General features: G+C 72.9%; 57 protein-coding genes (2 of these 57 running past the window's edge). 34 read left to right on the top strand and 23 right to left on the bottom strand.

The features are described from left to right. Window positions 1-3,017 carry the 5' portion of an AAA family ATPase gene (locus JJI54_RS32795; protein ID WP_203074700.1) on the bottom strand. It extends 496 nt beyond the left edge of the window, so the window shows 3,017 of its 3,513 coding nt (coding positions 1-3,017); the start codon lies at window positions 3,015-3,017; the stop codon falls past the left edge of the window. Then, window positions 3,017-4,240: a metallophosphoesterase family protein gene (locus JJI54_RS19400; protein ID WP_203074699.1), complete on the bottom strand. Its 1,224-nt coding sequence runs from the start codon at window positions 4,238-4,240 to the stop codon at window positions 3,017-3,019. Before JJI54_RS19400 ends, JJI54_RS32795 begins: the two co-directional genes overlap by 1 nt. A gap of 108 nt (window positions 4,241-4,348) precedes the next feature. Here JJI54_RS19400 and JJI54_RS19395 point away from each other — a divergent pair, with 108 nt between their 5' ends. Then, a complete protein-coding gene (locus JJI54_RS19395) occupies window positions 4,349-4,960 on the top strand; it encodes an HD family hydrolase (protein WP_203074698.1) in 612 nt (203 codons plus the stop codon). A gap of 38 nt (window positions 4,961-4,998) precedes the next feature. Continuing rightward, complete coding sequence (locus tag JJI54_RS19390) at window positions 4,999-5,253, top strand: DUF3297 family protein (protein ID WP_203074697.1); 255 nt, start codon at window positions 4,999-5,001, stop codon at window positions 5,251-5,253. Here JJI54_RS19390 and JJI54_RS19385 read toward each other — a convergent pair. After that, window positions 5,237-6,385, bottom strand: coding sequence for a glycoside hydrolase family 71/99 protein (locus JJI54_RS19385; protein WP_203074696.1), 1,149 nt, complete (start codon window positions 6,383-6,385; stop codon window positions 5,237-5,239). The genes JJI54_RS19390 and JJI54_RS19385 overlap by 17 nt on opposite strands. Before the next feature lie 83 nt (window positions 6,386-6,468). On the opposite strand from JJI54_RS19385, the gene JJI54_RS19380 reads away from it, so the two are divergent. The 3 genes from JJI54_RS19380 to JJI54_RS19370 are packed head-to-tail and all read left to right on the top strand — an operon-like array spanning window position 6,469 to window position 8,238. Further along, window positions 6,469-6,969 (top strand): YcgN family cysteine cluster protein, encoded by a 501-nt coding sequence (locus JJI54_RS19380; RefSeq protein ID WP_203074695.1) that lies wholly within the window; start codon window positions 6,469-6,471, stop codon window positions 6,967-6,969. 19 nt (window positions 6,970-6,988) lie between these two features. Next, complete coding sequence (locus tag JJI54_RS19375) at window positions 6,989-7,927, top strand: dihydrodipicolinate synthase family protein (RefSeq protein ID WP_203074694.1); 939 nt, start codon at window positions 6,989-6,991, stop codon at window positions 7,925-7,927. Further along, a complete protein-coding gene (locus JJI54_RS19370) occupies window positions 7,924-8,238 on the top strand; it encodes a cupin domain-containing protein (RefSeq protein ID WP_203074693.1) in 315 nt (104 codons plus the stop codon). The genes JJI54_RS19375 and JJI54_RS19370 overlap by 4 nt, the downstream gene beginning before the upstream one ends. Here JJI54_RS19370 and JJI54_RS19365 read toward each other — a convergent pair. After that, a complete protein-coding gene (locus JJI54_RS19365) occupies window positions 8,226-9,110 on the bottom strand; it encodes a DMT family transporter (protein ID WP_203074692.1) in 885 nt (294 codons plus the stop codon). The two genes, JJI54_RS19370 and JJI54_RS19365, sit on opposite strands and share 13 nt — an antisense overlap. Window positions 9,111-9,185: 75 nt before the next feature. On the opposite strand from JJI54_RS19365, the gene JJI54_RS19360 reads away from it, so the two are divergent. From JJI54_RS19360 to JJI54_RS19350, 3 genes are read left to right on the top strand one after another with little or no spacing between them, the layout of a single operon-like run. After that, window positions 9,186-9,908: a M48 family metallopeptidase gene (locus JJI54_RS19360; protein WP_203074691.1), complete on the top strand. Its 723-nt coding sequence runs from the start codon at window positions 9,186-9,188 to the stop codon at window positions 9,906-9,908. Between the two features lie 40 nt (window positions 9,909-9,948). Next, on the top strand, window positions 9,949-10,707 hold the full coding sequence (locus tag JJI54_RS19355) for an SDR family NAD(P)-dependent oxidoreductase (protein WP_203074690.1): 759 nt from the start codon (window positions 9,949-9,951) through the stop codon (window positions 10,705-10,707). Between the two features lie 2 nt (window positions 10,708-10,709). Beyond that, entirely contained in the window at window positions 10,710-11,087 is a 378-nt protein-coding gene (locus tag JJI54_RS19350) for a hypothetical protein (RefSeq protein ID WP_203074689.1), read from the top strand. 21 nt (window positions 11,088-11,108) lie between these two features. Here the strand turns inward: JJI54_RS19350 and JJI54_RS19345 are convergent, their stop codons facing one another. The 5 genes from JJI54_RS19345 to JJI54_RS19325 all read right to left on the bottom strand — a co-directional run bounded on the left by JJI54_RS19345 (window position 11,109) and on the right by JJI54_RS19325 (window position 15,253). Then, the gene (locus JJI54_RS19345; RefSeq protein WP_203074688.1) at window positions 11,109-11,471 is read right to left on the bottom strand and encodes a c-type cytochrome; all 363 of its coding nucleotides are present in this window, start codon (window positions 11,469-11,471) and stop codon (window positions 11,109-11,111) included. 8 nt (window positions 11,472-11,479) lie between these two features. Next, window positions 11,480-13,252: a GMC family oxidoreductase gene (locus tag JJI54_RS19340; protein ID WP_203074687.1), complete on the bottom strand. Its 1,773-nt coding sequence runs from the start codon at window positions 13,250-13,252 to the stop codon at window positions 11,480-11,482. A gap of 14 nt (window positions 13,253-13,266) precedes the next feature. Continuing rightward, window positions 13,267-13,998 carry a gluconate 2-dehydrogenase subunit 3 family protein gene (locus tag JJI54_RS19335; RefSeq protein ID WP_203074686.1) on the bottom strand — a complete coding sequence of 244 codons (732 nt, stop codon included), beginning with the start codon at window positions 13,996-13,998 and terminating at the stop codon, window positions 13,267-13,269. 209 nt (window positions 13,999-14,207) lie between these two features. Beyond that, window positions 14,208-15,101: a tyrosine recombinase gene (locus JJI54_RS19330; protein ID WP_203074685.1), complete on the bottom strand. Its 894-nt coding sequence runs from the start codon at window positions 15,099-15,101 to the stop codon at window positions 14,208-14,210. 5 nt (window positions 15,102-15,106) lie between these two features. Next, entirely contained in the window at window positions 15,107-15,253 is a 147-nt protein-coding gene (locus tag JJI54_RS19325; protein ID WP_203074684.1) for a hypothetical protein, read from the bottom strand. Between the two features lie 49 nt (window positions 15,254-15,302). Here JJI54_RS19325 and aroB point away from each other — a divergent pair, with 49 nt between their 5' ends. Both aroB and JJI54_RS19315 read left to right on the top strand, forming a co-directional pair. Further along, window positions 15,303-17,048 (top strand): 3-dehydroquinate synthase, encoded by a 1,746-nt coding sequence (gene aroB / locus JJI54_RS19320; RefSeq protein ID WP_318987536.1) that lies wholly within the window; start codon window positions 15,303-15,305, stop codon window positions 17,046-17,048. A 65-nt stretch (window positions 17,049-17,113) separates the two neighbouring features. After that, the gene (locus tag JJI54_RS19315; RefSeq protein WP_203074682.1) at window positions 17,114-17,692 is read left to right on the top strand and encodes a DUF2889 domain-containing protein; all 579 of its coding nucleotides are present in this window, start codon (window positions 17,114-17,116) and stop codon (window positions 17,690-17,692) included. Between the two features lies 1 nt (window position 17,693). Here the strand turns inward: JJI54_RS19315 and JJI54_RS19310 are convergent, their stop codons facing one another. After that, window positions 17,694-17,990 (bottom strand): BolA family protein, encoded by a 297-nt coding sequence (locus tag JJI54_RS19310; RefSeq protein ID WP_226381900.1) that lies wholly within the window; start codon window positions 17,988-17,990, stop codon window positions 17,694-17,696. 88 nt (window positions 17,991-18,078) lie between these two features. Between JJI54_RS19310 and JJI54_RS19305 the strand changes: the two genes are divergently transcribed. The 4 genes from JJI54_RS19305 to JJI54_RS19290 all read left to right on the top strand — a co-directional run bounded on the left by JJI54_RS19305 (window position 18,079) and on the right by JJI54_RS19290 (window position 22,657). After that, on the top strand, window positions 18,079-18,690 hold the full coding sequence (locus tag JJI54_RS19305) for a J domain-containing protein (protein ID WP_203074681.1): 612 nt from the start codon (window positions 18,079-18,081) through the stop codon (window positions 18,688-18,690). A 61-nt stretch (window positions 18,691-18,751) separates the two neighbouring features. Next, a complete protein-coding gene (gene cobS / locus JJI54_RS19300; protein WP_203074744.1) occupies window positions 18,752-19,762 on the top strand; it encodes a cobaltochelatase subunit CobS in 1,011 nt (336 codons plus the stop codon). Between the two features lie 61 nt (window positions 19,763-19,823). Next, a complete protein-coding gene (cobT, locus tag JJI54_RS19295; RefSeq protein WP_203074680.1) occupies window positions 19,824-21,692 on the top strand; it encodes a cobaltochelatase subunit CobT in 1,869 nt (622 codons plus the stop codon). 8 nt (window positions 21,693-21,700) lie between these two features. Continuing rightward, window positions 21,701-22,657 carry an esterase-like activity of phytase family protein gene (locus tag JJI54_RS19290; RefSeq protein ID WP_203074679.1) on the top strand — a complete coding sequence of 319 codons (957 nt, stop codon included), beginning with the start codon at window positions 21,701-21,703 and terminating at the stop codon, window positions 22,655-22,657. Here the strand turns inward: JJI54_RS19290 and JJI54_RS19285 are convergent, their stop codons facing one another. The 4 genes from JJI54_RS19285 to JJI54_RS19270 all read right to left on the bottom strand — a co-directional run bounded on the left by JJI54_RS19285 (window position 22,658) and on the right by JJI54_RS19270 (window position 26,235). Continuing rightward, a complete protein-coding gene (locus JJI54_RS19285) occupies window positions 22,658-23,443 on the bottom strand; it encodes an ATP-binding protein (protein ID WP_203074678.1) in 786 nt (261 codons plus the stop codon). It lies immediately after the preceding gene. A 204-nt stretch (window positions 23,444-23,647) separates the two neighbouring features. Continuing rightward, a complete protein-coding gene (rpmB, locus tag JJI54_RS19280; protein WP_203074677.1) occupies window positions 23,648-23,947 on the bottom strand; it encodes a 50S ribosomal protein L28 in 300 nt (99 codons plus the stop codon). Between the two features lie 134 nt (window positions 23,948-24,081). Further along, window positions 24,082-24,354: a hypothetical protein gene (locus JJI54_RS19275; protein ID WP_203074676.1), complete on the bottom strand. Its 273-nt coding sequence runs from the start codon at window positions 24,352-24,354 to the stop codon at window positions 24,082-24,084. A 78-nt stretch (window positions 24,355-24,432) separates the two neighbouring features. Beyond that, entirely contained in the window at window positions 24,433-26,235 is a 1,803-nt protein-coding gene (locus JJI54_RS19270) for an ABCB family ABC transporter ATP-binding protein/permease (RefSeq protein ID WP_203074743.1), read from the bottom strand. 174 nt (window positions 26,236-26,409) lie between these two features. Here JJI54_RS19270 and JJI54_RS19265 point away from each other — a divergent pair, with 174 nt between their 5' ends. Next, window positions 26,410-27,273: an NUDIX hydrolase gene (locus tag JJI54_RS19265; protein WP_203074675.1), complete on the top strand. Its 864-nt coding sequence runs from the start codon at window positions 26,410-26,412 to the stop codon at window positions 27,271-27,273. Here JJI54_RS19265 and JJI54_RS19260 read toward each other — a convergent pair. Further along, window positions 27,261-27,680: an Rrf2 family transcriptional regulator gene (locus JJI54_RS19260; protein ID WP_203074674.1), complete on the bottom strand. Its 420-nt coding sequence runs from the start codon at window positions 27,678-27,680 to the stop codon at window positions 27,261-27,263. The genes JJI54_RS19265 and JJI54_RS19260 overlap by 13 nt on opposite strands. An 84-nt stretch (window positions 27,681-27,764) precedes the next feature. Between JJI54_RS19260 and JJI54_RS19255 the strand changes: the two genes are divergently transcribed. Then, on the top strand, window positions 27,765-28,238 hold the full coding sequence (locus JJI54_RS19255; RefSeq protein WP_203074673.1) for an MmcB family DNA repair protein: 474 nt from the start codon (window positions 27,765-27,767) through the stop codon (window positions 28,236-28,238). Window positions 28,239-28,407: 169 nt separating this feature from the next. Here the strand turns inward: JJI54_RS19255 and rfaE1 are convergent, their stop codons facing one another. Both rfaE1 and JJI54_RS19245 read right to left on the bottom strand, forming a co-directional pair. Then, window positions 28,408-29,898 (bottom strand): D-glycero-beta-D-manno-heptose-7-phosphate kinase, encoded by a 1,491-nt coding sequence (gene rfaE1, locus JJI54_RS19250; RefSeq protein ID WP_203074672.1) that lies wholly within the window; start codon window positions 29,896-29,898, stop codon window positions 28,408-28,410. Window positions 29,899-29,978: 80 nt separating this feature from the next. Further along, on the bottom strand, window positions 29,979-30,692 hold the full coding sequence (locus tag JJI54_RS19245) for a metallophosphoesterase family protein (protein WP_203074671.1): 714 nt from the start codon (window positions 30,690-30,692) through the stop codon (window positions 29,979-29,981). Between the two features lie 81 nt (window positions 30,693-30,773). Here JJI54_RS19245 and JJI54_RS19240 point away from each other — a divergent pair, with 81 nt between their 5' ends. From JJI54_RS19240 to JJI54_RS19210, 7 genes are all read left to right on the top strand, one after another. Then, a complete protein-coding gene (locus tag JJI54_RS19240; protein ID WP_203074670.1) occupies window positions 30,774-31,958 on the top strand; it encodes a hypothetical protein in 1,185 nt (394 codons plus the stop codon). Then, a complete protein-coding gene (locus JJI54_RS19235; RefSeq protein ID WP_203074669.1) occupies window positions 31,955-33,115 on the top strand; it encodes an EAL domain-containing protein in 1,161 nt (386 codons plus the stop codon). The genes JJI54_RS19240 and JJI54_RS19235 overlap by 4 nt, the downstream gene beginning before the upstream one ends. 46 nt (window positions 33,116-33,161) lie before the next feature. Further along, entirely contained in the window at window positions 33,162-33,950 is a 789-nt protein-coding gene (locus tag JJI54_RS19230; RefSeq protein ID WP_203074668.1) for an ABC transporter ATP-binding protein, read from the top strand. Beyond that, a complete protein-coding gene (locus tag JJI54_RS19225) occupies window positions 33,947-34,753 on the top strand; it encodes an ABC transporter permease (RefSeq protein ID WP_203074667.1) in 807 nt (268 codons plus the stop codon). The genes JJI54_RS19230 and JJI54_RS19225 overlap by 4 nt, the downstream gene beginning before the upstream one ends. A gap of 34 nt (window positions 34,754-34,787) precedes the next feature. Continuing rightward, a complete protein-coding gene (locus tag JJI54_RS19220; RefSeq protein WP_203074666.1) occupies window positions 34,788-36,074 on the top strand; it encodes a family 1 glycosylhydrolase in 1,287 nt (428 codons plus the stop codon). Between the two features lie 42 nt (window positions 36,075-36,116). Beyond that, window positions 36,117-36,749: a histidine phosphatase family protein gene (locus tag JJI54_RS19215; protein WP_203074665.1), complete on the top strand. Its 633-nt coding sequence runs from the start codon at window positions 36,117-36,119 to the stop codon at window positions 36,747-36,749. Window positions 36,750-36,876: 127 nt separating this feature from the next. Beyond that, window positions 36,877-37,551, top strand: coding sequence for a lipid-binding SYLF domain-containing protein (locus JJI54_RS19210; protein ID WP_203074664.1), 675 nt, complete (start codon window positions 36,877-36,879; stop codon window positions 37,549-37,551). A gap of 2 nt (window positions 37,552-37,553) precedes the next feature. Here JJI54_RS19210 and JJI54_RS19205 read toward each other — a convergent pair whose 3' ends face one another. Next, window positions 37,554-38,669, bottom strand: a complete 1,116-nt coding sequence (locus tag JJI54_RS19205) for a glycosyltransferase (protein ID WP_203074663.1) — start codon at window positions 38,667-38,669, stop codon at window positions 37,554-37,556. A gap of 305 nt (window positions 38,670-38,974) precedes the next feature. On the opposite strand from JJI54_RS19205, the gene JJI54_RS19200 reads away from it, so the two are divergent. From JJI54_RS19200 to JJI54_RS19185, 4 genes are all read left to right on the top strand, one after another. Continuing rightward, entirely contained in the window at window positions 38,975-39,931 is a 957-nt protein-coding gene (locus JJI54_RS19200; protein WP_203074662.1) for a glycosyltransferase family 2 protein, read from the top strand. A 2-nt stretch (window positions 39,932-39,933) separates the two neighbouring features. Further along, a complete protein-coding gene (locus JJI54_RS19195; RefSeq protein WP_226381927.1) occupies window positions 39,934-40,353 on the top strand; it encodes an Hpt domain-containing protein in 420 nt (139 codons plus the stop codon). 6 nt (window positions 40,354-40,359) lie between these two features. After that, window positions 40,360-41,931 (top strand): sigma-54-dependent transcriptional regulator, encoded by a 1,572-nt coding sequence (locus tag JJI54_RS19190; RefSeq protein ID WP_203074660.1) that lies wholly within the window; start codon window positions 40,360-40,362, stop codon window positions 41,929-41,931. A 142-nt stretch (window positions 41,932-42,073) separates the two neighbouring features. Continuing rightward, window positions 42,074-42,457 carry a hypothetical protein gene (locus JJI54_RS19185; protein ID WP_203074659.1) on the top strand — a complete coding sequence of 128 codons (384 nt, stop codon included), beginning with the start codon at window positions 42,074-42,076 and terminating at the stop codon, window positions 42,455-42,457. A gap of 27 nt (window positions 42,458-42,484) precedes the next feature. Here the strand turns inward: JJI54_RS19185 and JJI54_RS19180 are convergent, their stop codons facing one another. The 4 genes from JJI54_RS19180 to JJI54_RS19165 all read right to left on the bottom strand — a co-directional run bounded on the left by JJI54_RS19180 (window position 42,485) and on the right by JJI54_RS19165 (window position 45,298). After that, entirely contained in the window at window positions 42,485-43,003 is a 519-nt protein-coding gene (locus tag JJI54_RS19180) for a GNAT family N-acetyltransferase (RefSeq protein ID WP_203074658.1), read from the bottom strand. A gap of 84 nt (window positions 43,004-43,087) precedes the next feature. Then, window positions 43,088-44,284 (bottom strand): amidase, encoded by a 1,197-nt coding sequence (locus JJI54_RS19175; RefSeq protein ID WP_318987535.1) that lies wholly within the window; start codon window positions 44,282-44,284, stop codon window positions 43,088-43,090. Between the two features lie 77 nt (window positions 44,285-44,361). Then, on the bottom strand, window positions 44,362-44,532 hold the full coding sequence (locus tag JJI54_RS19170; protein ID WP_203074656.1) for a hypothetical protein: 171 nt from the start codon (window positions 44,530-44,532) through the stop codon (window positions 44,362-44,364). Window positions 44,533-44,602: 70 nt separating this feature from the next. Beyond that, the gene (locus JJI54_RS19165) at window positions 44,603-45,298 is read right to left on the bottom strand and encodes a GNAT family N-acetyltransferase (protein WP_203074655.1); all 696 of its coding nucleotides are present in this window, start codon (window positions 45,296-45,298) and stop codon (window positions 44,603-44,605) included. A 275-nt stretch (window positions 45,299-45,573) separates the two neighbouring features. Here JJI54_RS19165 and JJI54_RS32790 point away from each other — a divergent pair, with 275 nt between their 5' ends. From JJI54_RS32790 to JJI54_RS19135, 6 genes are all read left to right on the top strand, one after another. After that, the gene (locus JJI54_RS32790) at window positions 45,574-47,643 is read left to right on the top strand and encodes a methyl-accepting chemotaxis protein (protein WP_203074654.1); all 2,070 of its coding nucleotides are present in this window, start codon (window positions 45,574-45,576) and stop codon (window positions 47,641-47,643) included. 153 nt (window positions 47,644-47,796) lie between these two features. Continuing rightward, window positions 47,797-48,615 (top strand): ferredoxin--NADP reductase, encoded by an 819-nt coding sequence (locus JJI54_RS19155; protein ID WP_203074653.1) that lies wholly within the window; start codon window positions 47,797-47,799, stop codon window positions 48,613-48,615. Window positions 48,616-48,736: 121 nt separating this feature from the next. Further along, a complete protein-coding gene (locus JJI54_RS19150) occupies window positions 48,737-49,858 on the top strand; it encodes a TRAP transporter substrate-binding protein (protein WP_203074652.1) in 1,122 nt (373 codons plus the stop codon). Window positions 49,859-49,915: 57 nt separating this feature from the next. Beyond that, a complete protein-coding gene (locus tag JJI54_RS19145) occupies window positions 49,916-50,599 on the top strand; it encodes a TRAP transporter small permease subunit (RefSeq protein ID WP_203074651.1) in 684 nt (227 codons plus the stop codon). 18 nt (window positions 50,600-50,617) lie between these two features. After that, window positions 50,618-52,033, top strand: a complete 1,416-nt coding sequence (locus JJI54_RS19140) for a TRAP transporter large permease (RefSeq protein ID WP_203074650.1) — start codon at window positions 50,618-50,620, stop codon at window positions 52,031-52,033. 2 nt (window positions 52,034-52,035) lie between these two features. After that, on the top strand, window positions 52,036-52,713 hold the full coding sequence (locus JJI54_RS19135) for a hypothetical protein (RefSeq protein WP_203074649.1): 678 nt from the start codon (window positions 52,036-52,038) through the stop codon (window positions 52,711-52,713). Between the two features lie 98 nt (window positions 52,714-52,811). On the opposite strand, the gene JJI54_RS19130 is transcribed toward JJI54_RS19135, so the two are convergent. Then, entirely contained in the window at window positions 52,812-53,183 is a 372-nt protein-coding gene (locus JJI54_RS19130; protein ID WP_203074648.1) for a hypothetical protein, read from the bottom strand. Window positions 53,184-53,222: 39 nt separating this feature from the next. On the opposite strand from JJI54_RS19130, the gene JJI54_RS19125 reads away from it, so the two are divergent. Then, window positions 53,223-53,300: the beginning of an ArsR/SmtB family transcription factor gene (locus JJI54_RS19125; RefSeq protein ID WP_203074647.1), read on the top strand. Its footprint extends 873 nt past the window's final position; 78 of the gene's 951 nt are visible here — the first part of the coding sequence; the start codon lies at window positions 53,223-53,225; its stop codon lies off the right edge, out of view.

Below are 53,300 nucleotides of genomic sequence, written 5' to 3'. Positions count from 1 at the left end.
TGCAGCCGGGCGTAGCGTTCCGCCGCCTCCTGCGCATCGGCCAGGTGCTGCTGCATGTCCTGCGCATGGGCGGCCGCGTCCCGCCCCGCCTCCAGCGCCGCCAGCCGGGCCCGCGCCGCCTGCTGTTCGGCGCCGAGTTCGGTGCGGCGCCCGCCGAGCGCCGCCTGCCGCGCCTCGATCGCCGCCAGGCGCAGCGCGGCCTGGTCGGGGTCGAAGCCCTCCACCTCCTCCCGCAGCTGGGCCTCGGGCAGGCCCTCGCCCTGGACATGCAGCGCGGCCCGCAGCGCCGCGACGCTGTCCGCCAGCGCGGCGCGCCGTGCCGCCTGGCGCACCGCCTCCTCCAGCCCCGGCAGCTGGTCGGTGCCGGCCAGGGCGTGCAGCCGCGCCAGCCCTTCCTCCGCCCGCCGCGCGGCCTCCCGCGCCGCCTCGGCCGCCGCCTCCCGCTCCCGGATCTGGGCCAGCAGGCCCTCCGCCGCCGTCTCCGCCTGGCGGGCCGCCGCCAGGCGCCGTGCGAGCTGCGCGGAAAGGGCCATCGCCTGGCCCTCGCCCACCGGCTCCCCGAGCGCCGCCGCCAGGGCCAGCGTCTCCCGCCCGAAGCCGGCGAGGGATTGTTCCATGGCCTCGATCCGCGCGGCGTTGGACTGCCAGGCGGTCGCGGCCTCCGCCACCGCGCCCCAGGCGGCCAGCGCCGCCTCCACCGCCTCCACCCCCGCCGTCGCGGCCAGGCCGAGCGCCTGCAGCGCGGGCTGCCAGCCGGCATCGGAATCGGCCAGCGCCGCCGCGGCATGGTCACGCGCCGCGCGGGCTTCCTCCAGCCGCTCGCCGGCCAGGCGCAGCGCCTCCGCCCGGTCCCGATGCGCGGCCTCCGCCGCCTCCGCCGCCGCGCAGGCCTCGGTGGCCTGTGCCAGCAGCGGCGCCAGCTCCGGCGCGGCGGGCGGGGTGGGCAGCAGGGGCAGCAGCACGGCGCGGGCGGCGTCACGGCGCGCGGAGGCTTCGTCCCGCTGCTGGCGCAGCGCGGCGGCGCGCTCCGCGAGGTCCAGCACCTTCGCCCGCGCGTCGCGCCATTGCAGCATGGCGGGCGGGGAGGCCGGGGCGATGCCGGCCGGCGCCCAGAGGTCCCGCCAGGCCTGCGCCGCCGCCGCCGCACCCTCCCGCGCCCGGGCCGCCGCCGCCGCCAGCCCCGGATGGCGGTCCCGCAGCAAGGCAAGGCGCGCCTCCTGCGTCGCATAATCGGTGACGCGCCCGGCATCGTCGGCGCGGGCATCGGCCAGGCGGTCGGCGGCGTCGCGCAGCGCCTCGAACACCTCGGCCGGGGCGCCGGCGGGCAGGGCGGCCCATTCCGCCGGCGCCGGCGGCGCGCCGCCTTCCAGCTGCCGGCGGATCAGCCGCCAGGCGGCATCGCGGCGGGCGCGGCTTTCGGCGATGGCGGCGGGGGTGGGCACCGTCTCCCCGCGCGCCAGCCGGGCCAGCGCCTCCTCCAGCGCGGCCATCTCCGCCGCCGCGCCCTCCAGCGCCCGGCCGGCCTCCTCCGCCGCCTGGCTTGCCGCCGCCATGGCGCGCGCGGCTTCCTCCGCCGTGGCGGGCAGGGGCAGGCGGCAGGCGGCGAGCGCGGCCGCATCCCCCGTCCAGAGGTCCAGCGCCGCCAGCGCCGCCGCGGCCCGCGCTTCCGCCTCCGCGGCGTCCCGCGCCAGGCGGGCGACCTCCCGGTCCAGCGGCCCTTCGGCGCGGACGGCGTCGATGGCGCGGCGCAGCGCGGCGGCCGGGGCCGGCGGGGGGAAGGCCAGCAGCGCCTGCCGTGCCTGTTCGTGGCGCCGTTCCGCGCCGCGCAGCGCCGTCGTCGCGCCTTCCAGCCGGGCCAGCAGCGTGGTGCGGCTGCGCAGCAGGCGCTGCGCCGCCTCCCGCTGCGCGGCGCGGGGCAGGGCCTCCCGCGCCCGCTCCGGCGGCAGATGCAGGCCGAGGCGTTCGGCCGCCGCTTCGATGCGCTGCGCCTGTTCCGCCGCCGCCTGCCGCACCCCCGGCAGGTCCGCCTGCGCGCCGAGTGCCGTGGCGCGCGCCTGGCCCAGCGCATCGATCGCGTCCTGCCGCGCCAGCACCGCGGCATCGCGCGGCAGCGCCGCCGCCTGCCCGGCCAGGCGCCGCGCCGCCGCATCCTCCCGCGCCTCGTCCTCCGCCGCCTTGCGCAGCGCGGCGGTCAGGCGGGCCAGCGTCTCCGCCGCATCGGCGGGCAGGGCAGGGGCCTCGGCCAGCGGTGCCAGTTCCGCCGCCTCCGCCGCCAGGCGGCGCAGCAGCGGCGCCACGGCGCGGGCGCGGCGAAGCCGAAGCTCCTCCCGCTTCAGCGTCGCTTCCTCGGCGATGATGGCGGTGAGTTCGGCCTCCGCGCGCCGCACCGCCTCCCGCGCCTCCTGCCATTCGGCGGGGCGGATGGTCGCGGCGTCCAGCGCGCGCTGGGCGGCGGCATAGGCATCGGCGGCGCCGGGCAGGCGGCGGCTGCGGTGGCGGGTGCCATGCAACTCATCCGCCTGGCGGTCCAGCCGGGCGAGGACCTGCTGCAGCCGCGGCACGCCCATGCCGGCCAGCAGCCCCTCGCCGGCGCCGCCGCCGCCTTCCGCCAGCGCCCGCCCATGTTCCCGCAGCCCGGCGCCATCCAGGCCGAAGGTGTCGCGGAACCGCTCCCGCCCCACGCCGCCCAGGAAGCGTTCCAGCGCGGCCTCCGGCAGCGGCGTCTCGTCCGGCGCCATCAGCGTGTTCTGCCGGCCCTTGCGGCGGAGGAAGCTGGCCCGCGTGCCGTCCCGCCCCATCACGGTGATGCCGAGCCGCAGCCGCCCCGTCTCATGCAGGAAGGCCTGCGCGCTGTTGTGCGGGAAGCCGTAGAGCGCATCGCCGATGGCCGAGAGGGCGGTGGATTTCCCCGCCTCGTTCGCGCCCAGCACCACATGCAGCGCGGCCTGTTCGGGAAAGGCCAGCCGCACATCGGTCAGGTGCCCGTAGCGCAGCAGGTCCAGCGCCAGCAGCCGCATCAGGCGCGTTCCTGCGCGATGGCGGCTTCCACCGCGTCCCAGGCCTCATCCGCCAGGCGGGCCAGGGCCAGCACGTCATCCGGCAGGTCGAGCGCGGCGCGGCCGGGCGCGGGCACCTTGCCCCGCACGGCGGCGAGGTCCGAGAGCAGGTCCTGCCGCAGGGCCTCATCCTCCAGCGCCGCCAGGAAGGCCGCGCGCAGCGGCGCCAGCGCGCCCGCATCCACGGCGCGGGGCGGGCTCGTGTGCAGCTTGATCTTCTCCAGCCACAGATGGCCCTCGGCCTCGATCGCCGCATTGGCGCACCAGGCGGCGATGTCGTCATGGCGGTCCGGCAGCAGGGCGTGCAGCGGCGTCTCCCCGGTGATGGTCAGGCGGGCCAGCAGCGCGCGGCCTTCCGCCGCCGCCAGCGCCGCCGTCACCGCGGCGCCGACGCGATCGACCAGCGCCGCCTCCTCCGCCCCCGTCGCATCGACGGCCAGCGAAGCCCAGCGCAGGCAATCGACGCTGCGATGCTCCACCGCCGTGATCCGCCCCTCCTCCACCGTCACCAGGGTGCAGCCCTTGGCCCCCGTCTCCCGCGCGTGCCGCCCCTGGAGGTTGCCGGGGAAGACGATCCAGGGCCGCTCATGCAGCACCTGGCGCAGATGGATGTGGCCGAGCGCCCAGTAGTCATAGCCCTTGTCCCGCAGCGCCTGCGGCGTGCAGGGGGCATAGGTCGCGTGCTCCCCGGGATCGTCGCCGGAGGTGTGCAGCACGCCGATGTTGAGCATCCCCGGCAGCGGGTCCGGATAGTCCTTCGAGAGGTCCTCCGGCACCGCGCGTTCCGGGAAGGAATGGCCGTGCAGCGCGACGCCGAATTCGGGCAGCCGGAAGGTCTCGCAGCGGCGCGACGAGAATTCGCGGACATTGGGCGGCGCGGGCAGGCGCTTGGTGATCAGGGATTGGGCGTCGTGGTTGCCCCGCAGCAGGAAGCAGGGGCGCGGCGCCAGGCGCTTCATCTGCTCCGCGAAGAACAGCCCCGTGGAGAAATCCTTCCAGTCCCCGTCATAGAGGTCGCCCGCGATGATGACGAAGGCGACATCCTCCGCGATCGCCAGGTCGATCATGGCGGCGAAGGCGCGGCGGGTGCAGGCACGCAAATCGTCCCGCAGCGGCTCCGCCCGCGCCATCAGCCCGGCCAGCGGGCTGTCCAGGTGGATATCGGCCGCGTGCAGGAATTTCATGCCGGCCCCGTGACGAAGGTTTCCCTTCCGTTTTCATCGCCCGGCTTGGCGCGGAGGGCAACCCCGCTATGAAGACGCGGTGTGGAGAGGGCCTGGCGGATGGCGGCGATGGCGAAGGAGGCTCGGGCCTGGGTGCGGCTGCCCTCGGGCCGGCGGCTCGACCTGCTGGCGCCCACCCCCTTCGACTGGACGGATGAGGATCTGGCCACGGGCCTGGCGCGGACCTTCCGCTGGGGCGGGCATTCCATCTGGCCGGGCGCGCCGCTCTCCGTCGCGCAGCATTCGCTGGCGGTCCTGGCGCTGCGCCGCGCCGCGAAGCCGGCGCCGGGCCGCGCGGAGGCCCGGCGCGAATTGCTGCATGACGCGGAGGAGGGGCTGACCAATTTCGACTGCATCTCCCCCCTCAAGCCCTTCCTCGGCCCGGGTTTCCTCCAGTTGCAGGAAAGGCTTTCCGCCGTCATCGCCACCCGCTACGCGCTGCCCGCCTGGGATGCCGGCTCGAAGAAGCTCCACAAGAAGCTCGACATCGCCATGGCGGCGGCGGAGGCGGTGCATGTCGCGGGCTGGTCGGCGCAGGAGGTGCGCGACACGCTCGGCATCCGTGCCGCGGTGATGGCGGCGGACCCGCTGGCCGCGATCCATGGCGGCGAACCCTGGCGCCCCTGGCCGCCCGAACTGGCCGCGGAACGCTTCCTGGCGGAACTCCGCCGGGTGGCGTGACCCTTGGCAGCCGCCTGGCGCGGGGCTAGTGGGGCCGCATGACCGATACCCTGCCCGACCGCCTCTCCGTCGATCCGCGCAGCCCCTACTACCAGGAGGCGTTGCTGGCCCGCGGCGTCGGCATCCGCTTCAACGGCGTCGAGAAGACGAATGTCGAGGAATACTGCGTCAGCGAGGGCTGGGTGCGGGTGTCCGTCGGCAAGGCGGTGGACCGCCGCGGCATGCCGCTGACGCTGAAGCTGAAGGGCACCGTCGAGCCCTATTTCCGCGACGAGGCTAATCCGCCCGCCTGAGGCAGCGATCCGCGGGTAGCGGCTGGCAGGCCGCGCCCCGCATGGCGCGCAGCCGCGCATCCTCGAAGGGATGCGCCGGCACCAGCCAGCCGCCCTCGTCATTCTCGTTCCAGGCATAGACCAGCGCCGTGCGCGGGGCCTGCCCCGCCGCGAAGGCGATGGCGCGGCGCAGATGCGCGGTGAGTTCCGCCGGCGTCGGCGCGGTGTAGAAGCGGTCCATCCCCTCGCCGGGGCGCTGCCAGCCCTCCCACGGCACGGGGTTCTGCACGCGCGGCCGGCGGTCCCAGCCCGTCATCGCCGTGGGCACCACGGGGATGCCGAGCGCCGCCTGCGCCGCCCAGCCGCGTTCCGCCGTCTGGGCCAGCGCCGCATAGGGCGCCGCCCGCGCGCCGGCCTGCCAGGCATAGGCGGAGACGCCATCGAGGCCGAGCAGCGGCACCCAGCGCCGCGCCTGGTCGGGCACCGGCGTCATCAGCACGATGAAGGGATCCCCCGCGCCGGCATCCCGCGCGCGGCGGCGGAAGCCATCCACCGCGGCGCGCAGCCCCGCGATGCCGCCCCAGGCCTCCGCGATCCCCTCATCCGAGAGGAAGCCGAGGAAATAGAGCGGCCTTCCGTTGACGCGCTGGCAGTCCGGATCCGCCAGCAGCGCCGGATGCGTCGCCAGCGCCTCCCCCGGCGCATCCTGCCGCCCCCATCGGACGGCCTCGCAGACCAGGGCGAACTTCACCCGGCTGCGGATCGCGCTGGCGCGGTACAGCCGGAAACCCTCGCTCATGGAGGCGGCGGCCGGGTAGCTCACGAAGGCCCAGAAATCGATCCCGGCGGCGGCCGCCAGCGCGATCTGCCGGTCCATCACCGCCTGGTCCGGCGGCGGCATCCGGATGGGCCCGCCATCGGCCGGCACCTGCGCGAAGAAGGGCGCGCGGTCGCGCCAGGACGCGGGGGTGAGGGCGCGTTCCACCGCCGCGGTCGGCACGGATCCTGGCGCGTACCAGGCATCCCAGCGGATGGCGCCGATCGCGACCGGCGCGCCATCCGCCCGCGCGGGCACGGCCAGGCCCGTGAGGCCCGCCAGCAGCGCGCGGCGCGAGAGCCTGATCCGCGCCGCCCAGGGATTCCGTGCCGTCATCGCAGGGGAGACCTGCCCGCGCCGCGGCCCCGCGGTCAAGCATCGCCCTTGCATGCGCGGGCATTGCGGCTAGGGTGCCCGCGATGGCGGCCTCCGATCCCTTCTGGCGCAGGAAGACCCTCGGCGCGATGACGCGCGCCGAATGGGAAAGCCTGTGCGATGGCTGCGGCCGCTGCTGCCTGCACAAGCTGCGGGACGAGGAGACGGAAGCCCTCCTCTGGACCCATGTCGGCTGCCGGCTGCTGGATGGCGCGACGGGTCGCTGCACCGACTACGCCAATCGCAAATCCCGTGTGCCGGACTGCGTCAAGCTCACCCCCGCCAAGGTCGCGGCGATCGACTGGCTGCCGCCGACCTGCGCCTATCGCCTGCTCGCCGAAGGGCGCGACCTGCCCTGGTGGCACCCGCTCGTCTCCGGCGATCCGGAGACGGTCCACCAGGCCGGCGTTTCCATCCGCGGCCGCATCGTGGCGGAACGGGATGCCGGCGCGCTGGAGGATCATGTCGTCGCCTGGCCGGGCCGCGTGCCCAAGGCGGCGAAGCCGATCCCGCCCGTTCGGCGCGGATCGGATACCGAACTTTGAAGGGAAGGACCCGGATATCATGAAGGACGCGCTTTTCGGCGGCATCAATGCCGCGGCCCTCACGGCGATGAATCCGGATCTCTCGCCGGACCTCGACACCTATGCCGCGCATTGCAAGTGGCTGCTGGCCAATGGCTGCAACGGCCTCGGCATCCTCGGCACGACGGGGGAGGCGAACAGCTTCGGCTTCGATGAGCGCAAGGCGATCCTGGAGGGCATCGTGGCCCGCGGCGTGCCCGCGACGCGCCTGATGCCCGGCACCGGCTGCGCCAGCCTGATGGACACGGTGGAGCTGACGAAGCACGCCAAGGCGCAGGGCTGCCGCGGCGTGCTGGTGCTGCCGCCCTTCTACTACAAGGCGCCGAGCGACGACGGCCTCTTCGCCTATTTCAGCGAAGTCGTGAACCGCGTCGGCGGCGGCATCGCCATCTACCTCTACCACTTCCCGCAGCAGAGCGCGGTGCCCTTCAGCCTCGACCTGATCGGCCGCCTGCTCAAGGCCTTCCCCGGCGTCATCAAGGGCGTGAAGGATTCCTCGGGCGACTACGCCAACATGAAGGCGATGATCGACAACTTCGCGAAGGACGGGTTCGAGGTCTATTCGGGCGCCGACAACTTCGTGCAGAAGATCCTGGCCGAGGGCGGCGCCGGCTGCATCACCGCCGCCGCCAACGTCAACGCCCGCTTCGGCCAGATCGTCTACCAGAAGCGCACGGGGCCGGAGGCCGATGCGGCGCAGGCCGTGCTGGATGCGACGCGCAAGGCCGCCACGGCGGTGGCGCTGATCCCCGGCCTGCGGGAGATCATCGCCCGCAGCACCGGCCATGATGGCTGGCGCGTGATCCGCCCGCCGCACCTGCCGCTGCAGGGCGATGAAGGCCAGAAGGCGTGGGACGCGATGCAGGCCGCGGGCGCGCTGCCGCTGGCGGGCATGGGGCTGAAGGCCGCCGCCGAATGAGCACCCCGCTCACCTGCCGCGCGCCGGCCACCGGCACGGTGCAGCTGGACGATGACAAGGTGCGCGTCACGCGCTGGGATTTCGATCCCGGCGCGGAGACCGGCTGGCATCGCCACGGCATGTCCTATGTCGTCGTGCCGGTCACCGACGGCACGCTGCTGCTGGAACTGCCGGGCGGCCAGACCGCGACGGCGGAACTCAAGGCCGGCGTCAGCTATGCCCGCGCCTTCGGCGTTGAGCACAACGTGGTCAATGCCGGGACCGCGCCGCTCTCCTTCGTCGAGGTCGAGATGAAGGCCTATGCGGGCTGAGGCTTCGCCAGCGTCACCAGGGCAAGCCCTGAGAAGATGAGGGCCGCGGCTGGCAGCGTCAGCCAGCCCGGCACCTCCCCGAACAGCAGGAAGCCGTAGAGCAGCCCGGCCAGCGTGATCAGGTAGGACACCTGGCTGGTCACCATCCCGCCCGCGCTGACCAGCAGGCGGAAGTAGAGCAGGTAGGCGGCGGCGGTGATCACGCCCTGCGCCAGCAGCAGCAATGCGATGCCGAGGCTCGGCGGCGGGCCGAGATGGCCGAGGGCCAGCGCCATCACCAGCACCGACGCGGCCGCGCCCACCAGCGTGCCCGCGGCCTGCGCCAGCGGCGTGCTGCCCGGCACGGCGAGCTTGACCGAGAGCAGGTTGGACGCCGCGTAGCAGACCGGCGTCAGCACCATCAGCGCGGCCCAGGGCAGCAGCGCGGGGTCGGGCAGCGCCGCGCCCGGCGCCATGGCCAGCGCCACGCCGGCCACGCAGAGCACCGCGCCCGCCACGATGCGCGGCGTCGCGCGCTCGATCCCTGCCATGGCGAAGAACACCGTGCTGAGCAGCCCCGACAGCGGCACCAGCAGCGCGAAGAGCCCGGCCGGCGCGCGCGAGAGCCCGGTGAAGGCGAAGAGGTTCGCGCAGGCGAGGCCGATGAAGCCGCCGCTGACGTAGTGGACCAGGTGCGGGCGCGTCCATCGCGGCATGTCGCGGCTGCGCGCGCAGACCGCGAGCAGCACGATGGCGCTGATCACCGCCGCGATGGTCGCGACGCCGAGCGGCTTCATCCCTTGCGCCATCGCGAGTTTCGCCATCGCCGGCGTCAGCCCCCAGCTGGCGCCGAGGGCGAGGAGCGCGAGCGCGATGGCGAAGCGTTGGGGCATGGACGTTAACAGTGTGGTGAAGCGAAGGATGTCAAGCGGTTGAATCGGACAACGCCTTCGCGCCATGGTGGGTCGATGCTCCCCGAGTCGGAACTCATCACGCTGCCCGCGCCGAAGGGCGCCCTGGCACCGCCGGCGCGTTGCCTCGTCCGCTGGCATTGCTCCACCCGCGCGCGCCGCGTCTCCATGCGCATCTGCCCGAAGCAGGGCGCCGTCGTCGTCATCCTGCCGCCCGGCAAGGGGCGCCGCGCGGGGCTCGCGCTGCTGCGCGAACACCGGGACTGGGTGATGGAACGCCTGGCGGCGCTGGCCCCCGCCGTGCCCTTCGCACCCGATGCCACGGTGCTGCTGGGCGGCGCGCCGCATCGCATCCGCCACGACCCCGCGGCACTCGGCGGCGCCTTCCTGGAAGGGCGCGACATCGTCGTGGCCGGCGATCCCGCCTTCCTGCGCCGCCGCGTCGGCGACTTCATGCGCGCGGAGGCGCGCCGCCGCATCCGCGCGCTGATCGGCCCGCATGCGGAGGCGCTGGGCGTGAAGCCGCGCGCGCTGCGGCTGAAGGATACGCGCAGCCGCTGGGGCAGCTGCGCGCCGGATGGCACGCTCGCCTTCTCCTGGCGCCTGGTGATGGCGCCGGACTGGGTGCTGGACTACGTCGTGGCGCATGAGGTCGCGCACCTCCGGGAGCTCAACCACTCCGCCCGCTTCTGGGCGCATGTCGCGCGCCTGACGCCCCATCGCGAGGATGCGGTGGAGTGGCTGCGGCTGGAGGGGCCGGCGCTCTTGCGCGTCGGCTGATCCGGGGCGACATGCGGCCTTCCAACCAGGAGGGCCGGCCATGACCGAGCGCATCATCCTCGTCACCGGCGCGACCGCGGGCTTCGGCCTTTCGATCGCGCGGCGCTTCGCGGCCGATGGCTGGCGCATCATCGCCACCGGGCGGCGGGGCGACCGCCTGGCCGCGCTGGTGGAGGAGCTGGGCCCCGCGCGCTGCCATTCCGTGCCGCTCGACGTGCGGGACCGCCGCGCGGTGCTGGCGGAGATCGAGGCGCTGCCCGGCAGCTTCCGCGCCATCGATGTCGTCGTGAACAATGCGGGCCTCGCCGCCGGGCTCGATCCCGCCCAGGGCGCGGACCTCGACGACTGGGACGCGATGGTGGACACCAACTGCAAGGGGCTGATGTATGTGACGCGCGCCGTGCTGCCGGGGATGGTGGCGCGGGATCGCGGACACATCGTCAATATCGGCTCGACGGCCGGCGAATGGCCCTATCCCGGCGGCAATGTCTATGGCGCCACCAAGGCCTTCGTCCGCCAGTTCAGCCATAACCTGCGCGCCGACCTCTTCGGCACGCAGGTGCGGGTGACGGAGATCGAGCCGGGCCTGGTCGGCGGCACGGAATTCAGCGCGGTGCGCTTCAAGGGCGATGCCGCCAAGGCCGCCGCGCCCTATGCGGGGACGGATCCGCTGACGCCGGAGGATATCGCGGATGCCGTGCACTGGGCCGTCTCCCGCCCCGCCCGCGTCAACATCAACACGATGCAGCTGATGCCGGTGGCGCAGAGCTTCGGGCCGCTGCGCGTCCACAAGGGCTGACCATGGCGCCGGAGCAGGGATCGCGCGCGCTGCGGCGCGTGGTGCGCGGCTTCACCGCCGCCACCATCGCCTCCATGGCCGCGGGCATCTGGCTGAGTGTCGCGACCACGGACTGGATGTGGTTCGCGCGCTCCGGCGCCATCATCACCGCGCTCGGCCTGGTGCTGGCCAGCCGCAAGGTGCTGATCGCGCGCGCCGACCTGATGGCGCTGCTGCAGGACATGGAACGCGTGGACGGCGCGGAGCGCACCGCGCGGCTCGAAAGCTTCAAGCGCCTGCAACGCGACCTCGATCGCCAGGTGATGGAGAAGGCGGGCTTCGCGCTGCTGATCCTCGGCACGCTGGTCTGGGGCTTCGGCGACCTGGTCGGGCGGATCTGAGACCCGCCCGACCCGGCCCCCCTACTTCGCCGCTTCCTCCAGCCAGGCGAGGATATCCGCGCGGTCCCGCGCTTCCTCCACGCCGCCGAAGGGCATGCGGTTGCCGCGCACCACCGCCTGCGGGTCCGCCATGAAGCCATCGAGGCTCGCGGCATCCCACACCACGCTGGCGCGGCGCATGGCGGGGGAATAGCGGAACTCCGCCACCGACCCCGCGCGCCGGCCGACCACGCCCTTCAGCGTGGGGCCGACGCCATTCTCGCCATCCAGCGAATGGCAGGCCTGGCACTGGGCATACAACTCCCGCCCCCGCGCCGCATCGCCGGCCTGGGCAGTCCCTGGGGCCCCGCCCGCCGCGGCCATCACGGCCGCGGCCAACAGCAACCCCAGCCTCATGCCGGCACCAGCGGGCCGGGGGCGCGGGCGTAGCGCGTCTTGATCGCATCCGCCGCCCAATAGGCCAGCGCGCCGACCGGGCCGGTCGGGTTGTAGGCGGCGTTGTGCGGGAAGACGCCGGCGCCGAGGACGAACAGGTTATGCAGCTGCCAGTGCTGCAGGTACTTGTTCACCACGCTCTCCCGCGGGTTCCGCCCCATGATGGTGCCGCCGGTGTTGTGCGTGCTCTGGTAGGGCACGGCGGACCAGCTGCGCCGCGGCCCCGCCGCATTCACGCTGGCCGCCCCCATGGTCGCCGCGATGCGGTTGATCACGCCGGCCACGTGTTCCGTCATCCGCACCTCGTTCGGCTTGTACTCGAAGGTCATCCGCATCAACGGCTGGCCGAAGACGTTGCGGTAGGTGGGATCGAGGTCGAGGAAATTGGCCCGGTTCGGCATGACGGAGCCGGAGGAGCCGATGGACATCGCGCCCTGGTACCATTTGCGCGTCGCGCGCTTCCATTCCGTGCCCCAGCGCGGCGTGCCGGCCGGAAGGGGGCGGTATTCGATGGGGCGGCCGTTGGACCCGCCGGCCGCGATGGTGCTGCCGCCGATGTAGTTGTGCGGCCGCCGGTCGAACTCCCAGTTGGTGTTGAAGTCGTCGATGTTCTGGCCCCAGGACCCCGTGGCGATGAAGGGGTTGAAGAACTTGTCCTCGAAGAACAGGGTCGCGCCGGTGCCGGTCTGGTAGCAGTAGTTCTTGCCGACCAGGCCTTCGCCCGTGCTCGGGTTGTACACCTCCCCGATCCCGGACCACATCAGCAGCGCGGCGTTGTTCAGGCCATAGGCGCCGAGGATCACCATCCCCGCGGGCTGCTCCAGCTCCTCCCCGTTCAGCATGTTGACGTAGGTGACGCCGGTCGCCTTCCGCCCGTCGCTGTCCTTGTTCACGCGCAGCACCCAGCTATGGGTGCGCAAGGTCACGTTCGGGTTGCGCAGCGCGGCCGGGATCACCGTGACGTTCGGGCTGCCCTTGGCATTGCTCTCGCAGCCATAGCGTTCGCAGAAGCCGCAATACTGGCAGGCGCCGAGCCGCGCGCCATCCGGGTTGGTGTAGGGCCGCGACGCATTGGCCGAGGGCCGGGGATGCGGGTTGTAGCCCATCTCCCGCGCCGCGGCGGCGAACATCACGCCCGACAGCGGATCCTCCAGCGGCGGCAGCGGGAATTCATTGGCGCGCGCATCCTCGAAGACATTGCCGCCGCGGATGCGCTGGCCGCGCAGGTTGCCCGCCTTGCCGGAGACGCCGGCCACCTTCTCGAACTTGTCGTAGTAGGGCTCCAGCTCCGCATAGGTGACGCCCCAGTCCTGGATGGTCATGTCCTCCGGGATATAGGCGCGGCCGTATTTCTCCTCGTATTTGCTGCGGATCTGCAGCTCCATGTCGCCCCAGCGCCAGGTGACGCCGTTCCAGTGCGACCCCGCGCCGCCCACACCCTCTCCGGGCAGGAAGGAGCCCAGGCGGCGCATCGGCAGCGCTTCCTGGTCCGGCGTGTTGCGGATGGTGAGCGTGTCCTGCGCCGTGTTCATCATCAGGTCGGTGCGGTTGCTGAAGCGCAGCTCGTCGCGGATGCGGGGGACCTGGAAATCCTCCTCCGGCCGCCGCATCGCGCCGCGTTCCAGCACCGTGACCTTCATGCCGGCCTCGGCCAGTTCCTTGGCCATGATGCCGCCGGTCCAGCCCATGCCGACGATGACGACATCCGTCTCGGGAAGCTTGCGTGCCATGGTCGTGCCTCCTCTCAGCTCATGTCGGCGATCGAGGTGTAGTCACCCTCGAAGCGCTTGTTGCGGGATGCGACGACGTGGTTGCGGTTGTTCTGGATGACGCCGGGGAAGCCCACCAGCTTCCAGCCGGCCTTGTCCTGGTTGCCGCCATAGATCGGGTCGCTGAACATGCCCTCCATGACGTTCTGGTAGACCATGCCCCAGAAGACGCGGGCGGGCAGGCCGTTGTCGAAGGTGACGCGCCCGGCATCGAGGTCGCGCAAGACCTGGTCGCGCTGCGCGGTGGTGAGCTGGTCGAAGGCCTTGCCCAGCGTCTTCACGCAATGCGCGTTCGTCGCCTCGATCCCCGCGCGCCAGAGCTGCGCCGGCGTCAGCGCCAGCTGGTAGCCCTGGTTCGGGTGGCCCTGCTTCCAGGGGCCCTGCATGTAGAGGCGATCGCCCTTGCCCCAGCCATCGGCCAGCGCGCGGTCGATGAAGATGTTGATGCCGACATCGGTGCCCTTGGGCGTCAGCTCGTCGGCGGGGATCATGGTGTCGACCAGCGCCTCGACGAAGGCGGCCTCATCGGGCTTGAGGTACTGGTACCCCGCGCCGGCCGGCGCCGAAGCCGCCGCTGGCGGGCTGGCCGCCGCGGTGCCCTGTGCCAGGACGGTGGCGCCCCCGCCCATGGTGGCGGAGGCCGCCGCCCCGCCCACCGCGGCACCCTTCAGGAATGCGCGGCGTTCCAGACCATTCTCGGTGGTCATGTCGTTTCCTTCCCCGTGGACGCTGGTCCGCCCGGGGACGGCCACGCCCTGTCCCGGCGCCGCGATCCGGCGCCGGTCCCACCATTCGGAAACTGTTGCAGGGGCGGGCGTATGCGCGAATGCGGCGGGCCAGCCATGCAACCTTGGCGCATCGGGCGATACCGGCGGGTAGGCCACGCTATCCGGCCGCCGCGCGCGCCGCCTCGGCATCACGCCAGCGGGTGATGCTCCTCCAGCAGGCGCTTCAGCCGTTCGTCCAGCACCTTGGTGTAGATCTGGGTGGTGGCGATATCGGCGTGGCCCAGCAGGATCTGCAGGCTGCGCAGGTCCGCGCCGCGCCCCAGCAGGTGGGACGCGAAGCTGTGGCGCAGCACATGCGGGCTGACGCGGTCCTCATCCAGCCCCGCCGCGATCGCCGCATCCTTCAGGATCAGCCCCACATTCTGCCGCGTGATGTGCCCGCCCGCGGCGCGGGAGGGAAACAGCCAGCGGCTGGGCTTCGCATTCTTCGGCCGTTCGCGGATCGTCGCCAGCGCGGCCTCCCTCGCCCGGTTGGAGACGGGGACGAGCCTTTCCTTGTTGCCCTTGCCCGTGACGGCCACCAGCGGTTGGCCGGGCCGCAGCGCATTGGCGGGCAGGGCGATCAGCTCGCTGACGCGCAGCCCGCTGCTGTAGAGCAGTTCCACCAGCGCCACGGCCAGGAAGCCGCGGCCGCCCGCCAGGCTGGCGGCGCCCTCCAGCAGCGCCGTCACCTCCGCCTCGCTCAGCGCCTTGGGCAGGCTGGCGGGCAGGCGGGGGCCCTGCAGCAGCTCGGTCGGGTCATCCGCCCGCACCCCCTCCCGCGCCAGGAAGCGGAAATACTGCCGCAGCGCGGAAAGCCGCCGCGCCGCCGTCCGTGCCGCCAGCCCCGCGGCCGAAAGGCCCTGGAGGTAGGATCGCACCACCTCCACCCCGGCCTCCGCCGGCGCCACGCCCTGCTGGCGGCAATGCACCCCGAAATCCTCGAGGTCCGCGGCATAGGCGCTGATGGTGTTGCGCGCCGCGCCGCGCTCGGCGGCCAGCATCTCCAGGAAGGATTCGGTGTGCCGGTCCCAGGACGCCATGCGGCTCAGCGGGTGCCGAAGCGCTCCGCCGGCACGGTCCGCTCCACCGGCTGCGGCGTCACGGTGGGCGGGAAGGCGCCGATCGCCAGCAGCCCGAGCACGACCACCCCGAACAGCAGCACGACCAGCAGCAGGATGGGGTGGCGGAACATCGGTCGGGCGGATCCTCGCGCGGGCCGGGCTGTGCTAGCCTTGCGCATCGTGTCACGCAACACCGCCCTTCCGGCCTGGCCGCTCCCCGATGCCAGCGCCCCCCTGGCCACCCCCGCGCCCTTCGGCGTGGAGGAAGCCGCGCGCCCTTCCCCCCACCCGGTCGCCGCTCGCAGCATCGTGCTGGTCGGCATGCCGGGGGCCGGGAAATCCTCCATCGGCCGCCGGCTCGCCACCCGGCTCGGCCTGCCCTTCGTGGATGCGGATACCGAGATCGAGGCCGCCGCCGGCCTGCCGATCACCGAGATCTTCACGCGATACGGGGAGCCGCATTTCAGGGACGGGGAGCGCCGCGTGATCGCGCGCCTGCTGGCCGGGCCGCCCCTGGTGCTGGCCACCGGCGGGGGCGCCTTCTCCGATGCCCGCACGCGCGCCGCGGTGGCGGCTTCCGGCGCCGTGGCGGTCTGGCTGCGCTGTTCCCTGCCCACCCTGCTGCGGCGGGTGGCGGGGCGGGAGCACCGGCCCCTCTTCCTGAACAAGGACCCGCGTGAGGTGCTGGAGCGCCTGATGACCGCGCGCCACCCGACCTTCGCCGAGGCCCCCGTGATCGTGGACTGCACAGACGAACCACCCGAGACCACCACGCGGAAGGTGATGGAGGCGATCGCCGCGCATCGCGACCCCTCCCGCCTGCCGGTCCGGCTCGGCGACCGCGCCTATGACATCCTGGTGGGCGAGGGGCTGGTGGCGCGCGCCGGCGCGCTGATCGCCCCCGTGCTGCCGGCGCGGCGCGTCGTCGTCATCACGGATGAGACGGTGGCCGCGCTGCACCTGCCCACCCTGACGGAAGGGCTGGCGGAGGCCGGCGTCGCCGTCGTCGCCGCCATCACCGTGCCGCCCGGGGAGGCGAGCAAATCATTTCCCCGGCTGCAATCCGTGGTCGAAGCCGCGCTGGCCGCGGGCGCCGACCGCCGCACCGCGGTGGTGGCGCTGGGCGGCGGCGTGGTGGGGGATCTGGCCGGCTTCGCCGCCGCCATCGCGCTGCGCGGGCTGACCTTCATCCAGATACCCACCACGCTGCTGGCCCAGGTGGACAGCTCGGTGGGTGGCAAGACCGGCATCAATCTCGGCCTGGGCAAGAACCTGGTCGGCGCCTTCCACCAGCCGCGCCTGGTGCTGGCCGATACCGGCGTGCTCGGCACCCTGCCGCCCCGCGAACTCCGCGCCGGCTATGCGGAGGTGGCGAAGCACGGCCTGCTGCAGGGCGAGCTATGGGCCTGGTGCGAGGCGGAGGGTGCCCGCGCCGTGGCCGGGGACCCGGCCGCGCTGGCCCATGCCGTGATGGAATCCTGCCGCCTGAAATCGGCCGTGGTCGCGGCGGATGAGCGGGAGGAGAGCGAGGAGGGCGGCCGCGCGCTGCTCAACCTCGGCCACACCTTCGGCCATGCCCTCGAAGCCGAATGCGGCTATGGGGGCGAGCTGCTGCATGGGGAGGCCGTCGCGGTCGGCCTCGGCCTCGCCGCGTCGCTCTCGGCCAGGCTCGGCCATTGCAGCCAGGAATTGCCCGGCCGCGTGATCTCCCACCTGCAGGAGGTCGGGCTGCCCGCCCGCATCGGGGACCTCGGCCGGCGCTTCTCGGCGGAGGCGCTGATGGGCCGCATGCGCAAGGACAAGAAGGCGCGGGAGGGGACGATGCGCTTCATCCTGCTGCGCGCGCCGGGCGACTGCTTCACCACCAGCGATGTCGCGCCCCTGGCCGTCCAGACCCTGCTGCGGGATGAGGGCTGCGCGGAATAGGCGACACCCCGCGCTTGGGGGGCTAGGCTTTCCCGCACTGCACCATAGCCCCCCGGGAACCCCCCATGCCGCTATCCGAGCCCGAGACCGATCGCCGCCTGATCCATACCCGGACGATCGAGATGCAGGGTTTCCAGCGCGCCGACGGCCTCTACGACATCGAGGCGCATCTGGTGGACACCAAGACCTACGCCTTCGAGAACATGGACCGCGGCGCCATCCCGGTGGGGGAGCCGCTGCACGGCATGTGGCTGCGCCTGGTGGTGGGGGAGGACATGGTGATCCGGTCCTGCGAGGCCTCCACCGACTTCGCCCCCTATGCCGTCTGCCCCGGCGCCGCGCCGAATTTTTCCGCATTGGCCGGGGTTTCGATCGGCCTGGGCTTCAACAGGGCGGTGAAGGAGAGGGTGGGCGGCAGCCTCGGCTGCACCCATCTGCGGGAGGTGCTGGCCCAGATGGCGACCGTCGCCTTCCAGACCATCGGCCCGTTGAAATGGCGGCGGGAGAGGGAGGCGGCGGAACGGGCGAAGGCGGCGGGGCAGCCCGTGCCGCCTTCCTCCCGCAAGCTGCCGATCGGCTCCTGCCTCGCCTATGCGCCGGACAGCCCGGTGGTGGCGCGCCACCGGCAGGCGCTGGAGGAGTAGCCTACCCCTTCGCCGCTTCCTCCGGCGTCAGCAGCTTCAGCGAGAGCGCGTGCAGCCCGGTGGCAAATTCCGCCGCCAGCGCCTCATGCACCGCGCGGGACCGCGCGACGCGGTTCTGGCCGGCGAAGGCGGATGCCACGATGCGCAGCGTGTAGTGCGTCTCCCCGCCCGGGCGCGCCCCGGCATGGCCGGCATGCAGCGCGCTGTCGTCCTGCACGGTGATGGCGTCGGGGGCGAAGGCGCCCTGGATCGCGGCCTCGATGCGGGCGGCGCGGTTCGGCGGGTTCATGGCTTGCATGTGGGGCTTCCTGCCGCCGGCGGAAGCCCCGCGCAAGGCATGTCCGGGTTGCCTTGCGTGACCGGGATGCGGCGACCATAAGACCCGCATGGCGCGACGAGGCGACCGCATCGGGTTGGCAACGGCGGAACCGGAAACGCCCGTGCGGCCCTGCGAGTCGCCGGGCTGCCCGGAACCCGGCGGATTCCGCGCGCCCCGGGCCCGCAACGCGCTGAACGAATACCGCTGGTTCTGCCTGGAGCATGTGCGCGAATACAATCGCGCCTGGGACTACTACAAAGGCATGGCGCCCGGGGAGATCGAGGCCAACATCCGCGCCGATGCCGGCTGGCAGCGCCCGACCTGGCCGCTCGGCCGCCTCGGCGGCGCCAATCCCTTCGACCATCCGGAGATGTTCCGCGACCCGCTCGGGATGCTGAAGGACACGCCACTGCACGCGCAGCGGCGGAACCGGGCGCCGCGGCCGGATGAGCCGCCGCCCGAACTGCGTGCCGCGCTCGACGTTCTCGGCCTGACCTGGCCCATCGACGCGGTCAGCCTGCGCGCGCGCTACAAGGAACTCGCCAAGCGCTACCATCCCGACGCCAATGGCGGCGACCGGCAGGGGGAGGAACGGCTGAAGGACATCAGCCGCGCCTACAGCCTGCTGCGCCGCGCCCTGCCGGGCCGCGCCGCCCCCGCCACCCCCAAGGCGGGTTGACGGGTAGCCGCGCCGCCGCCATCGCCCTAGGATCAACCCGATGCCACAGCCGGACCAGGAAATGACCAAGGTCGCCACCCCTACCGAGAGCCGCCCCACCGCCGCCATCGACATGCCTGACACCAGCGTCAATGTGCGCGAGGTCTTCGGCATCGACAGCGACCTGACGGTCCCCGCCTTCTCGCTCCGCACCGAACATGTGCCGGAGGTCGATACCTCCTACCGCTTCGACCGGGAGACGACGCTCGCGATCCTGGCCGGCTTCGCGCACAACCGGCGCGTCATGGTCCAGGGCTACCACGGCACCGGCAAGTCCACGCATATCGAGCAGGTGGCGGCGCGGCTGAACTGGCCCTGCATCCGCGTGAACCTCGACAGCCACATCAGCCGCATCGACCTGATCGGCAAGGACGCGATCGTGCTGCAGGACGGCAAGCAGATCACGGAATTCCGCGAAGGCATCCTGCCCTGGGCGCTGCAGCACCCCTGCGCGCTGGTCTTCGACGAATACGATGCCGGCCGGCCGGACGTGATGTTCGTGATCCAGCGCGTGCTGGAGGTGGAGGGCAAGCTCACGCTGCTCGACCAGAACAAGGTCATCCGCCCGCATCGCGGCTTCCGCCTCTTCGCCACGGCCAACACCGTCGGCCTCGGCGACACGACGGGCCTCTATCACGGCACGCAGCAGATCAACCAGGGCCAGATGGACCGCTGGAACATCGTCGCGACGCTGAACTACCTGCCGCATGCGCAGGAGACGCAGATCGTCATGGCCAAGCTCGGCCTGGACGAGAAGGACGCCAAGGCCCGCCGCCAGACGGAAGCCATGGTGGCGCTGGCGGACCTGACGCGCGCGGGCTTCATCGCCGGCGACATCAGCACCGTCATGTCGCCGCGCACCGTCATCACCTGGGCCGAGAATGCCAGGATCTTCGGCGATGTCGGCTTCGCCTTCCGCCTCAGCTTCCTCAACAAATGCGACGAGGCGGAGCGCGGCACGGTGGCCGAGTACTACCAGCGCTGCTTCAACGAGGAACTGCCGAGCGGCAGCCTGCTCCGCAAGGCGGGGTGAGGCTGACGGCCCGGGGCCTGCGCCCCGGGCCGGCTGATCGTTGACGGCGGAGCGGAGCCCCATGGCGAACACCAAGGACCAGACCCGGCAGGAGGAGTTCAAGCGGGCCACCGCCGGGGTGCTGCGCGCCATCGCGCAGGTGCCGGAAGTGCAGGTCGCCTACCAGCCCGGCCCCTCGGGCCTCGCCGGCAAGCGCGCCCGCCTGCCGCTGCCCACGCGCGCCCTGCCGCCCAGCGAGATGGCGAAGCTCCGCGGCGCCGCGGATGCCATCGCCCTCAAGCTCCGCCACCATGACGAGGGCGTGCACAACGCCCGCGTGCCCCAGCGGCGTGAGGCGCGGGAGGTCTTCGACGCGCTCGAGGATGTCCGCGTCGAGGTCGTGGGCAGCCAGCACATGGCCGGCGTCGCCGCCAATCTCCGCGCCCGCCTGGCCGAGCAATGCGAGGCCGAGGGCTATGACCGCATGACGCGGAAGGACCAGCTGCCGCTGCCCGCGGCGCTGGGCCTGCTGGCGCGCGAACGCCTCTCCGGCGAACCCGTCCCCGCCGCGGCGCGCCGCGTGCTCGACCTGTGGCGTGATTCCGTGGGCGAGAAGGGCGAGGCCGCGCTCGCCGAAATGGCGGCCGCCCAGGGCAACCAGGACGCCTTCGGCAAGGCCGCCCGCAAGCTGCTCGCCGCGCTCGACCTGGCGGAGGCCGAGGTCGAGGCCGAGGCCGAGCAGGATGAGGAGGAAGGGGAGGGCGGCGAGACCTCCTCCCAGCAGGACCAGTCCGGGGAGGGCGAGGCCCAGGCCCAGGACACGGAAAGCATGCTCGGCGCCCAGCCCGAGACCATGCAGGGCGACGCCGCCGAGGATGAGACCGAGGAGGGCGAGGAGGAAGGCGCCGCCGCCGAGGGCGATGACCGCCCGGGCGGCCCGCAGCAGCGGAAGGAGGTCGTGCAGACCGACGACGCCTCCGCCTACCGCGCCTACAACCGCAGCTTCGACGAGGTGGTGGACGCCGAGGACCTCTGCGATGCGGAGGAACTCGCCAGGCTCCGCCAGCAGCTCGACCAGCAGCTCTCCCACCTCCAGGGCGTCGTCTCCAAGCTCGCGAACCGGCTGCAGCGCCGGCTGATGGCGCAGCAGCAGCGCGCCTGGGAATTCGACCTGGAGGAGGGGATCCTGGACGTCGCGCGCCTCGCGCGCGTGGTGGTGAACCCGATGCTCTCGCTGTCCTACAAGCGGGAGCGCGAGGCCGATTTCCGCGACACGGTCGTGACGCTGCTGATCGACAATTCCGGCTCCATGCGCGGCCGGCCGATCACGGTTGCCGCCATGTGCTGCGACATCCTGGCGCGCACGCTGGAACGCTGCGCGGTGAAGACCGAGATCCTGGGCTTCACCACCCGCGCCTGGAAGGGCGGGCAGAGCCGCGAACGCTGGGTGCAGGAAGGCAAGCCGCGCAATCCGGGCCGCCTGAACGACCTTCGCCACGTCGTCTACAAGGCGGCCGATGCCCCCTGGCGCCGCGCGCGCAAGAATCTCGGCCTGATGCTGCGCGAGGGGCTGCTGAAGGAGAACATCGACGGCGAGGCGCTGGAATGGGCCTACAAGCGGCTCCTCCAGCGCAGCGAACACCGCCGCATCCTGATGGTGATCTCGGACGGTGCGCCGGTCGATGACAGCACGCTGTCGGTGAACCCCGGCAACTACCTGGAACGCCACCTGCGCAAGGTGATCGGGGAGATCGAGGGGCGCGAGGCGGTGGAGCTGATCGCCATCGGCATCGGCCATGACGTGACGCGCTACTACCGCCGCGCCGTGACCATCGTGGATGCCGAGGAGCTGGGCGGCACCATGATGAAGAAGCTCGCCGAGCTCTTCGACGAGGATGCGGCCATGGCCTGGCAGCGGGCGGCGTCGGAGCGTTCCGCGCTGGTGGCCTGACCCCAGCGATGGCCACCCGCCGCGGCCTGCTGACCGCCGCGGCGGCGCTGCTCTCCGGCTGCATGCCGGGGGCGGAGGCCGGGGCGCTCAGCCGGCCGCTGGACCTGCCCGCCTGGCCGTCGGGCGGGCCGCTGCGCCTGCTGGGCGGGCTCGAGATCGACACCAGGGTGCTGGGCTTCGGCGGGCTCTCGGCCCTGCATCTGGCCGAGGACCTGACCCTGACCGCGGTGTCGGACCTCGGCCGCTTCGCGGAGATGCGCCTGGCCTTGGATGCGGGCCTGCGGCCGACGGCGCTGAGCCTGATCCGCACGGGGCCGCTGCGCGACGGCGCCGGCCGGCCGCTGGAACGCGGCCATGCCGGGGATGCGGAGTCGCTGGCCCGCCTGCCGGATGGCAGCTGGCTGGTGGGGTTCGAACGCTGGCACCGCATCCGCGCCTATCGCACCCTCACCTCCCCCGGCACCTATGTGGAGGCGCCGCCGCGGCTGGAGCTGGCGCCGGCCAATGCGGGGCTCGAATCGCTGGCGGTGCTGCCGGATGGCCGGCTGGTCGCGATCGCGGAGGAATTCCCGCCGGGGCTCGACCCCGGCATCACCGCGGCCTGGATCGGCCGCCCGGGCGCCTGGCGGCCCATCGCCTATCGCCCCGGCGCCGGGCTGCTGCCGGTGGATGCCGCGGCGCTGCCGGATGGCGCGCTGCTGGTGCTGGAACGCAGCTTCTCCATCTTCGGCGGCTTCAGCGGGCGGCTGGCCCGGGTGCCGGCCGCGATGCTGGCGGATCCCGCCATCGGCGCGGTGCTGCAGGGGGAGGAGTTGCTGCGCCTGGCCTCCCCCCTGCCCAGCGACAATTACGAGGGGCTGGCGGTGCTGCGGCGGGATGGCCGGACGCTGCTGGCCATCATCTCCGACGACAATGAGAACCGGCTGCAGCGGACGCTGCTGCTGGTCTTCGAACTCCTGGCCTGATCAGGCGACTTCCAGCAGGCGTTCGCGCGGCAGGGTGAGCCAGGCGCGGGCGCCGATGCCCGGCGCGCTTTCCAGCCGGATGTCGCCACCATGCGCCGCGGCCAGCGACCGCGCCAGGGTCAGGCCGAGGTCCAGCCCCCGCGTGCCGGCGAGGGGCCCGGCGGCGTCCATCACCATGTCATGCGCCGGCAGGCCATCGCCCTCATCCTCGATGACGATGGCGACGGTTTCCGCGCCCAGCACATGGCGCAGCGCCACCACATCCCCATCCCGCGAATGGCGGGCGGCGCGGCGCAGCAGGGCGGCGAGCGCGCCTTCCAGCGCGCGGCGATCCGCCTTCACCGTCAGGCTGCGCAGGCCGGGGTCGATCTGCCAGTGGCGGCGGCCGGGGCGGATCTGCGCCGCCACGGCGGCGATCGCCGCATCCACCACGGGGCCGAGCAGGGCCGGCGCCTCATGCAGCGTGCGGGGGGAGGGTTCGGTGGCGAAATCGGCCAGGTCATCGGCCAGGCGCAGCAGCTGCTGGGCGACGCCTTCCAGGGGGGTCTCCTCCCCCTCCCGCCGCGGGCCGGGGACCATCTGCGCCGCCTGGGCCATCAGCGCGAGGCCGGGCCCGCGCAGTTCCTGCGCGGCGAGGGAGAGGCAACGGCCCCGCGCGGCGGCCAGCCGTTCGGAGGCCGCGACGCGGTTTCGCGCGTCGATCAGGATGGACCGAACCCGCAGGGCCGCGGCAATCGCCGCGGCGACCAGCAGAAGGACGATCGGAAGGAGGGACTCGGGCGTCATCGCCCGGCGACAGTGGGCCTGTATCGGTTTCCAAACGGTAAACGTTGGAAGCCTGTGACCGGGGCATGTCATGTAAAAACGTCAAAGTGACTTGACGCTTTCGTGATCACGCCCGCGGCGAACCAGTCCCGCGGCCGTCGCGGCGCCGTCAAGGGCGCCGTACAGGCCTTAAAGGGCGCGGCCCGGGGGCCGCGCCATCCCCGCTCAGGCGGCGGCGGTCTTCTTCGCCTGGGCGCGGGCCAGGCGGCGCTTCAGCACCTGGGCCTCGACCGGCAGGTCGCGGTTCGGCGTGTTGAGCAGGAAGGCGTCGAAGCCGCCATTATGCTCCACGGTCCGGATCCCGTTCACGGACAGGCGCATGCGCACCGGCGTGCCGAGGATGTCGGAGAAGAACGACGTTTCCTGCAGGTTCGGCAGGAAGCGGCGCCGGGTCTTGTTGTTGGCGTGGCTGACGTTGTTGCCCGTCAGCACGCCCTTGCCGGTGATTCCGCAGCGGCGGGCCATGACATGTATCCCGAGAAAGCGCGCGCGCGGGGGCCTGGGACGGAGTGGCCAGGCTGCCGCACGCGGAGTGGTCCGGAGAGGGGGCCATATCGCGGATAGGCCCCGCGGCGTCAAGACTGAGTCAGGCGGTGCGGCTAGAGATTGGCCGCATGCGGCGGCGTGCCGGCCGCGCGGCGCATCTCCGCCAGCTCCCCCGCCTCCACCGAGGCCAGCGCGCTGCGCAGCACGCCCGCCACCGCCCGGTCATCCATGCTGCGCGACAGCATGCCAAGCGCCCCGCCCAGCAGGGCGGAGGCGATGGAGATCGGCGCGATGCCCTGCTCGATCATGTATTCGATGGCCTTGTCGACCACCGAACCGGCGTGGCTGAGGTCTTCCGGGGCCACGCCCTGGGGGTCGAACTGCATGCGGCGGTTTCCTTGAATGATCCGGGACATAGGCAGGGACTCGGCCCGAGGGAAGCCCCGGGCCGGCGGGTGGATGGCTCAGGCGGGTTCGGCAAGCTCCGCCGCCGCCTGGGCGGCCGCCGCGGCTTCCGCCGCCGCCACCGCTTCCGACTGGCGGCGCCACATGGCGGCGTAGAGGCCATCGGCGGCGATCAGCTGGGCGTGGGACCCGCGTTCCGCCACCTGGCCGTCCTGCAGCACCAGGATCTCATCCGCATCGACCACGGTGGACAGGCGATGGGCGATGACCAGCGTGGTGCGCCCGCGCGCGGCATCCCGCAGCGCGGCCTGGATGTCCTGCTCCGTCCGCGTATCGAGCGCACTCGTCGCCTCATCCAGGATGAGGAGGCGGGGATCCTTCAGCAGGGTGCGCGCGATGGCCACGCGCTGCTTCTCGCCGCCCGAGAGCTTCAGGCCGCGTTCCCCCACCTTGGTGTCGTAGCCATCGGGCAGGCGGAGGACGAAATCATGCACCTGCGCGAGCCGGGCGGCCGCCTCCACCTCCGCCTGGCTGGCGCCGGGGCGGCCATAGGCGATGTTGTAGCGGATGGTGTCGTTGAACAGCACCGTGTCCTGCGGCACCACGCCGATGGCGGCGCGGACGCTGTCCTGCGCCACGTCCCGCACATCCTGCCCGTCGATCACCACCCGGCCGCTGGTCGCGTCGTAGAAGCGGAAGAGCAGGCGGCTGATGGTGGATTTGCCGGCGCCGGTCGGGCCGACGATGGCCAGCGTCCGGCCCGGGGCCACGGTGAAGCTGACGCCCTTCAGGATCTGCCGGTCGGGCCGGTAGCCGAAGCGCACCTCCTCGAAGCGGATCTCCCCCTGGGTGACGGCAAGCGGCGGCGCGCCGGGCTTGTCGGCGACCTCACGCTCCTCCCGCATCAGGCGGAACATGGCCTCCATGTCCGTCAGGCCCTGCTTGATCTCGCGATAGGCGAAACCCAGGATGTTCAGCGGCTGGAAGAGCTGGATCATGTAGGTGTTGACCAGCACGAAGTCGCCGACGCTCATCCCCCCGCCGGCCACGCGCCCCGCCGCCATCAGCATGACGATGGTCAGGCCGAGCCCGATGATCGCCTGCTGGCCGAAATTGAGGCCGTTGAGGCTGACCTCGGAACGCACATAGGCCTTTTCGTAGCGCTCCAGGCTGCCGTCGTAGCGCCGGGCCTCATGCGCCTCGTTGCCGAAATACTTGACCGTCTCGTAGTTCAGCAGGCTGTCGATGGCCCGGGTATTGGCCTCGGTGTCCGTCTCGTTCATCGCGCGGCGGAAGCGCAGCCGCCATTCCGTGAACAGCAGCGTATAGGCGATGTAGACGCCGACGGTGGCCAGGATGACAACGGTGAAGGTCACGTCGAACATCCCCCAGAGGATCAGGGAGACCAGCAGGATCTCGAAGATCGTCGGGATGATGTTGAACAGCAGGAAGTCCAGCACGAAGGTCATGCCGCGCGTGCCGCGTTCCAGCACGCGGGACAGGCCGCCGGTCTGGCGATCGAGGTGGAAGCGCAGCGACAGCGCGTGCAGGTGCTGGAAGACCTGGAGTGCGATGCGCCGCGTGGCGCGGCCCTGGACGCGGGCGAAGATCGCGTCCCGCAACTCGTTGAAGCCGCTGCTGGTGATGCGCATCAGCCCGTAGCCCAGCACCAGCGCGATCGGCACCGCCGCCACCGTGCCCGCCGCCCCGGCCTGCGGGGCCAGGGCATCGACGGCGCGGGCGAAGGCGATGGGGACCAGCACATTGGCCGCCTTGGCGAAGACCAGCAGCGCCAGGCTGATGACGACGCGCGCGCGCAGCCCGGGCTCGCCCGGCGGCCAGAGATAGGGGGCCATGGTCATCAGCGTGCGCAGGTGGCTGCGCTCGCTGGGGATATTCTTCTGCACGCAGGGGCTCCGGAGGCGCGTTGCTTCCCTAATTGGGGCCTCGCGCACGCCGCGCAAACCGGCAGTTGGGCTTCCGTGCCATGCGCGGCGCGCACTACAGGGGCGTCGCGGCGCGCGCTACTGGCGCGCATGGACATGCTCGCCCCCTTCGAGCGGCACATCGCCGCCTGCAACAACATCGCCTCCCCCTCCCACCTCATCCGCTTCCGGATCGGGGAGGAGCAGGTGGGCTGGCTTGGCGCGGAGCTGGCGCGGGCGCTGGCCTTCTATCCGCGGGAGTTCCATTTCGACGATCGCGGCGTGGCGCTGGCCGGGCGGCTGCGGGCGCCGGGAGCGCGGAGCGAGGCGCTGGCCACCGCGGCCAAGGGCCTGGCCGGGCGCGGCCACCTGACCCTGCGGGGGGAGGCCTTCGACGTGCGGGCCACGCCCGATGGCCCCGCCTTGGCGCAGATGGACCGCGGCGCGCTGCCGGCCTTCGGCATCATGTCCCAGGGCGTGCATGTGAACGGCTTCGTCCGGCGCGCCACGGGCCTTCACCTCTGGGTGGGGTGGCGGTCCCGCACCAAGCCGGTGGCGCCGGGGCAGATGGACAATGTCGTCGCCGGCGGCATCCCGGCCGGGCTCTCCCCCGCCGAGTGCCTCGTGAAGGAAGCGGCGGAGGAAGCCTCCATCCCGCCGGAGCTGGCGGGGCGGGCGGCCTTCGCGGGCCGCGTCTCCTACATCATGGCGACGGCGGAGGGGCTGCGGCGGGACGTGCTGCATTGCTACGACCTGGAGCTGCCCGAGGGCTTCGTCCCCACCCCCCATGACGACGAGGTGGAGCGCTTCGAGCTGCTGCCGGTGGAGGCGGTGATGCGCGCGGTCGCGGAGACGGAGCAGGTGAAGTTCAACGTGAACCTGGTGCTGATCGACTTCTTCCTGCGCCACGGCCTGATCGACCCCGCCGCGCCGGGGGCGGCGGCGCTGCGCGCCGGGCTCGATCAGGTGGCTTGAGCGAGACGCTGCCGGAGGTCATCGACCGTCACGCCGGCGAGCCGCGTCTCCAGCGCCGTCTCGGCGGCGTCGAAGACCTCCCGCAGCAGGGCGGGGGCGCCGCGGCCGACCGCGTCGGCGCGGTTGGGGGCGCGGTGCACCGGCAGCAGCGGCAGGCCGTTGCGGCGCATGGCCTGCCAGATATCGGCCAGCGTGATCTCCCCCGCCGGGCGGGCGAGTTCCGCGCCGCCGGGGCCGCGGCGGATGCGGATCAGCCCGGCGCGGGCGAGCTGCCCGGCCAGCCTTCGGATGACCACCGGGTTGGTGCCCACGCTTTCGGCCAGGCGGCCGCTGGTGGCCTGCCCGCCGGGTTCCGTGGCGAGCAGAAGGAGGATGTGGATGGCGACGGCAAACCGTGTTGCGACCATGCCTGCATCACGCACCGCAGCCTTTCCGGTTCCGCATGCTGCCAATGGATTGACTGTTGCGTGAACGAAGACCGAACATAGGGCATGGCCGCCCCGATCACGGTTCCCGAACGCACCTTCGCCGTCTGCCGTGCCGCCAGCCTGTTCTGCGGCATGCGGGGCTGGGCGCCGGTGCGGGAGATGCCGCTGCCGAATGGCCGACGGGCCGATATCCTGGCGCTGCTGCCCGATGGCCGCTTCGCGGTGGTGGAGGTGAAGTCCTGCGCGCGGGATTTCCTCAGCGACGGCAAGTGGCCGGAATACCGCGACTATTGCGACCTGCTCTACTTCGCCGTGGACCTCGACTTCCCCGTGGAGCTGCTGCCGGCGGATGCAGGCCTGCTGGTGGTGGAGGGGCGGGAGGCGGCGCTGGTGCGGGAGGCGCCGGCCCATCCGCTCGCGCCCGCGCGGCGGCGCGCCCTGCTGCATCGCTATGCCGTGACGGCGGCGGGGCGCCTGGCCGCGCTGCAGGACCCGGCGGGGCTGGCGGAGATGCGGGCGGCGCTGCTGGTGGAGTGATACCGTGGCTTTTGAGCCACTAACCCGCTTTAGCCGATTAGCCGGCTTATGCGCCTTTAGTCGCGTTTTTCGCAGGGTGGTGGGTGGCGACGCCCGGCCGGGCATGGATCGGCCCGTGGCAGAAGGACCATACCAGGAACATCCGCCGAAAGGCCAGCGGAACCGGCGTTCAGCCGCGGATGCGCGCCACGGTCGCCGTGGTGCTCTGCCCCGGCAGCAGCTGCGCCAGCCGCACCGCGCCGCCCCATTCCATGACGAGGTCGCTGCCCACCACCGTCTCCACCGTGTAGTCGGCGCCCTTCACCAGCACGTCGGGGCGCAGCAGCTTGATCAGCTCGACCGGCGTATCCTCCTCGAACACGCTGACGAGATCGACGGAGGAGACGGAGGCGAGGACGGCGGCGCGCGCGGCCTCGCCCTGGATGGGCCGGGTCTCGCCCTTCAGGCGCTTCACGCTGGTATCGGCGTTCAGCCCGACCACCAGGCGGTCGCACCAGGACCGCGCCTGTTCCAGCAGGTGGACATGGCCGGGATGCAGCAGGTCGAAGCAGCCATTGGTGAAGCCGATGCGGTAGCCGCGGCGGCGCCAGCGCTCCACCTGCTCGATCGCCTGGGCGCGGGAGACGACCTTGCGCAGCGCGCCGCGTTCCGGCGTCAGCGCCTCCGCCAGGTCGCTTTCGCGGGCCACGGCGGTGCCGACCTTGCCCACCACGATGCCGGCCGCGATGTTGGCCAGCCGCGCGGCGACGGGGGCGGTGAGGCCGGCGGCCAGCCCCGCGGCCACCACGGCGACGACGGTGTCCCCGGCGCCGGAGACGTCATGCACCTCCGGCGCCTCGGCCGGGAAGTGGCGGACGCCCTGGCCATCGACCAGGGTCATCCCATCCTCGCTCCGCGTCACCAGCACGGCGCCGAAGCCATGGGTGGCGCGAAGGTGCTGGGCGGCGGCGACGATCGAGTCCTCGGACTCCACCGGCATGCCGGTGGCCAGCGCCAGTTCCGCGCGGTTCGGCGTGACCATGTCGGCGCCGGCGTAGCGGGCATAGTCCACGCCCTTCGGGTCCACCACCACGCGGCGGCCGGCGGCGCGGGCGGCGGCGATCAGGCGCTGGGCGACGTCGCCCGCCAACACGCCCTTCTGGTAGTCGGACAGCACCATCACGGTGGTGGCGGCCACCGCATCGGCGGCGATGCGCACCATGCGGTCCGCCAGCCGGCTGTTGATCGGCCCCGCCATCTCATGGTCCGCGCGCAGCAGCTGCTGGCCGGCGGCGATGAAGCGGGTCTTGGTGGTGGTGGCGCGGCCGCCCTGGACCAGCAGCCAGGGCTCGACATTCGGCTGGCCGCCGATCAGCCCGGTCAGGTCGCTGCCCGCCTGGTCGTCGCCGACGACGGAGACGAAGGCGACGGCGGCGCCGAGCGCGGTCAGGTTGCGGACCACATTGCCCGCGCCGCCGGGCATGGCGAGTTCGCGTTCCACCGCCAGCACGGCCACGGGGGCCTCCGGGCTCACGCGCTGGACCTGGCCATAGACGTAGCGGTCGAGCATGGCGTCGCCGACGACGAGGACGGAGGCGCGCTTCAGCAGGCGCACCGCCTCGGTCAGGTCACCGACGGGGATCTCGGGGGTCGGCAGGTCGGCGGGCGCGGGGCCTTGCATGCAATCGCCCTACCCCAATCGCGCCATGGGGCGCAAGGCGCGCCCGCGCGGATGGGCCATAAAGTCGTGCCGCCCCCGGGTCATGCCAGCAGGAAGCCGATCCGGTCATCCTCCAGCACCGCGCAGGTCAGCGGGCCGCCGAAGACGGCGCCCGTATCGATGCCGATGCGGTGGCCGCGGATCTCGGGCGCCTTGCAGGGGGTATGGCCATGCACCACCACCGCCGGCATGGCGCCGCGCCAGGAGAGGAAGGGCTCGCGGATCCAGGTGAGGTCCATGACATCCTGCGCCGCCAGCGGCACCTCCGGCCGGATGCCGGCATGGGCGAAGAAGTAGCCGCCCGCGGCATGGCTCGGCCGGCAGGCGCGCAGGAAGGCCAGGTGCTCCTCCGGGATGCCGTCCCACTCGCCGGGGTCGCGGGGGGAAAGGCCGTAGCTGTCCAGCGTCGCGGCGCCGCCATTGTCCAGCCAGAAGCCCAGCACCGCGTCCGGCGCGGTGGGCGCCAGGGCGGCCAGCATCATCTGTTCGTGGTTGCCGACCAGGTTCACCACCCTGAGGCCGTGCAGCGGCGGCGGGCCCAGCAGCAGGTCGATCACCGCCGCGCTGTCCGGGCCGCGATCCACATAGTCGCCGAGGTGGATGAGCGTGGCCTGTTCCGCCGGGTGGTCCAGCAGGTGTTCCGCGATGCGGTCGTGCAGCGCCTCCAGCCGCTGGGCGCAGCCATGGGGATCGCCGATCGCGTAGATGCGCTGGCCGGGGGGGAGCCGGCCCGGCGCTAAGGATTCCGTAAGCATGGCCGGGGGAACCTAGCGCGACGGGGGGCGCGCGTCGCCCTCCGGTTCCCCTCTGGTCGCATCAACATGCCCGAAGGTCCAATGTTCCGCGATCCGGTGCCCGCGGCGCCGGCCGGCGGCCTGCCCCCGCTTCCGGCGGGGGGTCCCGTGGCGGGGCCGCCGCTGCCGGTGGTCATGCGCGATGCGCTGCGCGCGGCCGCGGGCCGGGTGGTGCTGCGCGTGCGGGACCTGCCGGCGCACCGGCGGCGGGTGGCCAAGGCCCTGCTGCAGGAAGGCGCGCTGGCGGCCGGCGGCACGGTGGCGGAAGGGCCGGGCGGGGACCTGCTGCTGGTGGGGGCGGAGGCGGCGCGGGCGGAACGGCTTCGCGCGCTGCTCGACCGGCTGCTGGGCGCGCCCGTCACCGGCCTGTGGTCGCTGGAGCGCGATGCGCCGGCGCTGCTGGACTATGCCGCGGGCCGCGACGCGCTGGCGGAGCCGGCGGCGGCGGGGCCGGACCTCGCCGGGCTCGATGACTGGCTGCGGCGCCTGCCGCTGGAGGGCGTGGTCTCCCGCCATCTCGGCTACCGGCTGGCGGCGGGGGATGCCGCGCCGAAGCCGGCCTTCCTGCGGCTGGATGTCGCGCGGGACGCGCTGGCCCGGCAGATGGGCGTGCTGGGGCAGGACCGGGACCTGCTGGAGCATGCGGCGCGGGCCATCGCGGCGCGGCTGCTGCGCGCGGTGGGGGATCCCTCCCAGCGCGGCGCGCTGATCGGGGAAAGGCTGCCGGGCCCGCTGCACCTGCCGGTGCCGCCGGCCTCCCTGACCGGCAAGGATGCCGGGGGGCGGGGCGGGGGCATGCTGGTCGCCAGCGTGACGCTGGAGGAAGCGGCGGATCCCCGCGCCCTGGCCGCGCGGCGGGAGGTGCTGGCCGGCATGGGCTGGCTGCTGGAGGTGGATGGGCTGACGGCGCCCGTGCTCGGCCTGCTGGCGCCGGAGACGCTGCCCGCCGACCTGCTGCGCCTGCAATGGAGCGAGGCGGTGCTGGCGCCGGCCTGCCACGCCGCGCTGCGCCGGATCGACCCGGCGCGGCTGGTCCTGGCCGGGGTGCGGGATGCCGATGCGCTGGGCTGGGCGCTGCGGCTCGGCATCACGCGGATCGAACCCGCGCCGGCCCTGGCGGCGGCGCTGGCCGCGCCCGGCCTGGCGGCCGCGGCTGCCGCGCCCCTGGTGCCGCCCGCCCCGCCGCCGCGCCGGCCCCCGGCGCCCGTGCTGAGCCCGGCGGCGTGAGCGCGCTGGAGGGCGATCGCCGCCCCGCCGCCATCCGCGCCGCGGCCGACCTGGCCGCCTTCGTGCGGGAGACGGTGGCGGCGAATGCGTCGCGGGACGTGCTGCACCTGCGCATGGCGGGGCTTTCGCCCACCATGCGGCGGCCGCACCACCAGCGGATGCTGCGGGATGCGCTGTGGCCGGCGCTGTCCGGCGCGCGAACCCGCGTCTTCGACCTGCCGAATGGCGATGTGGTGGCGGTGGCGCCGCCGCCCGCCCTGGCGCTGGAAACCACCCGCCTGGCCCTGGCAAGGACGCTGGAGGCGGCGGCGCAGGACGCCGTGCGCAGCCTGCGGCTGCCGGAAGCCGCGGCGCAGGTGCTGGCGGCGGCGGCGGAGAGCCTCGGCCTCGATCCGGCGCCGGAGGAGCCCGATCCGGGCCCGGCGCGGCCGCCCGTGACCTCCGCCCAGGTGGCGGCGGCGGAGCGGGCGCTGGCACGGGCGGACCTGGACCCGGTGACGGCGCGGCAGACCGTCTGCCGCATGGACCCCGAGGGCGCGCCGGCGGAACCGCTGTGGGAGGACCGGCGCATCGCCTGGCCGGCCCTGTCCGCGCTGGTGCTGGAAGGGGCCGATACGGCCGCCGCCGCGGCGCTGCGCCGCCGCCTGGCAAGGCTGGCGGAGGCGCGGATGCTGGCCGAGATCGGCCGGCCCGCGGCGCAGGTGGCCTGGAAGCCCGTCGGCCTGCCGCTGACGCCGGCGACGCTGGCCAGCCCGGCCTTCGACCGCTTCGATGCCGGCCTGCCGGCGGGGCGGCGGCGGGAGATCACCATCGGCTTCCGCCCGGCCGATGTGCTGGCGGACCCCGCCGGCTTCATCGCCGCGCGGGACCTGGCGCGGCCGCGCGGCTACCGCCTGGCGCTGGACGATGCGCCGGCCGGGCTGCTGGCGGTGCTGCCGGTGGCGCAGCTGGGCGTGGACATGGTGCGGCTCAGCTGGTCACCGGAATTGCCGATGACGATGCCGCCCGGCCTGGCCAGTTTCCTGGCGGATGGGCAGGGGCCGGAGGCGGTGGTGCTGGTGGGCGTCGATCGCGCCGCCGCCATCGCCTGGGGGTGGGAGGTCGGCATCCGCCGCTTCCAGGGCCCGCTGGTGGAGAAGCGCCGGCGCGGGCTGTGATGGCGCCCGCGCTTGCCCTGGCGGGCGGGCCGCGCATATCCCCGGGATGGCTTCCACGAATGACGCGGCCCTGCTGGTGCAGGGGCTGACCAAGCGCTACCGGCCGGACCGGCCCGCGGCGGTCGATGACCTGTCCTTCACCCTGCCGCGCGGCACCACCTGGGGGCTGCTGGGGGGCAATGGCGCGGGGAAGACGACCACCATCGCCATGCTGCTCGGCCTGCTGGTGCCGAGTTCCGGGCGCATCCTGGCGCTGGGGCACGACATGGCGGTGGACCGCTTCGCGGCGCTGGCGCGGATGAACTTCTCCTCCCCCTATGTCGCGCTGCCGCACCGGCTTTCCGTGGCCGAGAACCTGATGGTGTACGCGCATCTCTACGGCGTGGCCCAGCCGCGCCGGCGGATCGAGGAGCTGGCGGAGCAGTTGCAACTCACGCCATTGCTGAACCGGCCGGCGGGGGAGCTCTCCGCGGGGCAGAAGACGCGGGTGGCACTCGCGAAGTCGCTGGTGAACCGGCCGGACCTGCTGCTGCTGGACGAGCCGACGGCGAGCCTCGACCCCGATACGGGCGACTGGGTGCGGTCCTGGCTGGAACGCTACGGGGCGGAGAGCGGCTGCGCGATCCTGCTGGCCAGCCACAACATGGCGGAGGTCGAGCGGTTGTGCGCGGAGGTGCTGGTGCTGCGCGCGGGCCGCGTGGTGGACCGGGGCAGCCCGGCGGCGCTGCTGGAACGCTACGGGCGGGACGACCTGGAGGAGGTCTTTCTCGACATCGCGCGGGAGCGCGGGGTCGCGGCGGGCCGCGCGGATGATTCGGCGGAGCGTGCGGCATGAGCGGGGCATCCTCCGCGCGGCGGGTCTGGGGGCTGATGTACCGGCACCTGGCGCTCTATCGCCGGTCCTGGCCGCGGCTGCTGGAGCTGGCCTATTGGCCGGTGCTGCAGATGGTGGTGTGGGGCTTCGTCACGGCCTACCTCGCCGGCGTGCAGAACAACGTCGCGAGCGTCGCGGCGGGGGTGCTGCTGGGCGGCGTGCTGCTGTGGGAGGTCGCGATCCGCAGCCAGATGGGCTTCGCCATCTCCTTCCTGGAGGAGGTGTGGTCCCGCAACCTCGGCCATGTCTTCGTGAGCCCCTTGCGGCCGATGGAACTGGTGGCGGGGCTGGTCGCGATGAGCGTGCTGCGCATGCTGGCGGGCGTGCTGCCGGCGATCGGGCTGGCCTGGGTGCTGTACGGCTTCGGGCTGTGGACGGTGGGGCCCGTGATCGTGCTGTTCTTCGCGGGGCTGATGATGATGGGCTGGGCCGTCGCGCTGGGCGTCACCGCGCTGATCCTGCGGCATGGCGCGGGGGCGGAGCCGCTGGCGTGGTCCGTGCTGTTCGGCCTGACGCCCTTCGCCGCGGTGTTCTACCCCGTCTCCGTCCTGCCGGGCTGGCTGCAGCCCATCGCGCTGATGGTGCCGGCGGCGCATGTGTTCGAGGGCATGCGCGGCGTGCTGCTGGAGGGCACCATCGCCTGGGGCCACCTGGCGGCGGCCTTCGGGCTCAACCTGGTGTGGCTGGCGGGGGCGGTCGCGCTGTTCCTGCGGCAGTTCCAGGCGGCGCGGGAGAGGGGCGCGCTGCTCAGCATCGGGGAATAACTCAACCGGAAGCGCGGTGCGGCGTTGCGCCTGGATGAGCACGCCCCCCGCCTTCATCTTCGCCACCGGCATCGAGAACAGCATCCCCCGCATCAAGGGCGGCACGGTGCGGGTGGATGAGATGGCGCGCTGCGGCCATTACGCGCGGTGGCGGGAGGATTTCGCGCTGGTGCAGGAGATGGGGCTGTCCTTCCTGCGCTACGGCCCGCCGCTGCACACCACGCTGCTCGGCCCGGGCCGGCACGATTGGGACTTCGCCGACCAGACCTTCGGCGAATTGCACCGGCGCGACATCGTGCCGATCGTCGATCTCTGCCATTTCGGCGTGCCGGACTGGATCGGGGATTTCCAGAATCCGGATTTCCCGAACCTCTTCGCGGATTACGCGGGCGCCTTCGCGCGGCGCTTTCCCTGGGTGCAGCTCTATACGCCGGTGAATGAGATGTACATCTGCGCGCTCTTCTCCGCGCGCTATGGCTGGTGGAACGAACAGCTGGCGACGGATCGCAGCTTCGTCACGGCGCTGAAGCACATCGTGGCCGCCAATGTGCTGGCGATGCGCGCGATCCTCGCGGTGCGGCCCGACGCGATCTTCATCCAGTCCGAGAGCACGGAGTATTTCCACGCCGAAAGCCCCGCCGCCATCGGGCCGGCGGAGATGCGCAACCAGGAACGCTTCCTGTCGCTCGACCTCAACTACGGAAGGCGCGTCGACAGCGGGATGTACGAATACCTGATGGACAACGGCATGACGCGGGAGGAGTACCATTTCTTTCTGAGCCACAGCCCGCTGAAGCGCCACTGCATCATGGGCAACGACTACTACTGGACGAATGAGCACCTGGTGATGCCGGATGGCGCGACGCGCGCCTCGGGCGAGGTCTTCGGCTATGCGGTGCTGACGCACCAGTACCATGACCGCTACGCGCTGCCGGTGATGCACACCGAGACCAACATCCGCGACGAGGGCGATGGCGAGGCGGAACGCTGGCTGTGGAAGCAATGGGCCAATGTGCTGCGCGTGCGGAATGACGGCGTGCCGGTGGTGGGCTTCACCTGGTATTCGCTGACCGACCAGGTGGACTGGAACACCGCGCTGCGGGAGGAGAACGGGCATGTCGATCCCGTCGGGCTCTATGACCTCGACCGGAAGATCCGCCCCGTGGGCCGCGCCTTCAAGCGGCTGGTGGAGCAGTGGCGGGACGTGCTGCCGGCGCAGTCGCTCTGCCTCCAGGTGCCGGTGGTGATGCCGAGCGCGCACCAGGTGGACGGGCTGCCGGAGGCCTATTGGGTGGGGCAGGCGCGGCGGCGCGCGCGGTAAGGGGCCTTCCGGCGCGCCGGCCGCGGCGCTAGACCCGGCGCCGTGACGAACACCCGCATCTTCCTCGTCCGGCATGCGCTGGTCGAGCCTTCGGCCCGCGCGCTGATCTATGGCAGCATGGATGTCGCGCTCTGCGACCTGGCCCTGCGGCAGGAGGCGCTGTCCTATCGCTGGCTGGCGGCGCGGCTGCCCGTGGGGGCGCGCTGGGTGGTGACGAACCTGTCCCGCACCCGCGCCACCGCCGCCGCGATCTTCGCCGCCGGCTACCCGGAAGCGCCCTTGCAGACGGAGCCGGACCTGGCGGAACAGCACCTCGGCGAATGGCAGGGGCTGTCGCATGAGGCCTTCGCGGAGAAGATCCGCCACAAGCCCCACCCCTTCTGGCCGCATGCGGCGGAGGAGAAGCCGCCCGGCGGCGAATCCTTCGCCGAGATGGTGGAGCGCGTGGCGCCGGTGCTGGAGCGGCTGGCGGCGGAGACGCCGGGCGGCGATATCGTGATCGTCGCGCATGGCGGGTCGATCCGCGCCTCCATCGCCCATGCCATGGGGCTGACGCCGCACCAGGCGCTGATCTTCTCCATCAAGAACCTGTCCCTGACCCGGCTGGAGAAGCAGGGGGAGGCGTGGCGGGTGGCGGCGGTGAACGAGGAGCCGTTCACGCCCGTGGCAGCGTAGCTGCTCACGCCCGCGGCGGCTTGGCCCCCGCCATCAAAACACCCTCGGGCCGCCACAGCTTGCCCTTGGACACCCGAGTCGCGGACGGGTAGAAGCTGAACCCTCATAGGGTTGCAGGAGGTCGTTCATGCTCCGTGGCATCATCGTGGCACTCAGCCTGCTCATCGCGCTGCCCGCGGCCGCGCAGCAGGAGGAGCAGGCCCTGGTCGATCGCGCGACGCTCGCGGTCCAGGAGCTGATGTCCACCGGGGAGAACACGGCGGATGCCCTGAACTTCCTGCGCCGGTCCCGCGCCGTGATGGTCTGCCCCCGGCTGTTCCGCGCCGGCTTCATCCTCGGCGGAGAGGGCGGGTCCTGCGTGCTGGTGGGGCGCGATGGCGCCGGCTCCTGGTCCTCGCCCGCCTTCTACACGGTGGGGTCGGGCAGCGTCGGGCTGCAGATCGGCGTGCAGGACGCCATGGTCATCATGATGATCATGACGGATCGCGGCCTCGGCGCCGTGATGGACAGCCAGTTCAAGATCGGCGCCGACGCTTCCGTCGCGCTGGCGACGATCGGCGGCGGCATCCAGGGCAGCACCACGGCGGCGGCGGGGGCGGATATCGTGGCCGTGGCGCGGTCCCGCGGCCTTTTCGCGGGCATCTCGCTCTCGGGCTCCGTCCTCTCCTACCGGCCGGAATCGGCGCGGGCCTATTACGGGCGGGAGTATTCGGCCCGGCAGATCGTGATGGCGATGGAGGCCCATAACCCGGGCTCCGACCCGCTGCGCGCCATGCTGCTGCGCTTCGGCGCCCGGCAATAGGGTCAGGCGGCCAGCCGCGCCGCCGATCCCGCCAGCAGCGGCGCCAGGCCCTGGGCCAGCGCCGCGGCGCGCGTCGCCATGGTGTGGCCGCCCAGCACGCGGTCCCGCCCGGCTTCGCCCATCAGGCGGCGCTGGTCATCCGGCAGGATCGCCAGCCAGCGCAGCGCCCGCGCCAGGGCCCGTGCATCGCCGGGCGGCACCAGGTGGCCGGCATCCGGGGCCACCACCTCCCGCATCCCCGCCGTGGCGGGGCCGATGACGGGAAGCCGCAGCGCCATGGCCCGCAGCGCATCCTCCACCGACCCCTCCGCGGCGACGAAGCCGAGGTAGCGCGGCGCCTCCGCCGCCAGCCAATCCGGGCCCCGCGCGCCGAGGAAGCGCGCCTGGTCGGAGACGCCGCGTTCCAGCGCCTCCGCCCGCCAGGCATCGAAGAACGGGCCGCTGCCGATCAGGTCCACCACCGGCCGCAGGCCGGGCGGCAGGCTGGCCAGGGCCGCGAGCAGCATCGGCACCCCGGCCCCGCCCCGCATCGGGTCCAGGCAGAGCAGGCGGCCGTTGCGATCCGGGGCCGCGGCCCCGCCCGCCGCCCAGGGCGTGGTGCAGGCGATGGCGGGCGGCAGCAGGCGGAGCGGCGTGGCGGGCGCCAGGGCGCGGCACTGGTCGGCCATCGCCGCCCCGGTGGCGAAGAGGAGGTCCGCCGAGCGCAGCTTCGCCCCGAGGCCCGGCGCATCCAGCGCCGCGGGGGCCAGGGAGACCGGCGCGCCGGCGAGCCTGGCGCCCACCAGCGCGGCGGTGGCGGCGGCATCGCCGGCGGCGACATGGATGGCGCCGCAGCCCCAGGCCTGGAAGGCCGCGGCGATGCGCGCACCCTGGCGCAGCGCGTCCCGCGCCGGCAGGTCGCCGCTGGCGAAGGCCAGCCTGGTGGCCCGGGCCAGGGCGAGGGGGTTGCGCGGCAGGGGCGCGGGCATGGCTTCCTCCCCCGCCAGGAAGGGGATGACGGTCAGGCCGAGGCGGCGGAGGCTGGCGATCTCGGCGGCGGCCTCGCATTTCGCGGGCAGGACGTAGAGCAGGGGGGCGGGGGCGGTGGTGGGGCCCTCGGGCATGGCGTCGAACGGCATGGTTCGGACTCCTCGGGCGCGGTGGGGGGCTGCGCCGGGCGGGGCGTTGCAGGAGGCGTGCCGCTGGGGAAGGCGCTGCCTTCCCAAGGCCCCTTCAACCAGCGCCGAACCGCCATCAGATTGATCTGGCACCAAAATCCGGCGGTCCAGGGTCCCCCTGGACCCTGGCGAGGGGGGTATCGGGGGGAGCAGCGCTCCCCCCGGGCCACTCGCATTCTGCAACGCAACCCTCCGGCACGCCCCCTGCACTCCCTCCCTGCAGGCGGCCCCCTCCCGGACCGCCCGATGCAGTTCGAGAGGCGCCCGTGTCCGTAACCCCCAGGCTCAGCGTCATCATCCCCGCCCGCAACGCGATCCGCTGGCTGCCCGGCGCCATCGCCTCCATCGGCGGGCGGGCGGATATCGAGATCCTCGTGGTCGATGACGGATCGACGGATGGCACGGCGGACTATCTGCGCGGCATCGCGCGGTCCGACCGGCGCATCCGGCCGCTGGTCTCGGCCGGGGAGGGGCCGGCCGCGGCGCGCAACACGGGGATCGCGGCCGCGCAGGCGCCGCTGGTGGCCTTCCTGGATGCGGATGACCGCTGGCGCCGGGGCAAGCTGGCGGCGCAGCTGGAGATGCACCGGCTGTATCCGGACCTCGCCTTCTCCTTCACCGATCATCGCCGCTTCGCGGAGGATGGCGCGAGCCTGGCCGGGGGCCTGGCCCGTTGCGCCGCCTTCGCCGCCCGCCACGCCATGCGGCGGGAAGGCTTCGTGCTGGACCGCGACGCGCAGGCGCAGATCTATGCGGAGCCGGTGGTCGCGACCTCCACCGTCATGGCCAGCACGGCGCTGCTGCGCGCGGTGGGCGGCTTCAACGAACAGCTCCGCCGGGCGGAGGATTGGGATCTGTGGCTGCACCTGGCCGCCTGCGGCCCGGTGGGCTGCCTGCCCCAGGCGCTGTCGGACAAGCTGGTGCGGGTGGTGGACCCGGATGGGCATGAGGCGCTGATGCGCCGCGCATCCCGCCGCCAGGTGGCGGAAGCCTATGCCGCCCCCGCGCGGCTGCTGGACGAGGATGCGCCGCGGGCCTGCCGCAGCAACCAGCTGGCGCTGGATGCGGATGGCGCGGCGCTGGCGGGCCGGCGGGTGCAGGCGGCGCTGCTGCGGCTTTCGGCCTTCGCCAGCCAGCCGCGGCGGGATGCCACGCGCGCCGGCGCCTGGGACCTGTTCCGCGCGCGCGGCCGCCAGCCGGCGCTGGAAGCGCGGGGGTCGTGACCATGCAGGGCGCCATCGCCTTCCCGGCCATGCAGGTCGTTGACCGCCTCGTCGCGGAGTGCCACAGGTTCGAGGTGAGCGCGATCGACCCCGACATTGCCGGCCAGCTGGCATCCGAACTGCCGCTCGAGGATTTCGTGCGCATCGTGCGGACCTTCGAGGAAGACCTCGGCCGCCTGGCGCGGCAGCTGGAAGCCGCGGTCGCCAGCGGCGACCAGGATGGCTATCGCCGCGCCGCGCACAGCCTGGCGGGCGCCGCGGCGGCGGTGGGCGCGCGGCGGCTGGAACATGTCGCGCGGCTCGGCATGGATCATCGCGCGCAGGTCGATCCCCGCACCATCGCGCTGCATGTGCAGCATGAGGCGCGCGCCGCGCTGGCCGAGCTGGCCGCGCTGGCCGACAACCCGCCCGGTTCCGCCTAGCCCCCCATGGCCGGGGCCGCCGCGCGCGTCCTGATCGTCGAGGATACGCCCACCCAGGCCGAGGTCGCCCGCGCGCTGCTGCGCGACCTCGGGCATGAGATCCGGGTGGCGGAGACCGGCGCGGCGGCGGTGGAACAGACGCTGGCCTGGCGGCCCGACGCCATCCTGATGGATATCGAGCTGCCCGATTTCTCGGGCTTCGAGGCGATGCGCCGGCTGCGCGCCGCGGGCATCGAGACCGCCATCATCGTCGTCACCGCGCATGGCAGCGTGAACCATGCGGTGGAGGCGATGCGCGAGGGCGCGGTCGATTTCATCGTCAAGCCCTACGCCAAGACGCGCCTGACCGTGACGTTGCAGAACGCGCTGGAGAAGCGCGCGCTGGCGACGGAGCTGCGGGAGGTGAAGGCGCAGCTGTCGCGCGACCGCTTCCACGGCTTCATCGGCGCATCGCCCGCCATGCAGGCGGTCTATCGCACCATCGAGAGCGTCGCGGCGAGCAAGGCCAACGTCTTCATCACGGGCGAGAGCGGCACCGGCAAGGAGCTGGCGGCGGAGGCGGTGCACCGCGCGAGCCCGCGCCGCGCCGGGCCCTTCATCGCGCTGAACTGCGGCGCCATCCCGCGCGACCTGCTGGAGAGCGAGATCTTCGGCCATGTGAAGGGCGCCTTCAGCGGGGCGACGGAGAACCGCGCCGGGGCGGCGAAGCTGGCGGATGGGGGCACGCTGTTCCTGGACGAGATCGGCGAATTGCCGCTCGACATGCAGGTGAAGCTGCTGCGCTTCGTGCAGACGGGCAGCTACCAGCCCGTCGGCGCCTCCAGGCCCGAGAAGGGGGATGTGCGCTTCGTCTCCGCCACCAACCGCGACCCCTGGGCGGAGGTGGAGGCCGGGCGGTTCCGGGAGGATCTGTACTACCGCCTCTATGTCGTGCCGGTGGAGATGCCGCCGCTGCGCGCGCGGGGCGCCGATGTGGCGCTGGTGGCGCGGCACTTCCTGGCGGCCTTCGCGAAGGAGGAAGGCAAGCGCTTCCGCGCCTTCGCGCGGGAGGCGGAGGCGGCGCTGATGGCCTATCCCTGGCCCGGCAATGTGCGCCAGCTGCAGAACGTGATCCGCAACATCGTCGTGCTGCATGACGGCGACCGGGTGGAGGCGGCGATGCTGCCGCCCATGCTGCTGCGCCTGGGATCGCTCCGCCCGGCGGCGCCCATGCCCGTGCCCATGCCCATGCCCGTGCCGGCGCCCGCCCCGGCCATGCCGGTCGCGGTGGTGACGCGGCTGGAGCCGCAGGCCTGGCCGGAGCCGGAGGAATTGCCGCCGCCGCCCCCGCCGCCACCGCCCCCGCCGGCGCCCCCCGTCCTGGCATCGTTGCCGGAGCCCGAGCCGCCGGCGCCCGCCTGGGTGCCGCCGGCGCGGATCGAGGATTTCCAGCCGCTGGCGGAGGTGGAGAAGCGCTACATCCTGGCGGCGCTGGACCAGCTGGGGCAGGACGTGCCGCGCGCGGCCTCCGTCCTGCGGATCAACCCCTCCACCATCTATCGTAAATTGCAGGCCTGGCGGGCGGAGGAACCGCGGTAGCGGTTCACGCTTTGGCAGTGCGCGCCGGCCAGAGTGGCGGCGGGCGGCAGGATGGCTGCCCGGCGGCGGGCATTGGCGCGATTCGTTCTGGACGGCCGGTGCCCACCGCATGGCAAGATCGCCCGGTGGGGAGCATCGCAGCATGGAACAGCTCAGCGCATTGGCCGACTACGTCATCCGCAGGGCGCTCGGCTTTGCCGGGCTGGCGGCGGCGACGCTGATGCTGTCGCTGTCCTTCGACCTGGCGCTGGCGCTGCGGATGGGCGCCTGGGCGGCGGCGGCCACGCTGCTCGGCCTGCTGATCCAGGCGCATCGCGCGCCGCGCCGCAACATGCGGCACAGCGAGCTGTGGGCGCTGGCGGCGGGGCACCGGGTGGCGGATGAGCTGCCCGACCACCGGCGGGGCGAGGTGATCGCCGCCGTCATGCGCCAACGCCTGATCTGGCACGCGGAACGCGTGGCGGCGCTGGCGCTGGCGCTGTGGCTGCTGGACGGGCTGGTCCTGCTGGTGCACGCGCTGCGGTAGCGGCGCGGCTGCCCCGAGGGCAGGGCGTCAGGCGGGGGTGGTGCGGTCGCCCTCGCCAAGCGCGCGCTGCATGAAGACGACATCGACCCAGCGGCCGAACTTCAGCCCGGCCGCCTTCAGCACGCCCGCCTGGCGGAAGCCCAGCGAGACATGCAGGCCGATGGAGCCGACATTCTCGGAATCGCCGATCACGGCGAACATCTGGCGGAAGCCGCATTCGGTGGCGCGGGCCAGCAGCGCCTCCACCAGCGCCTTGCCCACGCCCTGGCCGCGCACGTCGTCGCGGACATAGATCGAATCCTCGGCGGCGAAGCGGTAGGCGGAGCGGTCGCGGAACTGGTTGAAATAGGCGTAGCCCATGACGGTGCCGTCCAGCTCCGCCACCAGCCAGGCCCAGCCCGCGCCCTGCACCTTCGCCATGCGCGCGGCCATGTCGGCCTCGCCCGGCGGCTCCTCCTCGAAGGTCCCGGTGCCGACGGCGACGTGGTGCGCGTAGATGGCGGTGATGGCCGGCACATCGGCAGGCCTGGCGTCACGGATCAGCATGGCGTCGCGGCTTATCCCTGGCGAGAAGGTACGGGGGGATTAGGCCCCGGCCCGGGCCGGGGCAAGCCGCGCAGGCATGCCGGTTCAGACGGGCAGGTGCAGCGCCGCCGCCACCCTCTCCGCCACCGCCAGCAGGGCGCGGTCCCGCCCCGGCGCGGCGGCGAGGGAAAGGCCGACCGGCGCGCCATCCACCTTCGCCGCGGGGATCGTCACCTCGCACAGCCCGGCCAGGCCGGCGATGGCGGTGACGCCCATGGTGCGTTCGCGGATCGCCTGCTGGGAGTCGGCGCTGGCGGTCAGGTGCGGGGCGGGGATGGGGGAGGTGGGGTAGGCCAGCACCGCGCCGCCGGCCAGCAGGGCGCGGATGCGGGTGCGGAAGGCGTCGCGGAAGGCGCGGGCGGCGGCGGCGCGGGCGGGGTCCGTCGCCTTGGCGGCGGCGAAGCGTTCGCCGACGCCGGGGCCGAAGGCGGGCTTCACCGCCTCGATCCACGACCCGAGGCTGGCCCAGGCTTCCTCCGCCTGGGCGGCGCGGAAATGCTCGAAGAGCTGGTCGAGGCTTTCCGGCGCGACATGGATGGACAGCGCCGGGCCGAGCACCTTTTCCGCCCCCGCCAGCGCCGGGACCAGCGCCGTCGCGGTCTGCGGCACGGCGTTGACCCAGGCTTCCTGCACCTTCAGCAGCGGGCCGAGCGCGCCTTCGCCACCGCCGGGCAGCAGCACGTCGCCCACGCGCCGGAGGATGGAGGCGCGGGCGGCGAACCAGCCGGCGGTGTCGAAGCTGGGGCCGAGGGGGCAGGCGCCCGTCAGGTTCACGGCACCCCAGGAGGGGCGGATGCCGAACAGGCCGCAATAGCTGGCGGGGATGCGGACGGAGCCGCCGGTATCCGACCCCAGCGCGAAATCGACGAGGCCGGCCGCGGTGGCGGCGGCGGAGCCGCAGGAGGACCCGCCCGGGAAGCGGTCCGGCGCCGCGGGGTTGATGGGCGTGCCCTGCCAGACATTCTCCCCCGTCAGCCCATAGGCCAGCTCGACCGTCTTGGTCTTGCCGCGCAGGCTGGCGCCGGCCTGGAGCAGGGAGAGGACGACGGGCGCGGTGGCGGCGGCGGGCGCATGGGTGCGCGCCCAGTCGGGGTTGCCGTAGCCGGTGCCGGCGCCGGCGACATCGAACAGGTCCTTGACCGCGAAGCCGAGCCCGGCGAGGGGCCCCGCCGCCGCCCCCGCGATCTCCAAGCGGGGTCCCGGCACGAAAGCGCCGACCTTGTCCTCGATATCGCCCGGCACCGCCCGTCTCCGCATCCGATCCGAAACGGGGGAAGCGTGCGGCAGGCCGGGCGGGATGGCAACCGGTGGGCGGTGCCTCAGATCAGCGGCATCATCACCGACTTGGCGGCGAGCGCGGCCAGGGCGGCCAGCGCCACCGCGCCGCCCATCGGCATGCGCCGGATGGCGACCGCGAAGACGGCGATCGCGACGATGAGGCCCCAGGCGGCGACGTCGCCGAAATCGATGACGGATGAGAGCTGCGTCATGGTCGTTCTCCCCTGCCGATGGCGGGTGGAGGATACATGACGGCCGCGTCAGTTTCGAGCGGGAAGTGGATCAGCCCCCCCGCATGGCGGCGGAGAGGGAGCCGCGCGGACGGCCGGCATGGTCCCAGTTCGCATCGTCCAGCCAGGCGGCGATGCGGGCGCGGCGCTCCGGCCACTCATCCTCCAGGATCGAATAGAAGGCGGTGTCGCGCCGCCGGCCCTTCACCACGAGATGGGCGCGCAGCGTCCCCTCCTCCACGAAGCCGAGCCGCGCGGCGGCGGCGCGGGAGGGGGCGTTGAGCGCGTTGCACTTCCACACCAGGCGGCGGTAGCCGAGATCGTCCATGGCGTGGCGCATCAGCAGGAACATCGCCTCCGTCGCCGCGCGGGTGCGCTGCAGGCGGGGCGAGAACCAGATGTGGCCGATCTCGATCGCCGCGTTGGCGGGCTGGATTTCCATCAGCGTCAGCCAGCCGGAGACGGCGCCGCTGCTGTGCGGGCGGATCGCCCAGGCCATGGGGTCGTGCTGGGCGGCGAAGGCGGCGACGTGGCGGCGCATCGCCGCGGCATCGGCGAAGGGGCCGTAGCCCATATAGGCCCAGCCATCGCCGGCGGCATCGGCCTGCGCGGCATCCCAGAGTTCGGCCGCATGGCGGATGGCCAGCGGCTCCAGCGTCACGGCGCGGCCGGCATGGGGGATGCGCGCGGGCAGGGGGCGGGGCGTGGCATCGACGGCCGGACCGACCGGCGGGGAGGGCTTGTCCATGCGGGTAGCCTCGGGGCGCTTCCGGCCGAAGGCAAGGGGGGCGGCGAGCCGGAAAACGGGCTGGTCTGAACCGCGGCTTAACCAGCCTGGCGTAGCAGGTGCCACCAGGATGGGTGGCGTGGGCGGGGCGGCGAGCCCCACCCCGGGCAGGACCGCGTGCCGCGGCCGGGCAGGCCCCCGCGCGCGATGGCGCCGCCCGGCCGACCCGTTCCCTTCCCCCGCCGGGGCAACCGGCGCGGGGCGGGCGACGTGCTTCGATCAGGGAGGTTGCTTCCATGCAGATACGCCACATCGTCGCCGGCGCGCTGGCGGCCGTTGCCGTCACGGTCGTCGGCGTCAGCACCGCCGTCCTGGCGACGAGCTGGCGCGACCTGCAGCGCACGCGCACGGCCTCCGCCCTGGGGGAGGCGCTGGCCACGATGCTCGTGGTGCCGGAAATGATGTCGGAGGAGCGGGCGGTGATGGCGCGCGTGCTCGGCGTGGCGGAACCCGCGGCCGCGGACCGCACGGCGCTGGCCGAGACGCGCCGCACGCTGGATGAGCGCGTGCTGGGCGCGCGCGCCGGCATCGCGGCGGCGGGGGAGGCGATCCCGCCCGGCGTCGCGGCGGCCTATGAGGCCCTGCAGCGCAACCTGCTGTCCTGGCGGGCGGAGGTGGATGCGATGATCCCCCGCCCGGCCGCGGAACGCCTGCCGGCCCAGCCGGCGCTGTCGGGCAGCAATGTGCGGATGCAGGCCCCGCTGAACGAGGCGATGAACATCGTCGAGCAGCGCGTGATCGCCGCCGATGCGCGGATCGGCGACATGGCCGGCCTGGCGCGATCGGTGCTCGACCTGCGGGAGGCGCTGTCGAGCTACATCATCCCGGTGGGCGGGCCGCTGCGGCAGAACCGGCCGATCACGCCGGACGAACTGGCGCGGTCCGAGGCCGGGCGCGGGGCCTTCGACCTGACCGCCGCGCGCCTGCGCGCCGCGGCCATGGCCGAGACGCGCCCGCCGGCCATCCGCCAGGCCTACGAGACCTCGATGGCCGGGGTGGCGGAGGCCAAGCGCTTCTTCGACCAGGTCAGCACGGAAGCGCGGGCGGGGCGCGGCTTCACCGGCGACGTCGCGGGCTGGAACCGCAGCGTCTCGGCCGCCGCGGTCATGTTCGGGCTGCGCGACGCGGCGATCGCGGAGATGCGGCGGATCGGCCAGGAATCGCTGCAGGCGGCGCGGATGCAGCTCCTCCTCGTGGCCGGCTTGGCCGCGGCGGCGCTGGCCACGCTGGTGATCGGCGCCTGGCTGTTCCGCCGCCACGTTCTGGTGGCGCTGGAACGCATCACCGCCGCGATGGGGGAGGTGGCGGGCGGCCGGCTGGACACGCCGGTGCCCCATGCCACGCGGCGGGACGAGGTGGGCGAACTCGCCCGGGCGCTGGAGGTGTTCAAGCGCAACGCGCTGGAGGCGCGGGAGGTGCAGCGCGAGCGCGCGGCGGCCGAGGAGGCGCGGCAGCGGCGCGTGGCGGCGATGGAGGGGCTGATCCAGCGCTTCGACCGCGCGGTGAACGACACGCTCGGCCGGGTCGGCGCCTCCACCGCCGCCATGGCGCGCGCGGCCGATACCGTCGGCGGCACCAGCGGCGAGACCCGCCAGCTTGCCGCGAATGTCGCCGCCGCGGCCGAGCAGGCGAGCGGCGAGGTGCGGACCGTGGCGGCGGCGACGGAGGAGCTGACGACCTCGGTCGCCGAGGTGTCGCGCCAGGTGCGGAATGCGAGCCTGATGGCCGGCGAGGCGGTGGACGAGGCCGAGGCGGCCAATGCGAACGTCAAGGGGCTGGCGACCGCGGCGCAGAAGATCGGCGACGTGGTGCGGCTGATCAGCGGCATCGCCAACCAGACCAACCTGCTGGCGCTGAACGCGACGATCGAGGCGGCGCGGGCCGGGGAGGCGGGCAAGGGCTTCGCGGTGGTGGCGAGCGAGGTGAAGAGCCTGGCCGCGCAGACCGCCAGGGCGACGGAGGAGATCAGCGGCCAGATCGGGGAGATCCAGGCCGCGACGGGGGCGGCCGTGGCCACCATCCAGGGCATCGCCCAGCGGATCGCCCAGATGAACGAGGTCTCCACCACCATCGCCGCGGCGGTGGAGCAGCAGGGCGCCTCGACGCGGGAGATCGCGGCGAGCATCCAGCGCACCGCCAGCGGGACCGAGGCGGTGTCGCGGGAGACGGGGGCGGTGACGGCGGCGGCGGACGCCATGGGCGGCGCGACCGGCGACATGCTGGCGACGATCCAGCTGGTATCGGCCGATTCGGCGACGCTGCGGGCGGATATCGACGGCTTCCTGGCCGGCATCCGCGCCGCCTGAGCGCCGCGCGGGCGGCGCGGCGGCCCGGGGCGGGGCGGCGGCCCCCCCCCCCCGGGGCGCCGGGTCCCGCCGGGTTCCCGCCGGGTCCCGCCGGGGCCGGGAAGGCCGGGCTTTCACGTTGCAGGGTGGGCCGGTCCAGCGCATTTAGGCGCCATGAGCACCCGCGATTCCACCCCCGACACCGCCACCCTGCCGGTGGCCCCGCCCGGCTTCACCCTGGAGGAAGTCCTGACCGTCCATCACTGGACGGACCGCCTCTTCTCCTTCACCTGCACGCGCACCCCGCAATTCCGCTTCGGCGCCGGGCAGTTCGCGATGATCGGGCTGGTGGTGGAGGGCAAGCCGCTGGTGCGCGCCTATTCCATGGTGAGCCCGCCCTGGGAGGAGCACCTGGAATTCCTCTCCATCAAGGTGCAGGACGGGCCGCTGACCTCCCGCCTCCAGCACATCCGGCCGGGCGACCGGGTGCTGATCGGCCGCAAGGCGACGGGCACGCTGGTGCCGGAGAACCTGGCGCCGGGCGGCACGCTGTGGCTGTGCGGCACGGGCACGGGGCTCGCCCCCTTCATGAGCCTGGCGCGCGACCCCGAGACCTATGACCGCTTCGACCGGGTGGTGCTGGCGCATACGGTGCGGCAGGTGGCGGAACTGGCCTACCGGGAGCTGATCGAGGGCCTGCGCGACCACGAATTGCTGGGCGAGCTGGTGCGGGAGAAGCTGACCTACTACCCGAGCGTGACGCGCGAGCCCTTCATCCACCAGGGGCGGATCACGACGCTGCTGGAGAGCGGGCGGATCTGCGAGGAGCTGGGCCTGCCGCCGATCTCCCCGGCCACGGACCGCGTGATGCTGTGCGGCAGCGAGGCGATGAACGCCGACATGCGGACCCTGCTGGAAGCCCGGGGGTTCGAGGAAGGGGCCAACAACCGCCCCGGCACCTATGTCGTGGAGAAAGCCTTCGTGACGAAATAGGCACCAGCCGGGCGCCGGGTATACCGGCCATTGCAGTTTCCTCGCGGCTTCCGTAATGGGACATCAGGGAGCAACCGGGTGCCTGACTCGCTGAGCGAGGGGCGTCCCGCTGGAGGAAACAATGACCGAGACGACCAAGTCCGTGCCTGCCCGCCGTGGGCTGCTCAAGGCCGCCGCCGTCGGCGCGGTGGGCACCGCGGTGCTTGCCACCCCCAATGTCAGCCGGGCGCAGACCGTGACCTGGCGCTTCCAGTCCACCTGGCCGCAGCGCGACATCTTCCATGAATTCGCGCAGGACTATGTCAGCCGCGTGAACACCCTCTCCGGCGGCCGGCTGCGGCTGGAGCTGCTGGCGGCGGGTGCCGTGGTCGGCGCCTTCCAGCTGCTGGATGCGGTCTCCGCCGGCACGCTGGATGGCGGGCATGGCGTGACGGCCTATTGGTGGGGCAAGAACCCGGCCTTCAGCCTGTTCGGCACCTCCGCCCCCTGGTTCGGCGATGCCAACCAGTTCCTCGGCTGGTTCTACCATGGCGGCGGCGAGGCGCTGTACCGGGAGCTGATGCACGGCATCGTCCGGGCGAATGCCATCGGCTACCTGACCGGCCCGATGCCCTGCCAGCCGCTGGGCTGGTTCCGCAACAACATCGAGAACCCGGAGCAGCTGCGCGGCCTGCGCTACCGCACCGTCGGCCTGAACGCCGATGTCGCGACCTCCCTCGGCATGGCCGTGGTGTCGCTGCCGGGCGGCGAGATCGTGCCGGCGCTGGAGCGCGGCGTGATCGACGGCGCGGAGTTCAACAACCCGTCCTCCGACCGCCTGCTCGGCTTCCCGGACGTGGCCAAGAACTACATGCTGCAGAGCTTCGGCCAGCCCGTCGAATCCTTCGAGGTGCTGTTCAACCGCCAGAAGGCGGAGGCGCTGCCGCAGGAACTCCAGCAGGTGCTGAAGATCGCGGCCGAGGCCGCTTCCTCCGACATGCTGTGGAAGGCGATGGACCGCTACCCCCGCGACCTGCAGGCGATGGCGAGCCAGCAGGGCGTGCAGGTGCGCGCCACCCCGCGTTCCATCCTGGATGCGCAGCTGCGCGCCTGGGACGGCGTGCTGACGCGCTACGAGGCCGATCCCTTCTTCAAGAAGGTCTGCGACAGCCAGCGGGACTGGTGCCGCCGCGTCGGCGCCTTCTTCCTGCGGGCCACGGCATCGCCCGCCGTGTCCTACAACCACTTCTTCGCCCGCGGCTGAGCGGGTGGCGCCCCGGCCGCAAGGCCGGGGCGCTTTCATTCCGGAGACTTGCACGCCGTGCAGCAGATCCTCCTCGGCATCGACCGCCTCAGCACCCTGGTCGGCCAGATCTTCTCCTGGTGCATCCTGCTGCTGACCGGCGTCATCGTGTATGACGTCTGCGCCCGCCGGTTCTTCGCGGCCCCCACCACCTGGGGCTACGACGTCGCCTACATGCTGTACGGCACGCTGTTCATGATGGCGGGGGCCTATGCGCTGTCGCGCAACGGGCATGTGCGCGGCGACTTCCTGTACCGCAACTTCAGCCCGGCGCTGCAGGCCAAGTTCGACGTCACCCTCTACATCCTGTTCTTCTTCCCCGCGATCTTCGCCTTCATGATCTCCGGCTGGCACTTCTTCGCCGACAGCATGGCGCAGAACGAGCGCAGCATGTTCAGCCCCAACGGGCCGATCATCTGGCCCTTCAAGTTCCTCATCCCGCTGGTGGGCTTCCTGCTGCTGCTGCAGGGGCTGGTGGAGACCGTGCGCTGCGTGCAGGCGATCCGCACCGGCGAATGGCCGCAGCGCCTGTCGGACGTGGAGGAGCTGGACAAGCAGATCCTGGCCGCGGCGGAAGCCAAGGGCGCCGAGGCGCTGGCCGCCGAGATGGCCCGCGGCGGCGAAGCCGCGGTGCTCGGCGCCGTTCAATCCGCGCAAGGCCCTGCCTCCCAGGACCCCACCCCGCGTCACCCCCATTCCTGATCCCCGGGATACCTGACCATGAGTGACGCCGCGCTTGGGCTCACGCAGCTTCTGCTGTTCCTGTTCTTCATCATGCTGGGCTTCCCCATCGCCTTCACGCTGATGGCGATGGGATTGTTCTTCGGCTACCTCGGCATGCAGGACCGGGTCTTCGACCTGCTGGTGCAGCGCACCTACGCCGTCATGGCGAATGACGTGCTGATCTCCGTGCCGCTCTTCGTCTTCATGGGCTACATCATCGAACGCGCGAACATCCTGGACCGGCTGTTCCGGTCCTTGCAGCTGGCTTCCGGCAGCGTGCCGGGCAGCCTGGCGGTCGCGACGCTGGTGACTTGCGCGCTGTTCGCGACGGCGACCGGCATCGTCGGCGCGGTGGTGACGCTGATGGGGCTGCTGGCCTTCCCCGCCATGCTGCGCGCGGGCTACGACCCGAAGCTCGCGGCCGGCGTGACCTGCGCGGGCGGGTGCCTCGGCATCCTCATCCCGCCCTCCATCATGCTGATCCTCTATGGCGCGACGGCGGGCGTTTCCGTCGTGCAGCTCTATGCCGCGGCCTTCATCCCCGGCATCTCGCTGGCGCTGCTCTACGTCGCCTACGCGATCGGGGTGGGCATCTTCAAGCCGTCCATGGCGCCGCGCCTGCCGCCGGAGGAGCGCAACGTCCCGGTTCTGAAGATCTTCCTGGCGCTGGCGCAATCCTTCCTGCCGCTGGCGCTGCTGATCGCCTCCGTGCTCGGCTCCATCATCATGGGGCTGGCCACGCCGTCGGAAGCGGCGGCGATGGGCTCGCTGGGCTCCATCCTGCTGGCGATCGCCTATCGCGCCTTCACCTGGCAGAAGCTGAAGGAAAGCGTGTTCCTGACGGCGCGCACCAGCGCGATGGTCTGCTGGCTGTTCGTCGGCAGCTACATCTTCTCCTCCGTCTTCGGCTACCTCGGCGGCCAGTCGGTGGTGGAGGAGTTCGTGAAGTCCCTGCCGCTGAACAGCTTCACCTTCATGCTGCTGGCGCAGGTCATCATCTTCATCCTGGGCTGGCCGCTGGAATGGACGGAGATCATCGTGATCTTCGTGCCGATCTTCCTGCCGCTGCTGGATGATTTCGGCGTCAGCCCGCTGTTCTTCGGCATCCTGGTCGCGCTGAACCTGCAGACGAGCTTCCTGAGCCCGCCCGTCGCCATGGCCGCCTTCTACCTGAAGGGCGTGGCGCCGCCGCACGTGAAGCTGGAGGATATCTTCAAGGGCTGCATGCCCTTCATCTACATCGTCGTCTTCTGCATGGGCATGGTCTACATGTTCCCCGCCCTCGTCACCTGGCTGCCGGAGACGCTGTATTCCGGCGCGCCGGCGGGTTCCGCCGCGCCGACCGCGCTGGATGCGCCGCCGGCCGGCGGGTTCCAGGAGGAAGAGGAAGTGCGCCTCCCCTCGATGAACTGATGGTGACGGATATCGAGGGCGCCGCCCGCTGGCTGGCGGAGGCGGTCGAGACCGGCAATCCGCTGGCCGCGCTGCCGGAGGGCCTGGCGCCGGCCAGCCTGGCGGAGGCGGAGGAGATCGCGGCCGCCGTGCTGGAATCGCTCCGCATCACGCCTTGCGGGTTGCGGGTGCTGCGCGGGTTGGATGTGGCGGGGCCGATGGTGGAGGGGCGCCTGGTGCCCTCCGGCTCGCCCATCGCCGCCGGGATGCTGCGCCATGGGGTGGCGAGCGCCGCCGTGGTGGGCGTGCTGGCGGAGGCGCTGGGGGAGGGCCCGCCGGTGCTGGCGCGGGTGCATCCGGCCATCGACCTGTCCTCCACCCGCTTCACCGAGGCGCCCACGGAGCGGCTGGCGCTGACGGCCGACCTGGCGCGGCTGGGCCTGGTGGTGGCGGGGCGCGGCAGGGCTATGCCCGAGGCGCCGGTGCGCGTGGCGATCGGCCCGGCCGGCCATCGCCGCCGGGGCGAGGTTTTCGACTTCGCGGCGCTGTTCGCCGAGGCGGCCGAGGTTGCGCGCGGCTGGGGTGGCTTGCCGGCTGGCGCGCTGCTGGTGGTGGCTGGCCTGGGTGATGCGGTGCCCGCTTCTGGCGCGCTGCGCGTGTCCATCAGCGGATTGGGCGCCGCCGAAGCGGTCATCGCCTAGTCCCCGCGGTCCAGGGTCCCGCCGGACCCTGGCAGGGGGTGCAGGGGGACGGCGTCCCCCTGCGTGCCAGGCTGGTGCAGGGGGACGGCGTCCCCCTGCTACGCCTTCCTGAACCGCGCGCTCGTCACCGCATCCTCCCGCAGTGCCGCTTCCACCTCCGCCCGCGCGGTCTCCGTCTCCACCACTGCCACGACGCGGTCGAACCACCTGCATTGTCCGCGCACCCGTGCCTGGAACAGCCGGTCCAGTGCCGCCGCCGCCGCGCTGCGTCCGGCGCAGCAGCTGCAGGAGGCGGCGTGGGAGGGTCCTGTCGGGTCGAAGCTCACCTGGGCCACGGCGTTGGGGGGCAGCGGCTCGGGCGGGGCTTCCGCCAGCAGGGCCGCGGGTTTGCCGCTGGCCAGCCATGCGGCCAGGTCCCCGCCCGGGGGCAGGAGGGTGAGGGGGATTCGCGCGTCGAGGGACCATGCCATGCACTGGACATAAGGATATGTTTATGTCATTTGCAAGCCATGGACGACCTTCTGACGCAACTCCGCGCGGCTGCCGAGCCGACCCGGCTTCGCCTGCTGGCGCTTTGCGCGCGCAGC

This window comes from Falsiroseomonas ponticola (genome assembly GCF_016805305.1).
GTDB lineage: Bacteria > Pseudomonadota > Alphaproteobacteria > Acetobacterales > Acetobacteraceae > Falsiroseomonas > Falsiroseomonas ponticola.
Note: the sequence above shows the minus strand (reverse complement) of the source record. Positions and strands in the feature narration are given on the sequence as shown.

Excerpts from the sequence above, each read along its gene's own strand:
- JJI54_RS19285 (WP_203074678.1), bottom strand. The coding sequence starts at position 23,443 with ATGACGCCCGAGTCCCTCCTTCCGATCGTCCTTCTGCTGGTCGCCGCG.
- JJI54_RS19275 (WP_203074676.1), bottom strand. The coding sequence starts at position 24,354 with ATGCAGTTCGACCCCCAGGGCGTGGCCCCGGAAGACCTCAGCCACGCC.
- JJI54_RS19240 (WP_203074670.1), top strand. The coding sequence starts at position 30,774 with ATGTTCCGCGATCCGGTGCCCGCGGCGCCGGCCGGCGGCCTGCCCCCG.
- rfaE1 (WP_203074672.1), bottom strand. The coding sequence starts at position 29,898 with ATGCAAGGCCCCGCGCCCGCCGACCTGCCGACCCCCGAGATCCCCGTC.
- JJI54_RS19290 (WP_203074679.1), top strand. The coding sequence starts at position 21,701 with ATGGCCACCCGCCGCGGCCTGCTGACCGCCGCGGCGGCGCTGCTCTCC.
- JJI54_RS19335 (WP_203074686.1), bottom strand. The coding sequence starts at position 13,998 with ATGACCACCGAGAATGGTCTGGAACGCCGCGCATTCCTGAAGGGTGCC.
- JJI54_RS19310 (WP_226381900.1), bottom strand. The coding sequence starts at position 17,990 with ATGCAAGCCATGAACCCGCCGAACCGCGCCGCCCGCATCGAGGCCGCG.
- JJI54_RS19195 (WP_226381927.1), top strand. The coding sequence starts at position 39,934 with ATGCAGGGCGCCATCGCCTTCCCGGCCATGCAGGTCGTTGACCGCCTC.
- JJI54_RS19140 (WP_203074650.1), top strand. The coding sequence starts at position 50,618 with ATGAGTGACGCCGCGCTTGGGCTCACGCAGCTTCTGCTGTTCCTGTTC.
- JJI54_RS19305 (WP_203074681.1), top strand. The coding sequence starts at position 18,079 with ATGGCGCGACGAGGCGACCGCATCGGGTTGGCAACGGCGGAACCGGAA.
- JJI54_RS19385 (WP_203074696.1), bottom strand. The coding sequence starts at position 6,385 with ATGACGGCACGGAATCCCTGGGCGGCGCGGATCAGGCTCTCGCGCCGC.
- JJI54_RS19245 (WP_203074671.1), bottom strand. The coding sequence starts at position 30,692 with ATGCTTACGGAATCCTTAGCGCCGGGCCGGCTCCCCCCCGGCCAGCGC.
- JJI54_RS32790 (WP_203074654.1), top strand. The coding sequence starts at position 45,574 with ATGCAGATACGCCACATCGTCGCCGGCGCGCTGGCGGCCGTTGCCGTC.
- JJI54_RS19355 (WP_203074690.1), top strand. The coding sequence starts at position 9,949 with ATGACCGAGCGCATCATCCTCGTCACCGGCGCGACCGCGGGCTTCGGC.
- JJI54_RS19165 (WP_203074655.1), bottom strand. The coding sequence starts at position 45,298 with ATGGACAAGCCCTCCCCGCCGGTCGGTCCGGCCGTCGATGCCACGCCC.
- rpmB (WP_203074677.1), bottom strand. The coding sequence starts at position 23,947 with ATGGCCCGCCGCTGCGGAATCACCGGCAAGGGCGTGCTGACGGGCAAC.
- JJI54_RS19330 (WP_203074685.1), bottom strand. The coding sequence starts at position 15,101 with ATGGCGTCCTGGGACCGGCACACCGAATCCTTCCTGGAGATGCTGGCC.
- JJI54_RS19325 (WP_203074684.1), bottom strand. The coding sequence starts at position 15,253 with ATGTTCCGCCACCCCATCCTGCTGCTGGTCGTGCTGCTGTTCGGGGTG.
- JJI54_RS19260 (WP_203074674.1), bottom strand. The coding sequence starts at position 27,680 with ATGGTCGCAACACGGTTTGCCGTCGCCATCCACATCCTCCTTCTGCTC.
- JJI54_RS19185 (WP_203074659.1), top strand. The coding sequence starts at position 42,074 with ATGGAACAGCTCAGCGCATTGGCCGACTACGTCATCCGCAGGGCGCTC.
- JJI54_RS19150 (WP_203074652.1), top strand. The coding sequence starts at position 48,737 with ATGACCGAGACGACCAAGTCCGTGCCTGCCCGCCGTGGGCTGCTCAAG.
- JJI54_RS19180 (WP_203074658.1), bottom strand. The coding sequence starts at position 43,003 with ATGCTGATCCGTGACGCCAGGCCTGCCGATGTGCCGGCCATCACCGCC.
- JJI54_RS19370 (WP_203074693.1), top strand. The coding sequence starts at position 7,924 with ATGAGCACCCCGCTCACCTGCCGCGCGCCGGCCACCGGCACGGTGCAG.
- JJI54_RS19390 (WP_203074697.1), top strand. The coding sequence starts at position 4,999 with ATGACCGATACCCTGCCCGACCGCCTCTCCGTCGATCCGCGCAGCCCC.
- JJI54_RS19255 (WP_203074673.1), top strand. The coding sequence starts at position 27,765 with ATGGCCGCCCCGATCACGGTTCCCGAACGCACCTTCGCCGTCTGCCGT.
- JJI54_RS19205 (WP_203074663.1), bottom strand. The coding sequence starts at position 38,669 with ATGCCGTTCGACGCCATGCCCGAGGGCCCCACCACCGCCCCCGCCCCC.
- JJI54_RS19225 (WP_203074667.1), top strand. The coding sequence starts at position 33,947 with ATGAGCGGGGCATCCTCCGCGCGGCGGGTCTGGGGGCTGATGTACCGG.
- JJI54_RS19340 (WP_203074687.1), bottom strand. The coding sequence starts at position 13,252 with ATGGCACGCAAGCTTCCCGAGACGGATGTCGTCATCGTCGGCATGGGC.
- JJI54_RS19230 (WP_203074668.1), top strand. The coding sequence starts at position 33,162 with ATGGCTTCCACGAATGACGCGGCCCTGCTGGTGCAGGGGCTGACCAAG.
- JJI54_RS19190 (WP_203074660.1), top strand. The coding sequence starts at position 40,360 with ATGGCCGGGGCCGCCGCGCGCGTCCTGATCGTCGAGGATACGCCCACC.
- JJI54_RS19360 (WP_203074691.1), top strand. The coding sequence starts at position 9,186 with ATGCTCCCCGAGTCGGAACTCATCACGCTGCCCGCGCCGAAGGGCGCC.
- JJI54_RS19170 (WP_203074656.1), bottom strand. The coding sequence starts at position 44,532 with ATGACGCAGCTCTCATCCGTCATCGATTTCGGCGACGTCGCCGCCTGG.
- JJI54_RS19270 (WP_203074743.1), bottom strand. The coding sequence starts at position 26,235 with ATGACCATGGCCCCCTATCTCTGGCCGCCGGGCGAGCCCGGGCTGCGC.
- JJI54_RS19130 (WP_203074648.1), bottom strand. The coding sequence starts at position 53,183 with ATGGCATGGTCCCTCGACGCGCGAATCCCCCTCACCCTCCTGCCCCCG.
- JJI54_RS19315 (WP_203074682.1), top strand. The coding sequence starts at position 17,114 with ATGCCGCTATCCGAGCCCGAGACCGATCGCCGCCTGATCCATACCCGG.
- JJI54_RS19365 (WP_203074692.1), bottom strand. The coding sequence starts at position 9,110 with ATGCCCCAACGCTTCGCCATCGCGCTCGCGCTCCTCGCCCTCGGCGCC.
- cobT (WP_203074680.1), top strand. The coding sequence starts at position 19,824 with ATGGCGAACACCAAGGACCAGACCCGGCAGGAGGAGTTCAAGCGGGCC.
- JJI54_RS19155 (WP_203074653.1), top strand. The coding sequence starts at position 47,797 with ATGAGCACCCGCGATTCCACCCCCGACACCGCCACCCTGCCGGTGGCC.
- JJI54_RS19380 (WP_203074695.1), top strand. The coding sequence starts at position 6,469 with ATGGCGGCCTCCGATCCCTTCTGGCGCAGGAAGACCCTCGGCGCGATG.
- JJI54_RS19395 (WP_203074698.1), top strand. The coding sequence starts at position 4,349 with ATGGCGAAGGAGGCTCGGGCCTGGGTGCGGCTGCCCTCGGGCCGGCGG.
- JJI54_RS19210 (WP_203074664.1), top strand. The coding sequence starts at position 36,877 with ATGCTCCGTGGCATCATCGTGGCACTCAGCCTGCTCATCGCGCTGCCC.
- JJI54_RS19375 (WP_203074694.1), top strand. The coding sequence starts at position 6,989 with ATGAAGGACGCGCTTTTCGGCGGCATCAATGCCGCGGCCCTCACGGCG.
- JJI54_RS19265 (WP_203074675.1), top strand. The coding sequence starts at position 26,410 with ATGGACATGCTCGCCCCCTTCGAGCGGCACATCGCCGCCTGCAACAAC.
- JJI54_RS19400 (WP_203074699.1), bottom strand. The coding sequence starts at position 4,240 with ATGAAATTCCTGCACGCGGCCGATATCCACCTGGACAGCCCGCTGGCC.
- cobS (WP_203074744.1), top strand. The coding sequence starts at position 18,752 with ATGACCAAGGTCGCCACCCCTACCGAGAGCCGCCCCACCGCCGCCATC.
- JJI54_RS19350 (WP_203074689.1), top strand. The coding sequence starts at position 10,710 with ATGGCGCCGGAGCAGGGATCGCGCGCGCTGCGGCGCGTGGTGCGCGGC.
- JJI54_RS19220 (WP_203074666.1), top strand. The coding sequence starts at position 34,788 with ATGAGCACGCCCCCCGCCTTCATCTTCGCCACCGGCATCGAGAACAGC.